The following is a 55935-nucleotide window of genomic DNA, read 5'->3' as shown; positions in this document are numbered from 1 at the left end:
CGATTGGTTTTTCGGCAAAGAGCCGCAGGGCGATATGACTTTCAACGGTGTAATAATCCACTTCACAGACTTTCGATATTAAGCGACATGGCAAGCACAGTACTATCGGATTCAATCGTATGCTCCGGCACAAACTGCCTTATCAGAATGAATTGTGAACGATACGCACGATTCCGTGAAATACGCAGACGATATGCCGGGCGTGAGCATAAAATACCCGGAGTAATATCGTTCATGTCGCCGAAATACGAGCCGTCAACCTATACTTGTCAAAAGCAAGTGAAAATCAGAAACGCGAAATAGTCAACGCACACTTCTATTGATATAATATATAATAATCAATAAGTGTGTATATATAAAACTAAATAATAATTATAACGTAGTAAACCTCATGGCATCCGTTAATCAAGTAACAATCATCGGCTACGTTGGTGAAGACCCGAAAATCATCACCACGAGCAACGGCAAGACGATGGCAACGCTCACAGTCGCGACAACTGAACGCGGCTACACAAAGAAAGACGGCTCGACATCCGAAGACCGCACCGAGTGGCACAACATAGTGCTTTTCGGTAAACTCGCCGAAATAGCGCGTGACTACATACGCAAGGGCGCAGCTCTCTACATTCAAGGCAAGATGCGCACTCGCTCGTATGACGATAAGGACGGCATCAAAAGATACGTCACAGAGATTCACGCCGACACGGTGCAGATGCTCGACCGCAAAAGCGTGGCGACTTCACAAGCTCCGCAACAGTATGCAGAGCAACAGCCGCAATATGGCTATCAGCAACCGAGTATGAATGACCCCGACTTACCGTTCTGAAGATGCGACACGCAGAAAGTCAGATACAACAAAATTGCGTGAAGTGGTTTCGTCTTCAGTATGCAGACCTCGCGCTCTTGCTCTTTGCCGTTCCGAATGGTGGAGCAAGAAACAGAATCGAAGCCGGGATAATGAAAGGCGAGGGAGTAACAGCCGGAGTCGCTGATATGTTATTCCTACTACCTAACAAATATCATCACGCTCTTTGCATCGAGTTTAAGACACCGAAAGGCAAGCAGCAAGACTCTCAAAAGCGATTCCAACGTAAAGTTGAGGCTTTTGGCTATCGCTACGAAATAGTCCGTTCCTTAGAAGAATTTATTGAGCTAATGCGGAATTATTTAGCTCAACGCTGAAAAATAACCGCTTCAATATATTTTTTACCCCGAAAGAGTACCTAACAAGTACTCTTTTTTATTACCTTTGCACAAAAACCGCAAAAGTCGCATTTCATCGCTATATAAAAAATATGGAAAAATTTAACGACCTCGCACAAACGCGGCTCATTGACATTGAGCAGCTTGAAGAAAACGCCGGACAGCTTGCCGGAGTGCCGGAGAATCCTCGCACTATTGATGAGGACAGATTCGCATTATTGAAGCAAGACATCATCGACTACCCGGAATATCTGAAATATAATCCGCTCAAAGTCTATCAGCTTGAAAGCGGCAATTACATCATTCTCGGAGGCAATATGCGGTATCGGGCATTGACCGAAATCGGGTATAAATTCGTGCCGGCAGTAGTTATCGAGCATGACACTCCGACCGAGAAGCTGAAAGCGTATGCGATTCTCGACAACAACGGTTTCGGCGTATGGGATTGGGGCAAGCTGAAGTCCGGCAATTGGGACGCGAAGCAGTTGCAGACTTGGGGCGTTGAACTTCCCGATAATTGGGATACAAGCGCGGCAGACGCAGAGAATGAGCAATCGCAAAATGATAGCTACTCTCGCAAGGTCGTAGCCCCGACATACGAGCCAAGCGGCCGCACTCCGAGCTTCGGCGAGATGTACGACACCACAAAGCGAGATGCGTTGCTTCACGAGATAGAGAACGCAGACTTGCCGGATGATGTACGCGAGTTTCTACGTCAGGCAGCCGGACGGCATACGGTTTTCAACTACGCCAAGATTGCGGACTATTACGCGCAGGCATCGCCGCAAATACAAGCTCTCATGGAGCAATCCGCACTTGTGATTATCGACTTCGACAAAGCCATTGAGAACGGCTTTATCACACTGACCAAAGACCTCGCGAATGCTTACCGCGTTGAACGCGACATTACGGATGAAGAAGCTCTAACCGAAAACGACATCGCAGAAGATTATGATGAAGAATAAGAATTTTGTCGCTTTTATCCTCTCTCACGGCAGAGCTGACCGAGTTGTGACCTATGACAGCTTGAAGAAGTCGGGCTATACCGGGCGTATTGTCATCGTGCTTGACAACGAAGACCCATCCGCGCCGGAATACATATCACGATTCGGCAACGAGAATGTAGTAATCTTCGACAAAGCCGCAATCGCTGAAACATTCGATGAGGGAGTGCCTGGAGATAGACGCACGATTGTGTATGCCCGAAATGCTTGTTTCGACATCGCAAAGAAACTCGGCTATCGCTACTTTATCGAGCTTGACGATGATTATACAGTCTTTGAATGGAGGTTTGATAACCGTCTACGCTACATTACCAAAGACAAGGTAATCCGCAATCTCGATGCCGTCTTTGATATTATGCTCGACTTCTTCAAGAAGATTCCGGCTAAGTCAATCGCAATGGCGCAGGGTGGCGATTATCTCGGCGGTGGTGCCGGTGGCGAGGGCAAGCAGCTACGCACGAAGCGAAAAGCAATGAACTCGTTTATTTGCGACACTGAACGGCGATTCACGTTTCTTGGGCGCATCAATGAAGATGTGAACACGTACACGCGCAATACTTCAACCGGCGACTTGTTTTTGCAGATTCAGCAAATATGCCTCTTGCAAAAACAGACTCAATCGAATGCCGGTGGCATGACTGAAGTATATCTCGATTCCGGCACTTATCTCAAGTCGTTTTTCACGGTCATGTATCAGCCGTCATCAGTCAAAGTGCGGACTATGGGTAACGAGTATGTCAATCAGAAGCGTTTACACCACCGCGTAAATTGGACTCTTACGGCTCCAAAAATCATCAGAGAGAAATACAAAAAGAAAGAATAACCGCTATGGCTAAATACTCCCAAGCTAAAATCAAAGAGTGTGAGGAGTGGATAATGGAGAACGGCCTAATGGAACACGGCGGCGCGAAGCTCAAAGACTTCTTCAAAGCGATGGGCTTGCACCACAAGACTTACTATCAGTGGTTGCAGAAGCCGGAATTTCGCGAAGCGATAGACCGAGCAAAGCAGTATTTCAAAGAGCATCTATGCCGGGAGTTGGTTGAATCGCTTGCCAAATCAGCAAAAGGATATGACCACCAAATTACGGAAGAAAACACCGAATACCGGCAGAATCCACAAAACCCCTCACAGCCAATCATACACCGAATGCGAAGAAAGACTACGACCGTTCACGTCAAATCAGATGTTGCGGCCGCAATCTTCTTGCTTTGCAATCTTGACCCGGAACACTATCAGAACCGGCAGCGCAACGATGTGGCGATTAAGAAAGATAGTGACCCGGATGAGCAAATGACACCCGAAGAACTCGCAGCCGAAATTGAACGGCTCGAAATGATACAAAAATGACATCAACGGAGAGTGACACGATGAAAAGGCTACTGAAATTGAAGCGCATTAAGCTGAAGCGAGATGCGCCGGAACGCTTTGCGTCTTTTCTCGGCTATGTCAACCCGAAATATCGTGCGGAGTGGTTTCATATCTTAATCGCTGATTATTGTCAGAAACTATATAATGGCGAAATCAAAAATCTTATGGTATTCATGCCGCCGCAGCACGGTAAGTCAGAAATCATCTCTCGCAACTTTCCGGCTTGGGTACTCGGAAAGAATCCCGATTTAAGAATAGTCGGCAGTTCATATACGATTGATCTTGCATCTCAATTCTCTCGCTCGATACAGCGCACAATCGACAGTAAAGAGTATCAGGCAATTTTCCCTAACACTTATCTCAATGGCTCTAATGTGAGAACTGACACAAAAGGCTATTTGCGTAATGTGGATATTTTTGAAACAGTCGGGCGACAAGGATTCTACAAAGCTGTCGGCGTTGGCGGCGGCTTGACAGGTACGCCGGTCGATATTGCAATCATTGACGACCCGGTTAAAGACGCAAGCGAAGCATACTCGGCTACATATCGTGAAAAGGTGTGGAATTGGTACAATACCGTACTGACAACCCGACTTCACAATGAGAGCAAACAGCTATTTATTATGACGCGCTGGCATGAAGACGATTTGGCAGGGCGCATATTGAAAGCCGAGCCGCAAGATTGGACTGTGCTTGTGATTCCGGCGATATGTGAGTATGAGAATGACAACGGACTCTCACAGCGGCACATTGGAGATGCTCTATGGCCGTGGAAACATTCGCTTGCAAAGCTACTGAAGCAACAGCAACGCGCACCGCGTGAGTTTTCAGCACTCTATCAGCAGCACCCGACAATCGAGGGCGGCAACATCGTTAAGCGCGATTGGTTTCGTAAAATCTCAATGGCTGAATTTCTCTCATTGCGATACAACGAGCCGATGCACTTCTATCTCGATACCGCTTACAACAAGAAGAAAGTCGGCAAAGACAATGACCCATCGGGCATACTTGCAGCGTGTCGCATTCAGAACAACATCTACATCTACGATGCACAGTCCGTCTACAAAGAAATGCCTGACTTACTGCGGTTTCTCCCCGAATACATATCAGCGCACAAAGGCACTCGTGAAAGCAAGCTCAATATCGAGCCAAAGGCTAACGGCATATCAGTTGTGCAGATGTTGCGTGAAATATCGACTCTCAACGTCAAGGAAACGCCGACACCGACAGACGATAAAGAAGTGCGTTTCCGTGTCGTTTCGCCGCGCATAGAGTGCGGCCGTGTCTTCATAGTCGAAGGCTCTTGGAACGAAGATTTTTTGAATCAAGTATGCGCATTCCCGGCTTCAACGCACGATGAGTTTGTGGATGTTCTCGGCTATGCCATTAATGACCTCTACGAAGAAGACGATGATAATTTTGATTATGACGATTTACAAGTTTTTTAACCCTCAACATCTCTAAATTATGCAGTTTTTGCAAGTAACGACTAACCTCATCAACCGAATTGCCGGAAGAAAGCAAGAGTTTGATGAACTACTCGCTTCCGGCGACATATCGCAGATTCGGTCGAAGATGCGCACCAACGGACGCGCAGCAGACAGCGCGATGCGTGAGTATGACACCGCAACGCACGAAGTAATGTCCCGAAAGGATAAGATTCTAACCGACAAGAAAGGCAACCGGCGTGGGGTGCAACACTTGTGGAAGCTCCCCATTCCGTATCAAGCCTATATCAACGAAATCGCGCTTGTGTTTCTCTACGGTCGCCCGGTTAAGTGGACACAAGTTTCCGAGGGTACTGACGAAGCGTTTGCAAAGTTCCTCGATGTAATCAAGCGCACCCGATTCAACAGTAAGATACGCCAATGCAAGCGACTCGCCGGAAAGGAAACAGAGAGCGCGATGCTATTCCGCGTGTTCAAAGACGATGACGGCAACCCGGACGTGCAGATTCGCGTACTCGCCAAGAGCAAAGGCGATGAGATATACACACGTTGGGACCAGTACGAGAATCTAATCTCGGTGGCATGGGGATATAACGTGCGCGAAAAAGAGGATAAAGTCGTATATCACTTCGACATCTTCACGCCGGAATTTATATACCGATGCACAAAGAAGTCCCTCGGGTGGCAAGTTGAGAAAGAAATCAACTTCATAGGCAAGATTCCTATCATTCTTTTTCAGCAAGAGAAAGAATGGGAGGGCGTAGAGCATCTTATCAACCGCGAGGAATGGATAGCGTCAAGAAACGCCGATACCAATGACTACTTCGCCGACCCTATTGCCGTGTATAACGCCGATGTTATCAAGAATCTGCCCGAAAAAGGAGATGTCGGCAAAGCTCTATACACGAACAATAAAGACGGTGTTCAAAACGCAATGGCTTATGTCACGTGGGATAACGCTCCACAGTCGAAGAAAGATGAGCTTGACTTCCTCGAAGCTCATATACTCTCAAAGTCATTCACGCCGAACATCACTCTCGACACGCTCAAATCAATCTCGCAACTCTCGGCAAAGGCATTGCGCACGGTTATGATGCTTGCAGACATCAAGGCATCGAAGCGCAAAGAAAGCCACGATGAACTACTTGACCGCACCGGCTCTCTCATTGGAGCAATCATCGGCAATGTACTCGATGTGTCGCTCAAAAGTCAGTGTGACGAATTGAGCGTTGCTCACGAGTTTCAAGAGCCGTTCGGAGAAGACATCGAAGCTGACATCAAGAACATCACAGCTTGCCTCGATGCAGAAATCATGTCGAATGAAACAGCTATCGAAAAGAATCCTCTTATTTCTGACACGGCACTCGAAAAAGAACGCATCAAAGCTGAAGCAGACGAGCGAATGAAACAGCAACAGTCTATATTCGGCGATGATGGAGGCGAAGCCGGAGCGCAATCATTCTCTGACGGTGACGATGAAGAAGACGGAGAGGAAGATGAGGAAAAGAAGCCTGGCGATGAGAAGAAATCGAAAAAAGAAAAGAAATGAAGTCGATAATCTTCAAGCGAATCACGACTGACAAAAAGATTCAGCGGACTTCAATCTACGCATTCGGCATTTGCATCTATTCAGAAGAAATGCCGATTGAGCAAGAATCTTCACGCCGTCAGGTAGGATTCAACGTATTTCCGCAATATGCGCCGGAATGCGTGGAAGATGAGGACTATTACCCCGATGAATGCAAGCATGGCAAAGAAGCAAAATGACATAGACCCCAAGAGCGCGACACAAGCGCGAATAAAGCGTACTGAAGCATACGCCGAGCGTGTGCGCACGTTGTTCGCGGCAACAGTCAATGAAATTCTCGCTTTGAATCGCTCTATGCCGCAGCTTGACGAGGGCGAGATGTTTTCTTTCGCCGGAGAATCAATGAAGCGACAAAAGGAAGTTGAGCGGTTACTCCGTCAGCTTCATGCAGTCGCGACTATGGCTATCGAAAAAGGCATCAAACTCGAATGGGCGCAAGCTAATGAAGAATGTGACAAGCTCGTGCAATCGTGCTTTGGCAAACGCGCATTATCTTCACCCGAATTTTCGGCATGGACTCAACGTAACAATGCGGCGATGAACGCTTTTATCGCTCGAAGTGAAAAGGGGTTGAATTTGTCACAGCGAGTATGGAAAGCCGTCGAGCAGCTACGCGATGAAATGGAAGTCGCGATAACAGTTTCAGTCGGAGAGGGAGAATCGGCGGCGCAAATGTCGCGCAAAGTCCGTCAGTACCTCAACGACCCGGACTTGATGTTTCGCCGATTCAGATATAAAGACCCTGAATCCGGCGAATGGCGGCGCAAATGGAAGAAGCGTATCAAAGACCCGGCAACCGGCAAAGTCAAATGGATAGACTACGACAAGCGTACTTATCAAGACCAATGGACTGGGCGCGGCTATTACAAGTCTTCAGCTCAAAACGCTATGCGTGTTGCTCGAACTGAAACGAATATCGCATATCGCAGAGCAGACAATGAACGGTGGCAACAAATGGACTTTGTTCTCGGTCAACGTGTCAATCTCTCACGCTCGCACCCGAAAAAAGACATTTGCGACAAGCTCGCAGGTGATTATCCGGTTGATTTTGTCTTTGACGGTTGGCATCCGCAATGCTTTTGTTTCGTTACTCCGATTCTGATGGATGAAGATGAAATGGCGAAAGTATCAGAAGCGTTTTTGCGTGGCGAAAAGTATGTGCCGAGGGGCAAGCGAATAACTGACTACCCGGACAATTTCAAACAGTGGGTGTCAGAGCATAAAGAAGACATCGCACAATCTCGCGATAGAGGCACAGAACCGTACTTTATCCGCAACAACGCTATGGCGATAGATGAAATACTTGACCCGTCATTAAAGAAGCTCACACCGCAGCAAATCGCGGCGAAACGGCATGAAGCGAGAACGCCGGAGCAAGAGGACGAGATTCGCCGCCGTTGGAAAGAGCGAAGCGAGAGAATCGAAGCCGAAAAAAGACATTCGCGACAAGTCAACGCTACTGCAAACAACGTACTCAATGCAGCCGCCAAGCGGTTTGCATCTTTCGGCATATCTACCGCCGAACTCGAAGAAGCAATCAAGAGCGGAAACACAGCACTCATTCAAGCGCAGACACGGACGCTCGCACTCGCTATGTCAGCAAAACAGCAGCTTATCAAAGCAACTGCCAAAAAGGTCAATAGTATTGCTGACGGTTATAGCGAAGTCGATACGACCGCACTCAACGAAGCTCTTGCATCCGGCAATCTTGAAGCGATACACAAGCAGACACGCGCCCTCGCTCAAAGTGTACTCGCGATGAAGAAAGCCGAGCAAGCATTGTCAGCTATAATCCCGGATGCTCACACTTGGCACGAACAATTCACGCTTGCAGAACTGCAACAAGTGTATGCCGCCGTTGAATCGAAACTCGCGAACATATCGACACTTCCATTATACGAGCAAGTCAAAGCGATTGAGAAAGAAATCAAGTGGGTATCTGACCCTACATATCTGAAGCCGCATAAGCAATATCCGACTTGGAATGTAGCTCAAGATGCTTATATGAAGAAGCTCGATGAAGTTAAGAAGCAAATAGCAGTAGCGGAGGCGAAAGACACTATCGACAAACTGAAAGTGTATGTCGCTTCACACCCGAAAGCCACTACGGTCGCTAATGCTGTCTTGGAAGCAGAATTGTTGCTTGCATCCGGCGGCGATATGCTTACGATTAAAGCGAAGATTGACTACGCCCAAAAACGAAAAGAACTACAAGAAAAAGCAGCAGCGCAAAAAGCTGTCAAGGGTAGCAAAATCGGTGAAGTCACATTTAAGGAGCTATCAAAAAAGCGACAAAAAGAGTTGCTCGATGATTACAAAGTCAATACAGTAGAGGGCATGGATGATGTGATGCGTCCGGCTACTGAAGAAGCATGGAAAGGACTTATCGAAGAAGAACGTATGTTGCTCACTAAATATACGCAGACATATAGCTACCTCAACGAGCCATTGCGTAATATGTCATATTGTGGCGGACGAGCGAAAGATGAATATGACAATGATATGCCGAAAATAACCGCAGCTTTGAGCCGTGTTAAGACAAAGCAAGATATGGTCGTAAGGCGAGGTACGAGCGATTATTATATTCCGGAAATCGGCAAGAATTTGAGCCAAGCCGAAGTTGGCGATACGTTCATTGACGGCGCATTCTTATCAACGGCGTGTCACCGAGATAAGGGATTCGGCGGCTCTGTTAATATGATTATTTTGATACCGAAGGGCGCACAAGGCATATTCGCAGAACCGTTCACTCATTATAACGCCGGTTATTATGACTATCAGACCCGAATATGGAACGGTACTGAAAAAGTGGGGTTAGGAGGTGAGTTTGAATGGATAGGTCAGCGCGGCAGTAGATTCAAAGTAATCAGAAAGAGCGGCAAAAATTTATACTTAATGTTAATCGGTCAGCAGTTCACACAGCCAACCGGTATGACGAAGTAAGACAAAGGGCGCATAATCGCGCCCTTTGCTACTTGTAGTATTTCTGATAAAACTCTTTGAAGCCGGAAACGGCATCTTTCATTGAGTATGCGTTTTTCGCATAGCGATTGAATAACATTGCTTTGAGCGTGACCGGGATTTTATCGAACTTCGAGAAGTCACGCAGTCCGTAAGTCAGATAATCCGAAAGATACTCGGAATTTGAATCTGAATCATTCGCAGAATCTTCAACCCAAGCTCTTTCATAATCCCATAATAGAGCTTTATCGCCCTCGTATGGATTATTTTTTTCACCGTGATAGTAACGGCATAATTTGAGTAATGAATCTTTGCTCATTTGTATTGACACTTTTGTATGAAGTTAGTAACGACTTTGAGCATATCTTGTGGAAGCATATTCAGAGCCATCTTTTGCATCTCGATAGGCACACCCCAACGAGCTTCAGCTATTGAGCCGACTATTGCGCCGAGCGTGTCTGAATCGCCGCCGTAGCTTACGGCATTACGCACAGCATCTTCAAATGATGAACTCTCTTTGATGATGTGAAATGCGAGTGGCACGCAGCCTTGACAAGTTTCATCGAAAACGCCAGGACGCGGCAAATTGTTTTCCCAATTTTGACCGTAATACAGTCCTCCGATTAGATTCACAAAGTTATCTTTTTCCGGCAGCTTGCGAAATGAAAAAATCAACTCCGCAGTCGCTATTGCCCCAATGATACCCTCATAGTGATTGTGTGAGCATTCCGCGCTTGACATAGCTTGACGCATAACATCGCTTGCATCATCAAATGCCCATGCAACCGGCGATACTCGCATTGCAGCACCATTCCCGAATGAATTGTACGGTTGCGGGTCATCTTCATGCAGCCAACGTGAGAAAGAGCCACCATACGCGCCCATAGGATGCGGATATTTGCGACACCAATACAAGATGCTATCTTTATAGCTCACGCCGTGTAGAATAGCGTCTGCAACGGCAACCGTGCATATTGTGTCATCGGTATAACGGCAATCTTTGTGAAAGAACTCGAAGTTATAGTCATTCGTATTGTTGAACTCGAAACGAGAACCGGCAATGTCGCCTATTATTGCTCCTATCATTGTTTGTCTTTGTTTTTTATATTTGACATACGCTGCAATGCACCGATGCGGATAATGCAGCGTTTATTCTCGTAACAATCTTTGCCTCGAATGGCGTTTGTAAGCGACTTGTATTTTATCCCGATTATATCTTCCGGCACTTGAAGATATATCGCTTTCAGAGAGCCGAAATAGAGGTCAGTCATTCCCTCGTATGGCTTTTTGAAGTGAACGTGTACGACTTTCGATGATTCCATTTTTGCGTTGAGTTTTAAGGTTTTGCAAAATTACTCATTTCCTCGCTAATCCTCGCATTTCAGCCGAATAAATGTATATTTTATCAACTGAAAGCGAGAAATGCGGAGTAGGCTAACCTTACCGTGCCTATTAGGATTTAATACCGGGATATTGCAGCTCGTAGAATCTTTCAAGGGCGTGGCGATATGCAGCCGATTCAAGATTGATTAACTCGTAGAGCCATCCTTTGGGGTCAGTTCCCCACGCTTCTTCTATACGAGCGAGCTTTTCATCATCGCACTCGTTATCAAGAGCGCAATGCAGGTCGTCAATCCACCCAATCATGTCAGAGTGATAATAGTTCGGGAGCCACATTTCAACGAACTCCATAACGCCACTGTCATCGAATATCTGAATCTCGCGGTCGTAGTATGTTTTGCCGGTAGCGACATCGCGAAATATCGTGCCGTTGTTAGTCGTTTTGATAACTTCGACAACCCTAATCACTTCGCCGGTGTCGATAATAAGTGCTTTTTTCATCTTCAGTCCTCCCATTCAACATCAGATTCATTCATAATTCGGGTTAAAATCTCACGACAACGCTCCGTGTCAGCTTCGCGGATATACTGACGAATGGAACTGCGGTATGTTGTCGAATAAGCAAGCTCGATAAGCTCCTCATCGTTTGCTGTTAGTTGTTCTTTACTGTCTGCCATTAGATTGATTGTAAGGGCGAGAGGCAACGGCTAAGGCTACCTCTCGCCGGTTGATGATATGTTGTGTCAGATATTGAATTGCTCGTTGAGGAATTGCACCATTGCGCGATTCTGCGGCATGAGTGCCGGAATATCCATCGAGTCAGCTTTGTAAAGGTCAGTCGCGGCGTTATACAAGTCCCACGCTGAAACGCTTGGTGTATCGTGATACTTCAGCAACAAGCTCTCCGTGAACTTTGTTATTTGAGCTTGATTGAGCGGATAGACGCGATTCTCCTTGATTGTCGGATATGCAGAGTCGCACTTAACGCGAATTGCGGTCAGCATACCGATGAGCAAGAGAGCTTGTTGAACGCCGACCTCAATCTCTTTCATGCGCTCTATCTTTTCGCGCTCGGTCACGATGATGTGCCTGGCATCTACAAGCCACGACTTGACAACATCGAGAACTTGCGGAATCGTGATAGCTTCGCCGCGCCCTTTGCCGCGCTCATTGTATGTGGCGATATACTTGTCGGCGCAAAGCATAGTTTGATTGTGGCAGATTTTGACCATGTTTCCGAAGCCGACTTGAATGCCTTTCTGATGGAAAGCGACTGCGAGGTTTGTTGTCTTTTCCTCATCATCGAAGTCAGTTATACGGATGTTAGCGAAGACGCGGCGCAATATGTGAGCTTCAAAGGCTCTTTCGCCGTATTGTGCTTCGACTTGTGGGAGCAGCACCACGCCGGGAGTGCTGCGGTCTTTGTTCTGCGCGGCAAAGAGGTCATAAACCTCTACGTTATAGCCGAGGTTGTTGCACTCGTTGATGAGCGTTTGCAGCAGCTCGAAGTGATAGATACCACGAAGCGGCTTGCCGTAGACATCGTTTTCACGGTGTGTGCGCTCTAATTGAGCGAGTGAGAGCGTTTGAACTTTCGCTTTGTCGAAGTCAAACATCTTGTTTTCGAGAGTGGTTTCAGTAATCATTTGCGTTGTATTTTAGAGTTGTTATTTTTCCCAAGTTAGCTTCCAATTTTTGAACGGATTGGCACCGTGAGCAATCGCCACTTCTGCGGCTTCTGCGATAGTAGTTTTGCCGGTTCGGATTACTCGCTTCTCCATGCCCTTATGATTCCCGGCTAAATCAGTCTTTTCTACGAAGAAAGTTACAGTATATTGTTCCATGCTTGCTTTAGTATTCATCTTCCGAATCTTCTATCTGAAGTTCATCAAGCATCTCCGGGGTGAGGCGTGAGAGGTCAAGTTTGACACTCTCGCCGGTATAGTAATCAGTTACGGCAAGTACTGTCGGGCGACCGCTATCCTCGTTATACTCGAATTTGAATTGCTTTGAGCTATTGAGTATGCTCATTGTTTCGTCATAAGTCTTCATTGCGTAGATTGGATTTAGAATTTATCGACTGAAAGCCCTTTAGGATTCATAGAGAGCGAGAATCCGGCTTTTACGAGTTGATTAACGACTGATGCGTTGCTCTCGTGAATGAGTATCGCGTATGTGTGCGAGTAGTTATCATTGACCGGCACATTGAACGACACTTTGATTGAGTTGCTGTTGCTGATGATGCTTATAGCTTCGGCAAGGTGTTCGGGTTTCATTTGCGTTGAGATTGAGGGTTGATGATTAGAAGTCAGCTTTGAGTTTGAGAAGACGCAGGCACTCTTTCAATTCGCTGTCGGTGTACTTGCTTGCCATCTCTTTTGAGATGCAGTTGAGATTAGCGGCTAACTCTATCGCTCTTTCTCGGCTCACTTTGATTATTTTCTTTCGGATTTTCATTTTCGTTATCTATTAAGTATTGTTTCATGTCGCAAAGTTATAGACTATCCTAATAATAGGCAACTTTTTCACCAATTATTTTTTGATAAAAATTTACTCAAATTCCTATATTGCTAATAGGTAGCCACATGAGAGAAGAAAAAAGTTTTGAAAAATTCCGATACTTAATAGGTATTATGTCGAAAATTCTCCCTATCTTTGCGCGTATTGAATATTCAAACCCCAATCAACCATTGCAATGAAGAAGAAACTACTCGCGGCACTGACCGCAAAATGTAAGCAATACGGACTTACACCCAAAGGAATAGAAGAACTCGTTGAAATCGGAGCTTCCGACCTCACAGACGAAGCGACCGATGACGAAATAGCCGCAAAAGTGGATTCGCTCGTACCCTATGCAAAAGCGATGCAGGGGGAGATTACGAGGAAGTCACGCAAGAAATCATCTACCAAGCCATCCAAAGGCGAGGGCGACGGAGAGGAAGAAGACGGCGAAACCGGCGAAGACGAAATACCGGCATGGATGAAGCCTTTTACTGAACGACTGAACGCTCTCGAAACAGAGAATAAGACGCTCAAAGAGGAAAAAGCCAAGTCGGAACGTGCATCGCTCATCGCTGACAAGGCAAAGAAGCTCGGCATTCCTGACTATCTCGTGAAGCGTCTGCATTTGGCAGACGATGCGGATGTTGACGCAGAACTCACCAGCTTCAAACAAGACCTTGTAAACAACAATCTCATGCCGAAAGACCGTTCGCATGAACTCGGAAACTCCGAGGAAGAGTCGAAAGCGGCTGCAAAAGCCTGGGCGCAGTCACTCCCCGACAAAAAGTAAGGTCAATTATCAACTTCTAATTCATCAACCCCAAAATGGCTATTGAATTTAAGACACAGCAGTTTCCGGGTCGTTTCCCGGAGATTTGGCGTGGTGAATGCAAGATGCTCCCCGGTGGCTTCAAGCCTACACAAGAATTTCCGGTCGGAACAGTAGTACGCCGCGCAACGCCTTTGTATGTCGATTTTGACACTATGACCGCCGCCGTCTGCAAGACCGCGACTGTCCTCAATGGCGGCACTACAAAGGAAGTGAGAGTCCCCAAAGGTCACTATTTCGTGGCAGGCGACAAAATCATCAAGCTCGGTGCAACCGAGCTCGGCGAGATTGATTCAATCGACCGCACCAACGATGCCTACGACATTCTGAAGCTCAAAGCAGCATACACCGGCATACAAGCCGATGATGTAATCGCAGAGGGTGTCGCAGTGACAGAGGGGCAGGGAGATTCAGCTACGACTACAAACTCCGTGCGCTACTCCCCAAACAACATCGTGGGCGAAGACAAAGAGTTTACCGGTCGCGGACTGCCTACTCTCGATGCTGCCTATGAGGCAGTCGTTCTCATGCCGTCACTTCTCTTCCCGATGCTGCCGGAATGGTTGACCGGCATCGCGCTCAAAAACAACCCCAACATCATCTACATTAAGCAGTAATCACTATGCCAAAGGAATTTTTATCCAGCTCCGTCTTTGGTGACCTCACCAAAGAGGTGCAGATACGATTCGATGCTGCAAGTGAACTCAACAAGCAGCTTTTCGACCAAGTTATCTTTGAGCGATATATGCACTGGGATGACCCCACAATCGAACTCGATTTTGAAGAGTTAATCGGCAAGTACAACATCACGATAGCCGCACCGACTATCGGAGAAAACGCAGCCGAGCCGATTATGGGTACTTCGGGTGTAGAAACACTCAAAGAAACTCTCGTAAACCACGCCCTCACGCTCCCGATGCTGATGAAGACGTACCGAAAGATTCTTTCGTTGCTCGACAGCAAGCTCATCAAGGATGAGGACAAAAGAAACCGCCTCATAAATCTTATGATGGGCGATGTTAAGACCGTTGTCAACGCGGTTTACGGCAAACTCGATATGATATTCCTCGGCGCACTCTCCAACGAAGGTACGTTCACTTTCGATGAAACAACCAACCCGGAGGGCGGTGTCAAAGGCTCTATCTCGTTCAATCAGCCCGGCGAGAACATCGCAAGCTGCAAGACCGCTTGGACTCTCGCCAATATCGACACTGTGGATTGCTTTGAGGACATTCAAGCTATCCTTGACGCATCGCAGGATAAGGTCGCGCTTGCAAAAGCTCTACTCTCGCCCTCCCGACTCTCGTATATGTGTCGCACAAAGAAGATGAAGCAGCTTATTTGGGGTACTGACAAGTCCTCAAAGCCGGTACTTCTCCGCGACATAAACGAGTTTATGGAGACGAACAACTACCCGATATTCGAGCCTATCCGTCGAATAGTACGCATTCAGAAAGGGCGTGAGGCTATTCCTTACACCCCGTGGAATCAAGACAACATCGTATTCGTCCCTGCCGGCGAACTTGGCGTTGTCAAGAATGCCTACTCGGATTGCGAGTTGAAGCCGGATGACGGAGTGTCGTATGCCAACTACGGCCGCATTGTCACTTCTCTGTGGAGTGTCGGTCAGAAAGAGGGCTCGAAGCACACTGAATATACCAAGGCTGAATCACAGTCGCTGCCGGTTATTACCGAAATGAACGGTATCTATACCCTCAAAACAGTAGTATCGTAAAGTCGTGAAGAATCTCGAAGCATTAAGCAGACTTTGCAATGCAATCGCGAATACCTTTTACCCGGATAGCGCGACACTCAACTTCGCGCTATTCAATGAGGGTATCGAGGCACAAGCTGAAGCCACCCCGAAAGATGCAAAACTCTTTCGGGTGGCGATTCGCCTTGTCATGGGATATGTCGAAAGCAGCCGGAGCGAAAACGGCGTATCGACTTCAGTACGCGAGGATTCCGTAAAAGAATCTCTATCGTATTGGTGCAAGCAATACGGACTTGATGCAGACGAGGAACTTGGCGACTATTTACGGACGATTGATGATGCCACTAATCTTTGGTAAGAATGAGAACAAACGGCACACTTCAATATCTGAAAGTCGTACCCGGTGGGGAGAACGAGTATGGAGAGCCTATCGAAGCCACTACCGAATGGAGTGACCCGATAGAATGCTCTATCAAAACGAACTCCGACAACCGCAAGGGCAAGTACGAGGATGGCGAATTTCGCATGGCTTCATTCACAGTGCTTATCGAATCTGACGAAGAAGCGCAATTTGAACGTGTGAAACTGACCCGGCACTCTGAAGAACTTGGCGAATTTCGGGTAATGAGTCGTGAGCCGCTGACAACCGTAGGACGTATTCAGATACTTGTGTAATGGCAAAAACAACGCAGACACACGGCAAATACAAAGGCGTGTTGGTGTCAAAGACTGACACGCGCAAGCTGTATCAATCGCTGAAGATAAAGCGAAAAGAGCTTATCGCTCATCTCGTCAAGCAATTTTCGTTCATCGGTGAGGCTTGTGTCAAAATGGCGCGTGAAAGCGGAGATTACAACGACATTACCGGCAATCTCAGAAGTTCTATCGGGTATGTCATTCTCGTTGATGGCGAAGTCAAAGTGCATGGCGCGACAAAGCAATACTCCGGCAAACAAGGAAACGGAGCGCAAGGCGTATCAGAGGGGCAAGCTCTCTTGAAGCGTCTGCAAGCTAAATTCCCTTGGGGCGTGGTGCTGATTGTGTGCGCTGGCATGGAATACGCCGCCTATGTTGAAAACGTGCGCGGTAAAAACGTGCTTGCATCTGCCGAACTCGAAGCAGAACGATTACTGAACAAACTTCTAAAAGGATATATCACGCCGCAATGACAAAGACGGAAATAGACTTTGAGCGCGACTTCTATACGCTCGTAAAAAACAGCGACTTAGGCAAGGAAATTCGCGGAAGCGTGTACCGAAGCGGGATGCGACCGACAAACGCTAAAAGCGAAGATTTGATTGTCAAGTTTCTTGCCGGGACTGACGAACAAGTGCAAGGCGGCATAATGCTGATTCACGTCTATGTCCCTGACATTGCAAACAACGATGGGCGCAAAGTCGAAGACAAAGCGCGTGTCGGTGTCTTGGAAAGCGCGATAATAGCCTTTGTAAAGAATTGCGAAGATACCGAGTATCTGATTCGATGTGACGGACTGCCAAAATCAACGGAACTCCCCGAAGAAATAGAGCAGCATCTAATTGTAACACGATTAAAATTTCAACGATTAACACAGTAACAGTATGAAACGCAAGAAAATCATCATGTCGTGGTCGGAATGTCGTGTTGAAATCGGACCAACCGGGGCTAACGATGCTATGGCAACGCAGCTCGTTTCGGTCGGCACGACTAACGACAAATCGACTTCACTCTCAACTTCTGATGGCGAAACGCTGACCGCGAAAGCATCCGGCGGCAAAACCGTTGCCGAAGAAGAGGGCGAACCCGAAGTAGTAATCACTACTCGCGTCAAGGAGATGGACTTCGACACCGAGAAGATGTTGACCGGCGCAGTTATCAGCACTGACGGCGATGAACTCGATGTCAAGACAAACATCGTGCAGGGCGAGTTTTCAGTCAAAGTGACCCCGAAGAATATCGGAGCGCAGGGTGTAAAAGCTCCGAAATGCTCCGTCAAATTCCGTCCCGGCTCATCTGAAGACGAAGGCTCGTATGTTGACCTCACTTTCAAAATCATCGAAACCGAAGACGGTTTGCTCTACAAGAAGTTCAGAGTCAAAAAGACAGACTGGGCAGACCCCACGTTTGCATCTGACCTTACTGCCGGTGGCGGCTCCTAAACCGGCAATGACAAGCGGAAAGACGCCCTTTCGAGTTGGAGGTTAAACTCGCATCCGCGTTGCAGCATAGTTGGTCATGCGCTCGCTTAGGCGAGAAACAGCCGTTCGATTCGGCTCGGCGCACTAATTCATCATTAAAAGCAATGAACGATAAAACGACAATAGAAAGCAAGGTTGCAGCCACCATTCTTGAAAGGAACATCACTTTCGAGATTGACGGCGAGAAATACGAGATTGCGCCGCCCTCTCTTGCTACGCTCATTCTCGTGTCGGAGATTATATCGACACTCCCGACATTCGAGAATCTTGACAAAAAACAGTGGCTCGACATAGTAGCGCATCATGCAAAAGACTTCAAGCCGCTCGGAGAAATTGCCGCCGTGCTGATTCTCGGTGCAAAGAATCTTACCGAGAGGCGTGAAAAAATCATCGAAGAACGCAAGTTCTTCGGACTTATCAAACGCCGTAAAAAAGTTGTCGAAATAATAGACCGCAAATCGGAGCTTGCCAATGCGATTCTCTTGAACGTGCGTCCCTCGGAGCTTAACGACATGATAATTGAGCGACTGAAGCAGAACGAGGCGGCAAGTTTTTTCGCAATTATCACTTCCCTAAGCGCGGTAAATATACTAAAGCCAACAAAAGCGGAAGTGATAAGCTGAATGACAGTATCTGGGCTTCGATACTTGGAGTAGCAAAGATATTCGGCGTAACCGAAAAATACGCGCTCTATGAAATGAGCTTTTTGAATGCTTTGCTTTACAGCCGCGCGATGCCGATGCCGGATGATACGAGCAACAAAGACAATTCAGACGCGCCGCTATACGATGACAGCAAAGACGCAAATAACCCCAATAATTTCAAGGATTTTGACGAAGACGAAGAAATAGAAGTTAAAGCGAGATGAATACTAATGACGGACTTTCCTATGCCGCGAGGATAGATACCTCGGAATATGACGCAGCTCTCGACCACATGGCCGAGAAAGTCGGCGGCGTGACCTCACAGATTGAGCAGGAGAGCGCGAGGATTCAGCAACTCATATCGTCTTCAATCCCGGAAGTTGACCTCAAATTTCTGTATGATGATACTCCGACACTGAACGCTATCGGCGAAGCATACGCGCAGATTGCGCGTGTCATACGCGAAAACAACTCTGCCGTAAACGAACTTCAAGAGGCATATCGCCAAGTAACCGAAGAAGCCAACAAGTATGCGAATGTGCCTGGACGTAGCGAGTATGTCAAAGAGCTACGACAGCAGCGCAAGGCTATTCAAGAAGTAATCACTACTCGCAAAGAGGTTATTGCGGCCGCACAAGCTGAAGAAAAAGAGCTACAAAAAAACGAGAAGTCATTAGTTGCTGCCGCCAATGCCGCAGAGAAACAAAGCACTGCCGCAGTATCATTACGCCAGCGCATCCGTGAGCTTACAATGGAAGCTGCCGCATTGCGCGATGCCGAGCAAGCGCAAGGGCGCGAAATAGACAAAACGACAGGGCGTTATCGTGAAATCATAGAAGAAATAGGTCGGCTCAAAGATATTCAAGGCGATATTCAGTCAGCCGGAAATGTATTCGCTAATGATGAAAATCAGTTTGCCGGAATAATCTCCGGCTTAACCGGTTTGTCAGGCGCGTTTTCGGCAGCACAAGGCGCGGTCGGACTTTTCGCCGGAGAGAATGAACATCTGCAAGAAATAATGCTAAAGGTGCAGTCCCTAATGGCTATTACGATGGGATTGCAGCAAGTTCAGCAGACCTTAAACAAGGATTCAGCCTTTTCACTCGTAACGCTCAATGCGGTCAAACAAAAGTGGAACAAGCTGACCGGCAAAAGCGCAGCATCGCAGACCCAAGAAGCGACAGCGACAGCAAGTGCGACAGCGGCACAGAATGCCAACACTACAGCGACAGCAGAAAACGCGACCGTTACGAAAGTCGATACGGCCGCACAGCAAGAGAACAATGCCGTAACGACTGCTGGAGCAGGCGCACAAGCTACAAACACGAGCGCGACAAAAGCAGCGACAACCGCACAGAACGCACATACCGGCGCATTGGTTGCCGGTACTGCCGCATCAAAAGCCATGTCGATTGCAATGCGCGTTTTGAAACTCGCTCTCATATCAACCGGCATAGGCGCGTTGGTCGTACTCGTTGGCGAACTTGTTTCGTGGATTGTCGATTTATGTTCAGCCGAAGACGAAGCCGTCAAACATACACAAGACCTCAATAAAATCAACGAAGATGCGGCAAAGACCTACATTCAAGAACAAGTCGCACTCGAAGACAACATCAAGGCTTGCAAAAACTTTACCGGCTCCAAAGAGCAAGAGAAGAAGAAAGTCAATGAGCTTAACAGCAAATACGGTGAAGCTCTTGGCTATTATGATTCTCTTGAACAGTGGGAGCGCGTATTGACTGAACGCGGCCCCGCGTATTGCGAGATGCTGCGGATGAAAGCCGTTCAGCAAGGTTTGCTTAACAAATACGTTGAAGCATACGTTGAAGCTCTTGAAGTAGCCCACAAAGCCGAAAACGGAGAATTTGACCGCAGTTGGTATAATCCGGCACGTTGGTTTGGAGATTCAAACGAGGAACGCCGGGCGAATATGATTGCAGAAGCCAACAAAGAAGCAGACTATTGGAAAGAAGCGATGACCCAGCAAAAAGCTGACCTCGAAAGATTCCAAAAAGAAAATCACTTCGATGTCGTTCACATTGACCCGAAATCCGGCGGCAATCGCGGTAGCGGCAAGACATTCGACCCCAAAGCAGCGGCACGTGAACAGCGTAAACTACTTGCTGAATATCAAGCTGAAGTCAAAAAATACATAACCGACACCAATAACGCTATCTCGCAAGCGATGATAGACAGCATGGAAGCCGGTTACGGCAAAGAACTCGCTACTATACGCCGGAACGGCGAGAGCCGCAAGAAAGCATGGGAGCAGCAGTTAATCGAGCTTGCCGAAGCAATGCGCGACAACGCTCACGCAATGTTTATGACACAGAACGGAGCCACTGAAGATACTTGGGAAAACTCCGCTCAAGGCAAACGCTCTTTGCAAGATTGGATTGATGAACTACTGAAAAACAAAGATGTCGCAGCTAACTACTCGCAGGGATTAGCCGACATTGCCAATTCAGTAGAGCGTCAACTCGCCGACGTGCGCACAAAATACATGAATCAGCTAATAGATGAATTTGGCTCGTATGAGGACAGATTCGACAAGCTGACTATTGAATGGACTAAAAAGATTAATCAAGTCGCCGCAATCGCGCCCGATATGCTGCCGAAAGCATTAGACAAAATGGAAGAAGCGTTTTCATCGTTGAAAGCCGAGGACTTCAAGAAGACCATTAATTGGGATGTTGTTTTCGGCGACCTTGGCAATCAGTCGCTTCAGTCATTGCAATACTCTCTTGAAAAGGTCAAGACCTATTTTGACCGTGAGAAAGCAAGCATGAGCGTTGAGCAGATAAAGACATTCCAGGAGGCGATAACGGCGATGGAGAATGAGATTGCTTCACGCAACCCATTCACGGCTCTTCATAAGTCATTCAAGGACATATCTACGGCGAAAGACGAGCTTGTTGCGGCTCTCGCCGAAGTTGCGGCCGCACAAACAGCACTCAACGAAGCCGAAGCGGAATACAACGCCGCTTTGCAGGCTAAACATAAGATTCTCGAACTAATCGAAACCGGCGAACTCGCACAAGATTGTCAGGAGCTTGCAGATGCTAACGAGCGTGTCACAGCTTCAGAGAGAAAATTCACTGACGCAAAGACAAAGAGCCTCCAAGCAGACCAACGCGCATTAAATGCCCGGAACAATGTCACTAAGTCATACAAGACATTCGCGACACAACTCAAATCTGCCGGAACAGTCGTTACCGATATCGGCGGCCGTGCGTCAAAGCTCGCCCGGATATTCTCATCCGATATTGCCGACAGTATGGATAAGGCACTCGGCTTTATTGATGAAGTCGTAGACGCAGCCGGAGATGTCATTTCCGCGATTGGAGATGTCGGCAAGAGCGTGTCTAAGAATGTCGCTCAAACTGCCGAAGCAGCCGGAACAGCCACCCAAGCGACCGCACAAGCGACCGCCACTTCAATATCGACAGTTGAAAAAGCATCTATCATTCTGACTGTAATATCTGCCGCATTACAGATTGCGACAGCTATTGCAAGCCTTTTCAATGATGATGAATCCAAGCAGAAAGAAATCGAGCGGCTGCAAGAACGCATCGACCAACTGCAATGGGAGCTTGACAACGCCGACACAGTGCGATTCAAAGAGCGCGTGGGCGATGCCGTGAAGAAGCTGAACAGCGTCTATCGCGATACGACCGAAGAAGTACTCCGCTTGCATCTGACTTCGCAGCAATATGCGAATTGGTTTAACCGCGCTATCGGTCAAATGGTATATCGTAACGAGATTTACGAGAAATCCATTCAGAAACTCGCGGATGCCTATGCAAGTGTCGGATATACCGCTGACAAAGCTCTCGGCGGCAAGAAATATGAGGAATCGCGCAAGCAGATTGAGAATCTCGCAGAGCAACAAATCTTGATTCAGCGGCAAATCAATCAAGAGCGCGACAAAAAAGACACCGACAACGGCAAGATTGAGGATTGGCAACGCCAAATCCAAGAGATTGCGCACGAAATGGCTACAATCATCAATGAGATGCTTGAAGACATTATCGGTGGCTCATCTGAAGATATTTCCAAGCGGCTCGGAGATGCTTTTATGGATGCCGCAGCGCAAGGCGAGGACGCGATGGAAGCGTGGCACTCGACCGTCAAGGACATTATCGCCGACATCACGAAACGAATGCTTATATCGAAATTCATTGAAGAACCTATCGGGCAAATATTCGACAAATACAAGACTCGCTGGTTTGGCTCTGACGGTCGATTCAAAGGCATTGACAACGTGATTAACTCGATGAATGACCTGTCTTCGGACTTGAACGAAGTCGGCTCAAACTTTCAACAAGTTTGGAACAATCTGCCGGACGATATGAAGAAGTGGTTTGCTCCGTTGGATGATGCCGAACGCGAGGGCACTCAAAAAGGAATCGCCACAGCTTCACAAGACAGCGTAGATGAAAATAATGCAAGGCTCTCGATGATTCAAGAGCATACATATACGCTTGTGCAAGGTGTAAAAGAGCTTAACGCGACCGGCACACGGTTACTTGAAGTAGCAACCGGCATCAAAGACAACACCGAAGAAACTAACAAAAAACTCGATGATGTCAAAGAAAACGTCAAAGCTATCAAAGACAGCGTAGATGAAATTGATACTCGCGGATTAAAATTACGGACATGATAAATCAGCTTATTAAATCCATACAGCAAGATTGGCTCAAAGCCAAAGCAAAGGCGCAAGCTCAATGCGAGAGAGCCGGACGGCACGATGTCGCCCGGAAACTCTCCGAGTGCCGTATGTTTGCCGGTTATGAAGATTTCGCGGACTTGGTGCGTCTTATGTTTACAGTGCAAGGAATGGAGTTTATGACAACTTTCGGATTCCCGAAACTCGATACATTCCGAAAGTTCAAGCCGTACAGCCCGGAGCGGTTAGGCGTGTATATCGACTGTGGAGAAATAACGCTTACAGATGTCCGAAATGTCTTTTTGGTGGGAGATACCACCGCCGTGCTGAAATGCCGCGAAACCGCAGCCTATACCGTTTGCCTCATGTGTGGCGCGAAAGCTACGGTCATAGCGTCCGGGTACAGTGTAGTAAAAATCGAGAATGACAAAAAATCACAAGTCGCGATAATGACACAAGACAACGCAAAAGTATTATGATGTTCAACAAACTTTTGATAGACGGCAAAGACGCTTACGCCGAATATGGCGTATTCGTTGAACAGTACGGGTACAAGGCACTCGTACAGATGCCCTCTTTCAAAAAGTTGGAATCTACCGAATGGGATGAGTATGACGGCGAGGAAACCGACCTCACAAGTCCGATTCTCGACACAAAGACATTCGCGATTCAGTTCTGCATCACTGAAATTGATATGGTCGACAATCTTTTTGAATTGCTGTCGGACAAATCATATCACACATTCCATTTTGCAGAACTCTCCAAGTCTTACAAGTTGCGACTTGTCGGAAACCCCTCGCGGTCGGCTCTGATTCATCTCGGCAAAATATCGGTCAACTTCGCAGATGACTTCCCCCCGGTCGTGCTTAACGACTTCATTAATGAAGATGATTTGGACGATTCCAACATCATATTGAATCATAAGCCGTATGCGACAGCTCCAGCCGGATTCAAGCAGAAAGGCTATGAACTTGACGATATAGATTTTTCTCGCTTTGGAATCTATGTGCTTGACGGCACCGATGACAATATAGAGAAAGCTCCGAATGTAAGGGCGAATCTTACCGTCAATGTCAAAAACTCGCCGGGTGTCGTGTATGACAATGACTGGGTAATGTATAAGTCGAAAGATGTAGGACTGAAGTTGTTGATACACGCTCCGAGCATTTCGGACTTTTGGCAACGGTGGTACTCCTTTTGGGCGGTCGTATTGAAGCCGGAATCGCGAAAGTTATATATCGACAACCCGATAGATGAGTTCGAATGTCACTATAAGAGCAACAGCGTGACGACGTTTGACATTCGGCGCAATGGCTCGGTTTGGTGCGAATTTACCACTACGCTCACATTCACGAACTGCCGACCTCTCGGCAATTATTTCGTGCTTGTAACCGAAGACGGAGAGATAGTCATTACCGAGCCGGGAAGCGAGGATGTAGAAATTAACTTGAAACTACACGAATAGATATGGGTGCAATAAGAAAGAAAATATCGGAGCTTACTCCGTCAACCGCATTCAACGGTTTGTGGACTATCGGCGTTGACGCTCTCAATCGGAGTGTCCGCGTGTCGCTGCAATATATTGCAGACACTATCGCATCGTTGAAATCGGGTGTTGAAACCGCTATTGGCAATGCCGACAAAGCAGCGACACGAGCAAATACGGCCGCACAGAATGCCGACAAATCGAGAGCTGCCATCGAAGCCAATGAGCAGACCAGACAAAGCAACGAGCGAGATAGACTGTCAAATGAGCAGACTCGAAATGGCAATGAAACGACACGCATAAACAATGAGAAAGCCCGGAAACAAGCCGAGCAAGCTCGTGCGAAAGCTGAATCCGACAGAGTGACAGAACACGCCACTCTGAAGAAGAACGCTGAAGATGCAACGAAAGCCGCTAACGATGCCGCCAATAGTGTAGATGCTTCAAAGAAAGCTGCCGCAGAAGCAACGAAAGCCGCTAACGATGCCGCCACAAACGCCAATAATGCCGCCACGACTGCAAACAACTCTGCAAAAGAAGCAGACAAACAAGCCGGACGAGCGAAAGAGCAAGCCAACAACCCTCCGAAGATGGGTGAAAATGGTAATTGGTGGCGTTGGGACGAAACCGCGAAGAAGTATGTCGATACCGGTGTACTCGCGAAAGGCGGTGTATTGTATCCGTCATTCATCGTTGACGAAAGCGATATGCACCTTATCATGTACTATCAAGACCAAATCGCCGAAAATCAATTCGTTCTCGACAATGAAACCGGTCACTTAAAATTCATATATCAGTAAACTATGGCAGGTAATCTTTCAATCGACTTAGGAAAAGTCGCAATATCGCCCAAAGGTGCATATTCATCCGCGACCACATACGAGCGTTTAGACCTCGTTTCGTATAATAACGGCGCGTATTTGTCTATCAAAGACGGCAATACAAATCACGCCGTCACAGATGGCGCGTGGTGGTTTTGTGTCGTTTCTGCCGCTGAAGCTCTTGCAGCTGCCGCCAATGCAAACGCCGCAAAGGAGCAAGCGTTGCAGATGGCGAATGTCGCAAATACAGCAGCCGGAAACGCGAACACGCAAGCCGCCGCAGCTTCAGCCGCCGCAGCTGCCGCCACGACAGCAGCGAGTGAAGCGCAGACAGCCAAAGAAGAAACAATCTCGGCAACCGAACTATGCCAGGCACTGATTGACGCTGCATCACAAGTTACCTCGCTTGGATTGCTGCCGTCCGGCATGACGGTTGAATACCCGGAAGAACTCACGCTCGGAAATCTTGCCGAGATATTCATACGCGCTAAATTGCAGCCGGAATACTCACTGCCTAACATCATGTATCTCAGCGACAATAACGCCGTATCAGTCGCGCCGGACGGTCGAATATCAATAAATCACGAGGGTGTCAGTGTGATTCATGTGATACCGACCGGCAACACGCAGCTATATAAGACAATCTCGATAAGGGTAAAATGTGCTGGAATCTCGCTTGTCAACAACCGCAATACGGCGATGATTCTCTCATCGGGCAACTTCCTATTAAACTAACCTCTAATTAACAAAATATGGCATTAACATCAGACCAAGAAGCAGGCGTAATTCAGATGCTTGCAGCGTTTCAGTCCGGCAAACGCATTCAAGACCTGCCGGAAGTCAACGGTACCAATCCGTTCAAGCTCGTAACTCACGTTATTGACGAAGACGGAGAGAGCAAGAAAGCCGCACTCGCTACGATGCTCCCTTATTTGGAGAGCCAGTGCGCCTACGGCATAGAGCGCGACAAGACCGTTTCATCTCCGGCTTGCACACGCATCGGCAACATGGACTTGCACCGCTCACTCCCGATTCACAACCGCATGAAAGGTTGCTTGCTGAATGATGACAGCGAAGTTGTTGAGTATCTGCCGCCGGAATCGTGGCTCGGCTCGACTCGTGACGGCTCACGCGGTCAAGTCATGGTCGAAATCCCTGACCACTACCGCAAGTTTGAAACGAGCGGCAACATACAGCGCGTGAAAATATCAGAACATCCACTTCCCGGCTATCACCACGTGCCTAAAATGTACGTGTCTGCCTATGAAGCATCGTTGCAGCGCACCGGCAACAAACTTTCATCAGTCGTGAATGATTCTGCCGACTTCAGAGGGTGCGGCAATCAGAGTGCATGGGATGGCACATACCGCTCGGCACTCGGTCGCCCGGTCACTCAAATCAGCCGCACGAACTTCCGCACCTATGCGCGTAACCGCAAAGCCGGAAGCACCGAGTGGAACTGCATGACCTACGAAGCACAAAAGACGCTCTATTGGCTCTTTGTGATTGAGTATGCAACGCTCGACAGCCAAGCCGCATACAACGCGGCAAAAGACGCTAACGGCTATGCGCAAGGTGGCTTAGGCGATGGCGTGACAACGTGGGATTGGAGCAGTTGGAGCAATTTTAACGGTAATCATCCTTTCGTTCCATGCGGTCACACTGACAGCCTCGGCAACAATTCGGGCATCGTAGCCTATGAAGCGCACAATGAAGCCGGTGATGTGCTTAAAACATTCAGTGTGCCTCGCTATCGCGGCGTTGAAAATCCGTTCGGTCACATTTGGCAATGGACTGACGGAATCAACGTGCGTATCAGCCCGAACACCCCGACCGGTGACGGACTTAGCAAGGTATTCGTGTGTGCAGACCCGACAAAGTTTACAGATAGCAATTACACCGGCTATGCTCATGTCGGCAATGAAGCTCGAAACGAGGGATATGTCAAAGAAATCATCTTTGGCGAACACGGCGACATTATGCCTTCTGTAAGCTCCGGCGCAGGCTCGACAACGTATTTCTGTGACTACCACTATACGAACATTCCAACGGCTGAAGCTCTGCGCGGTGTCCTTTTCGGCGGTGCTGCGTATTGCGGCGCGTATGCCGGTTTTGCGTATGCGTACTCGTCTGACACGCCCTCGGATACGTCTGCGGATTTCGGCTCCCGTCTTTGCTTTATCCCCCAAGCGTAACACGGCACGCCGCGCCCACAAAATACGACAAGTAACATAATAATCCACAACGCAATGGAAAATAAACAAGAAATCGAAAACAAAGAGAGAGTCGATGATGGCTCACTTGACTTCCTCCAAATTCCGGCTGACGAAACAAACAAGCAGTTCAACTGCAAAGAAACGAATCAGCAGCATCTCATCAACACCACTTTTTGGGTGTGTGACTTCTTCGAGGGAATGAAGACGAAGTTTGGCGAGAATCGCGTCCTCGTGAAAATCAAGATGAATCTTGAAGACCCGGAGAAAGACGCTCGAAAGTTCTTTACCAACTCGCGTGATATACGATACGTTCTCAACGAGATTAAGAAGCGCAACGCTTTTCCTCGCAGAGTGACCCTCAAAGTGAACGGCAACCGATATTACTTCGAGTGACGATATAAGGTTGATTGCTCTTGCGGTGTCCTTTTCAGCGGTAATGCGAATAACAGCGCGAATGCCGGTTTTGCGTATGCGAACTCGAATAACACGCCCTCGAATACGAATGCGAATATCAGATCCCGTCAATGATTTTCAATTTGGTAAAAAATATACAAAACTCGGAGCAATGACCCTGCCCCTTGGCAAAAAACATCACCTCAAAACGGAGTTAGTAAGCAGCGCGGAGTAATCCGCGTTGCTAAAAGCCCCAACAATGAAAAGCAAAGCGAATGAAGCGAATAGGAAACTTATATGAGAAAATAATCTCATTGGAGAATCTTCGACTTGCCGATGAAAAGGCGAGGCGCGGAAAACTTCGCTCCTACGGTGTGCGACTTCACGACAAGAACCGTGAAGCCAACATCATCGCGCTTCACGAGCAACTGAAGAATCGGGCGTTTGTCAATTCGCCCTATTCGACATTCACAATCTACGAGCCGAAAGAACGATTGATTTTCCGACTGCCGTACTATCCCGACCGCATACTCCACCATGCAATAATGAATGTGTTAGAGCCTATTTGGGTATCAACATTTACAGTTGACACATACAGTTGCATCAAAGGTCGCGGCATTCACGGCGCAATGCGGAAAGTCAAGAAAGCACTTCGCGACAAAGAGAACACGCGCTATTGCCTTAAAATAGACGTGCGCAAGTTCTATCCGTCTATTGACCACGACATACTGAAGCAAGTTGTCCGGCGAAAAATCAAATGCGCCGACACGCTCAAACTCTTAGACACGATAATTGACAGCACTGACGGCGTGCCTATCGGAAACTACCTAAGCCAATACTTCGCCAATCTCATGCTTGCTTACTTCGACCATTGGATTAAAGAAGTCAAGCGTATAAAGTATTATTTCCGATATGCTGACGATATGGTGTTTCTCTCATCGAGCAAAGAGGAACTTCAAGCGTTGCTCAAAGACATAAAAGCATACCTCGCTACACTCAAATTGAATCTAAAGGGTAATGAGCAAGTGTTTCCAATCGCCGAGAGCCGAAACGACAAACACGGTCGCGGATTGGATTTTGTCGGTTTCGTCTTCTATCACAATCAGACGCTGATACGCAAAGGCATCAAGAAGAATTTTTGCCGCGCAGCAGCCCGATTGAACAAACGCAGTGACATATCCGCCGCCGATTACAAACAACAGCTTTGCAGTTGGTTTGGATGGGCGAAAGTATGCAACTCAAAACATCTACTAAAAACAATCATCAAACCCCAATTTTATGAAACGTGCATTTTACGATGAAATGCCTTCTACTCTGGAGGCAGTCGGCAACGGAAGCTATCTCTACCGTTGGGACATTCAAGAAGAAGCAAAGCCCGCAACTGAACATTCAGCCGCTGACGGCGAAACAGCCAACGCGCAGGAGAGCGGCACGCAGTACTCGTGCCTGGAAGTCGTTGTGTGGTCGCCGGTGTCAAGTAACGCCATACTCGAAGCCGTCATTTCCGCTATGTGGCCGAACAATCGCGAACAGAAGTTAATCAACGACTACAACGCCGCGCAGCTCGGTTGTTTCGGCTCCAAAACCGGCGAAAAGGCACAGTCTGCCATCAACGCATACAAAGCATTCCTCACGCAGCGCGATTCCATCAAATCACAGGTTGACGCGGACTGTGAAGAATTAAACATCGAATAATCGACACCCACATGATAACGCTCCATTTCAATAACAAGACTCTAAAAATCTACGAGGACGATAGTTCTTACCGCTACCGTGCCCTTGGAGAGAAGACCACTCTAACACTCAAATTTTCGATGCCGGAATTTATCGAAATCCCGGTCGGAGCTTGGTGCGAGTATCAAGGCGAAGTCTATACGCTCAACAAGCCGGAGAACTTCAAGAAAAGCGGAACTCGTAGGCTTGAATACACTCTGACGCTTGGCGACCCATCCGAATTGCTCGGCGAATACAAAATGCGCAACACAGTAGACCACCGCTTGAAGTGGTCGTTGTGCGCAAAGCCTCACGAGTTTATTGAGATAATCGTTGCGAATCTCAATCAACGCGCCGGAGGTGGCTGGAGTGTGGGCGAATGTATTGACGTGACCGAAAAGACGGTTGAGTTTAATCATTCATATTGCGATGCAGCGTTACAGAGTGTGGCAGAAGTGTTTAACACGGAGTTTGAAATCATAGGTAAGGTGATTCATCTTCGTAAAGTAGAATACTTCAAGAATGACCCACTGCCGCTTGGCTACGGCAAAGGCAACGGATTCAAACCGGGTGTCGGACGCTCGACCGACAGCGGACAAGTGCCGGTCAAGAGGCTCTACGTTCAAGGCGGCTCACGAAATATAGACCGCTCCAAGTATGGTGCGCCGGACTTATTGCTCCCGAAAGGTCAGACGCTCGAATATGAGGGGCGTGTCTATAAAGCCGACAGTGACGGTTACTTCATAGAACGCTACGACATAATATCTTCAGCACGCAAAGAGGATAGCTTCGATTGTTCGGAAATATACCCCTCTCGTGTCGGCGAAGTTACTTCAGTCGTGACAGTCGATGCAAATAAGAATTGGTATGACTTTGTGGATAACACGATACCGAGCAATCTTAACTTCAACGACTATCTGATTGAGGGCGAAACAGCTACAATCATCTTTCAAAGCGGAATGCTTGCCGGAGATGAAAAGCAGTTTGAATTTAAGTACGACCACGATAAGCGGCGTTTTGAACTCAAACCGCAAGAGATAGACGGCATTACAATGCCGAATGCGTCTTACATTCCACAAGTCGGCGATAAGTACGCTGTCTTCGGAATCATGCTGCCTAACGAATACATACGCAACGATGCCGACAAATCCGGCGCATCTTGGGAGATGTTCAGAGAAGCGGCGCGATACTTGTACGAGAACGAAGACCCGAAATTTACTTTTAGCGGAGAGCTTCAGTCGCTCTACACTAAAAAGAATTGGTTGCGCATCGGCGGCCGTCTTAAAATCGGAAGCTATATACTCTTTACTGACGAACAGTTTGCAAAAGACGGCGTGCCTATCCGAATCGTAGGCATAAAAGAAAATCTATCATCTCCATATTCGCCAATCATCACTATCTCAAACGAATCTCGCGGAACAAGTGTAAGCTCAAAACTGAAAGAGATAGACCAAAACGAAGTGAAGATTGATGAAGCTCACGGCGATGCGATACGATTCACAAAACGCAGATTCCGCGATGCAACCGAAACGATGTCGATGCTTGAAGATGCCTTGCTCGACAACTTCACGAACTCAATAAATCCAATAGCAGTCCGAACAATGCAGATGCTTGTCGGAGACGAGAGTTTGCAGTTCCGTTTCGTTCAGAGCCGGACTTCACTTGTCGCGGTCGGATTCAATATCACTTACAATGACACGACAAAACAATTAAGCTGCCCTCACGGATATTTACAACATCTGACACTCGGAATCAACACACTTGCACCGTCCCATACCCCGAATGAATATCTTATTTGGGAGATGAACGGCTATCAGTCGCCACAACTTACTGACGGCTCTAAACAGTACTATCTGTATGCAAGAGTGCATCGTACTAACACCTCGGCTGTAGGCTCATTCCTATTGTCGCCTACGGCAATCGCGATGAAGCAAGAAGCAAATTATTATCACTTGCTCGTAGGCGTGCTGAACAGCGAATATGACGGAGAGCGCAGTTTCGCTACCCTATACGGTTTCACAGAGATATTGCCAGGGCGCGTGACAACGGACAAAGTTGTGTCGGCTGACGGCAACAGTTTCTTTGATATGCTTGCTAACGCATTCAAGCTCGGCAACAAGCTCCGTTTCAACATCAACGGCGACAATAAGCTCATTCTTAACGGAACGATGGTGCAAAGCGAGAGTGGAGATGAATTTCCGGTGCCTTGCTATCGCGGTGTTTGGAACTCTCAAACAACGTATTACAAAGGCGACCTCGTTTCATACAATGACGGTAGAGGCACTTCAATGTATGTTTGTATTGCTCCATCTTATTGTACCGGACGCGTGCCCGGCGGCGATGACAATGCTTATTGGTCGTTGTACGCATCTCAAGGTACAAACGGCGATTGGAGCAAGCTCATATATCGCTATTCAATCAACAGACCGACTACGCCGGAGGGCAATTCGCCTGCCGGTTGGAGTGACACGCCCGACAAAGACACTATCACTTTCAATCACGGCTCAACTTTCACGTACAAGGACGGCTATCGCGTTTCTCCGGCTACTGCCGATGGCAATCTCTCGAAAAACCGAATCAGCTTCACGACCCGGACTGCAAATCAGACTATCGCGATAGAGCTTGTAGTTTCATCTGAAGAAAACTATGACTTCGGCATTCTCGGCATACTTGATGATGCCGGAATGACCCGCACGACCAACTATGCCGCAAGAATCAGCGGCAAAAAGTCTGAAGTCTTTTATGTGAATGTGCCAACGCCCGGAAGCCATTTTGTTGAAGTCGGCTATGCGAAAGACTCATCAACCTCGCAGAATGAAGATTGCGTGAAATATCGAATCTTGACAGTTGAAAATTGTTGGGTGTCGGTAGGTCGTTTCAACGGTATGTCGAAAAATGTTGGAGCGTGGAGCGTGCCGGTGCCGTTCTCAATCGACACAACCGACACGGAGCGCATATATTTGTTATCAGACAGCGACACCGTGCCGGGTACTCCATACAGTGACCCACATATTGACGATTATGTGCCACCACTGACAAACAACGAGTATGCCGCTGATAAATCTTATAGTGTCGGTGCGTTGGTAAGATACAATAACCGGTATTATAAGGCTATCAAAGCAAGCAGCAGCGGCAATGCTCATAACCCCAGCGATTCAACGTATTGGACGGTCGTAAACTCTTGGACTGACAATCCGAGCGGTGTAACATATACGCATCAGTACGAATTTGAATCAGTCCGATACAAGCGTGACGGCGTTTGGGGTGCATTCTCAACGCCGACACTATGGCTACGATATGCCCTCAACGGCGACTTCACGGAATACCGATACGCAGTCAACGGCTCAAAGGCAAGTGCGCCGGCACTTGCCTCAAAGAATCGTAACCCAAGCGGTTGGAGCGTAGGACAGCCGACACTCGGAACGCTTCAGTATATGTGGCGCACGTTTGCCAAAATATCGGGCGAAACAAACGAATTACTCTCTGATTGGAGTAGCCCGGTGCGGGTAACGCCCTATGACGGTGTTGACGGTAAGCCAGGCAAAGACGGCAAAAGCCCCGTATTGGTTTTCTGCGGCAAGTATGACAACACGAAGACATATTACGGCAATGAACATAGATTAGACGCAGTAAAATACGGCAACGAGTATTATATTGCAAGGATTGATGCCGGAACATTCTCCGGCGTGACTCCCGACAGTACCTCAAAATGGAACTCGTTTGGTGCTTCATTCGAGAGCATTGCGACTAACTTGTTGTTAGCCGAGGGCGCGAACATTGGCGATTGGTTTATCAAAGCCGGTCAGATAGTTTCAACGCTCGATGACACAGCAGCAAACCGAATACTCCTGCAAGTCGGTCGATATGTCGGCTCAACATTCATCTATGAGCCTAAAATCATTCTTGAAACCGATACTTCGAGCGGCGACCATATCATGCCCGGAGAATCGAGCAGAGGCGCAGTGGTAACATTAGACGCAACGAGCGGCCTTGTCGAAACTCGCTCAAAGCAGAATTACGATGTTAGCTATATGTCGCCGTCCGGCATATTTGCTAACAGAGCCGGAACGGAAGCAATGTCAGCTACAACCGGGCGAACATTCCGCGCTTCACTTGTCGGACTTGGTTTTGCCAATGTTGATAAGAGCGAATGGAACATTGATAAACTCAGCACTCTTGTCATGGGCGTTTATGGCAGCGCACAAAACTCCGGGACTGCAATGGCTGTCGGAGGATTCTTTGATAAGCTCTATGCGCACGGACTGATACTGCACCGCCGAGCAGTCAGCGGTAGTAATCAAACTGTGTACCTAAGCTATAATCACACTATCGTAGTTGGTTATACTTCCGACCAAGCGACTGTATATCTCCCCTCCAACCCTTACGAGGGGCAAGTGATATTCGTTAAACAATGGTGGACTGGCAGCATGAGATTTAAGCCTCGTTCCGGGCATCATATCTACGATGATGCAACCGAAAATGATTACTACGATTTTTCCGAAGGGCAAGGCGGAATGTTCGTCTTCTCTATCGGATATGTGACTTCCGGAAATACTACAACTAAAAAAGAGTCGTGGCTTGTGTCACGATGGAAATACTAATCAATATGACAGAATACGGATATATCGAAAATGGATATTTGAGGGCGATTGAGTTGACCCCCCAAATCTACAAGCGTAAACAAGAAGACGGAACAGTCGCGAGTGTAGAAGTTTCCATTGAAGAGCAAATCGCGGCACTCCCGGATATTTGGAAGCCGGTAGAACCGATTGACGAAAGTCAAATGATAGCCGACGATGAAGATTGCATCGTCGTGCCAATACCATACGATGCCGGAGATTGTATCAAATATCGCTACGAGCGGAAATTTGATACCCAAAAGGTACGCAAGCAGATTCAAGACCTAAAAGACAATCTCGCCGCGACTGACTACCGCGTGACTAAATGTTATGAAGCATCTTTGCTCGGCGACACACTGCCCTATGACATAGCGCAGTTGCATTCAGAAAGGCAGACTGTACGAGATAGAATCAACGAGCTTGAAGCGTTGTTGTAGAGCGAGTAAAAAATTTTACCCAAAATAGTACCTATTAAGTATTATTTTCCTATCTTTGCGGTAAAATCAGTTTATCACAACTCCAATGGAACATCACTCTCTACACGAAGCCATGCAGGCGTTGCTCTCATCGCTCTTTTGTGACTTCTACGACACAATGCAAGGGTGGTTGTACGCAGCGATAGCATTCATATTGGCAGACCTTCGATTCGGCATATTAGCCGCGAAAAAACGTGGAGATGAAATAAGAGGCTCACGTATGCGCCGCCGCACTATGAACAAAGTACTCGATTACTCGTGTTGGATGTTTGTCGCCTACACGTGTCGCAATTCATTCGGTGCGCTATTCGGCGTGCCGGTCGTATCTGCCGCAATAGTAATGTACGTGTACCTCAACGAACTTGCAAGCATAGGAAACAACTATGCAGACTACAAAGGGCTTAAAAAAAAGTTGAACTTTTGGAAGCTCGTACCCGGACGGCATGACATTGAACGTGCCTTAGAAGATGTTGAACCCAAAAGCACAGTTAAAGATGAAAGTGTTAATACTTGACAACGGACACGGAAAGAACACGCCCGGAAAATGCAGCCCCGACAAGAGAATACTTGAATACGAGTGGGCGCGTGATATGGTGCGCCGTATTGCAGAGAAAGCGTGTTTAGCTGGAATCCATACCGAAATTGTTGTGCCGGAAGAATCAGACATACCGCTAAGGGAGCGTGTGCGCAGAGTAAATGCGTTGTGCGCCAAATACGGAACACAGAATTGCGCATTAATCTCGGTGCATATCAACGCTGCCGGAAACGAAGGGAAGTGGCTCAATGCGCGTGGATGGACCGGGTGGGTTGCTCCCAAATCATCGCAGAAGTCGAAGACTCTTGCACGATTGCTATACATTGAAGCAAGCCGAGCCGGATTGCAGGGCAATCGACTGCCCTCATCATCGTGCTATTGGGTAGGAAACTTCGCAATCGTGCGTGACACAAAATGCCCGGCGGTGCTTACCGAGAATCTATTTCAAGACAACAAAGATGATGTTGAATATCTCGTAAGCGAGTCTGGCAAAGAAGCCATAGCCACGTTACACATTGACGCGATAAAAAAGTATTTCGAGAACAACTAAATCACGACTTATGACTAACAACCGCATCTTGCCGCTTTTAGTCGGCTTGCTGATTGCCGCAATGGCGGAATCGTGCGGCTCGGCTCGAAAAATCGTGCAAAGCTCCACCGAGCAGCACATCACAGCTTCACAGAGTGAAGACCGCCATGACGAGAGCCAAAGCAAAGAAGCCGTCAACCTCTCGCAGAACATTAACGAAACTACAAATGCCGTTATCGAGTTTACGAAAGTAGAATATAATGACGGTACTTGTGAAACTGACACTACGAAACGCGCCGGAGATACTGCAACTCCCAAGCCTCGCAACCGAGAGAGCAAGAAACCTCCCAATAATCACGGCGGCATAAAAGCAATTACCACCGGGCGCATCAACATTAACAATAATCGAAACGCCACGACCGACGCCGACATAGTGACTGAAGATAAATCACAGTCCGATGAAAGCATTGATTCCTCACGTGACGAAGACAACGGCACCGAAGTAAAATCTGACGAAAAGCCAATACGCGGAACACTCTACCACCTTTGCGCAATTACCGGCGCAATAGCCACGGTAATTTCGTTATGCGTCATAGTCCGCAGATTACGCCGCCGGTTATGTCATAAGGACTAACTCATTTTGTTTTGTTAATAATATATTGGATATTAGCCGCGTTGAGAAATGCGGCTAATGTTTGAAAACTCATAATTATTGACTACCTTTGTGGTCGATGATTTCTTTCAATCATCATTTGCGTTGAAGCACTCCGAATCGTGAATTTTCTCGGCTCGGAGTGCTTGTTTTTTACATTTTTGTTGTTATTTTGTGACTTTCAAAACGTATAAGAGATTATATTATATTATTACACAAATAGTTACCTTACATATACCCACATTCTGCATCGGCAAGTAATGGTTGATTATCAATGCGTTAAATTGATAGTAATTGACTATTACTGAACGATAAAACTTAAATCTTACAAGAACGCCTAATGCTGATAACTGTCAGTGCTAGGCGTTTTTATGCACTATTTTGTACGGATTTTGTACGACAGCGACTCATTTCACCACAAGCGTCAGCAAGGTGGTGGAGAAAGTTGACAATGGTTGTCAATGGTTTACGAACATTTACAAACAACGGAGAAATCTCCACAAATGAAATGAGTAGCAACATTAGAATTGAGAAAATTTGCGAGTGGTGTGGCAAACAATTCACCGCTCAGACTACCGTCACTCGCTTCTGCTCGAAGCGATGTGCGGAGCACTCCTATAAGGAGCGAATGAGACAGCAGAAGATTCAACTCGCAAACTCAACTGTGCCAGCGACGACATCTGCTATTAAGGAGAAAGATTATCTGACAGTCGCGGAAACAGCGCAAGTGCTGGGTATGACTCGGCAGGGTATTTATAAACTGATTTATCGCGGTAATCTTGTTGCGGCCAAACTCAGTTCTCGTTTGACACTTATCAAACGTGAGAGTATAGACAAAATGCTTGATGGTTCCCCATATACAAAAAGGGAAACCAATGAAAAGAAAACGATAAGTGAGTTTTATACTCGCGCAGAAATTCGTGAGAAGTTCGGGGTCAAGGATTCGTGGATATACAAGGTCGTTGCCGAGAACAATGTGCCTAAGACCATTCTTCGTGGTAAGGCATATTTCAGCAAGAGCCATATCGACCGGCTTTTCTCTGCGAGAAAGGAGAATCCGGAAATTACGGAGTGGTATTCGGTCGAGGATATTCAGTCAAAGTATGGTATGACTCTCTCTGCGATATATTCTCTGGTGTCGAAAATCGGTATACCAAAGCGCAAAGAGGGTTCAAAGGTCTACTATTCCAAATATCACTTCGATGTGGCCAAGGGTGCTAAGTCAGCCGAGGATGTAGAGTTTATTTCGGTGGCTGATGCCATGGAGAAATACTTATTGACCCGTGACCAGCTGTATCACTACGTCAAAAGATACAAGATAACCAAGCTCCGCTGTGGTAAGCATGTCAAACTGAACGCCAAAGAGTTAGCCGAGTTATTCAACCCAAAGATTGAGTTATAATCCGGTGATTTTTCTCACCGGGCAACCACCTCTTTCCCTAACACATTATAAATCTAAAACAGCATAATATGGAATCAGCAACAATCACCAAAGTGACCCTCCGAAAAGAAAAACTCCGCAGCGGCAAACTGTCGCTCTATCTCGACTACTACCCACCCATCTGGAATCCGCACATCAAGAAGATGTCGCGCCGGGAGTTTCTCGGTCTGTATCTCATCGGTAATCCAAAAGACAAGTTCGAGCTTGATTACAACGAGGAAATCATGCTCAAAGCCCGTGGCATCCGTGCCACCCGCGAACTGGCAATCATCAATGAGGAGTTTGGCTTCCTTGACCGCACCAAGAAACAAGCGGACTTTCTTGAATACTTCGAGAGCAAGACCAAAGAGAAATATCAGAAATGGGAAATCGTCTATAAACACTTCAAGGACTTCTGTAATGGCAGATGTCTGATGAAAGACGTGACTATCGGACTGTGTAACGACTTTCGCACCTACATTCTCAGAATCGGGGTGAAACAAACGGGCAACATAATCTCACGCAACTCTGCCGCCGGATACTGGTCAACCTTCCGCGCTCTGTTGAAGTTGGCATATAAGGAAGGCTGGCTCCGTGAGAACGTCAATGACTACCTTGACCGCATTGACTGGGAGGAACCGAAAATCAACTATCTCGAAATCGAGGAGGTTAAGAAACTGGCTGCCACGCCATGCAAAGTCGATGTACTAAAACGTGCATCACTCTTCGCCTGTATGACAGGACTTCGCATCAGCGATATTCTCCAGCTCCGTTGGGAGAATATTGAGTTGTCACCCGATGGCGGCTACTGTATGCGCATCCGTACCCAGAAAACTAAGACGCAGGCAACACTGCCATTGAGCGATGAAGCCTTGTCGTACTGTGGTGAACAAGGTCGAGGCATGGTATTCAAAGGACTGAGCCGTGCCCATACCCGCGAACCGTTCAAGAAATGGCTAAAAGATGCCGGTATCAAGAAGAAATTTACCTTCCACGGTCTTCGCCACACCTACGCTACACTTCTGATTACCAACGGTACAGATATCTACACCGTCAGCAAGATGCTAACGCATAAAAACGTCGCCACGACTCAGATATATGCAGAGGTCATCAGCCAGAAGAAGCGTGATGCCGCCAACTCAATCACCCTCAAATGATTGATAAGGTTAAAGCTCAAAGCAGGCACCGCAAAAACACCGATCAAAACACCACAAAAACACCGATTGAAATGCCGCAAAAACACCGATTAAAACGCCACAAAAACACCGATTTGTGTTGAATCATCATAACCTGTGTACGCTGAAAGCTACGCGATGCCGCTAAAATTCAATTATCCTGAAATAAAATAATTAGCATATAAGCTAACACTCTCGAAATTTTGTTATATCTTTGTAGACGAATTATGAGTAAGAAAGTAAAAATAGAGCCTGTGAGGTCTTCCGAATCGGCAAGCCTCTACACCATCATCTTTGAGGATGGTGATATGTCGGAGTTCGCAAAATTCCTTAACCGCTTCAAGGACAATGGCAAACTCCAGCGTGACTATCAGCTGATTCTGTATGCCCTGCAAAAAATTCTGGAAAATGGAGTGCAGGAACGATATTTCCGTCCCGAGGGGAAATATGCAGACAGAGTATGCGCACTCCCGATTGACTCAGGCAAACTGAGATTATATTGCCTGAGAATTTCGGATAAAATATTGATTCTTGGCAATGGAGGTATTAAGCAAACAAAGACATACAATGAGAATCAGGAACTCAATGGTTATGTCATGGATCTTCAGAAATTTGATGCGCTATTAAAAGCAGCTGAGAAAGAAGGATCCATCATTGTCGAAGAAACAGTCCTGAATGGAATAACCGATAAAACATTTGAGTTATGAAAACTACAGCCCAACTATTCGATGAATGTCTTGCTACCGTTAAGAACGATGTCAAGATGGAACTTGACATGTCGTTTGCCTTGGCCGATAAGATTGACATGATTCTTCGTGAAAAGAATATCAGTCAGAAACAGTTGGCAAAAAAGATGGGCAAGACCGAAGCAGAAGTATCTCGATGGCTTGGAGGCACTCATAATTTCACACTGAGAACGATAGCAAAGATTTCCGATGCTCTCGGCGTCAAACTTTTAACCATATAGTGTGATGGAAAGCAATACCTCTAATCACGATGACAAGATAATGCATTGCTCAACTTTCGACGAGCTTCTTGATGCAGAATATGGCAAGCCCGGCACCTCGGAGCGGGAACAGTTCGACGCTGATGCGGCGGCGTTCTGTCTGGCAGAGACACTCAAAGAAGAACGTCTCAAAGCCGGACTGACCCAACAGCAGCTCGCTGAGCGTATCGGTACTAAGAAAACCTATATCTCTCGTCTGGAAAACGGCAAATCTGATGTCCAGCTCAGCACCCTCTTCCGAATCTTTGAGGGTCTCGGCAGAAGGGTATCTTTGACCATCCTGTAAATAGACAATAATCTTCAGACTGGCTCAAAAAAAATCGCACAAAATAGTCGTAGTTTGAGCTATTATTGCTATATTTGCAACCTAATAGACGCAAGTACGACTATGGAAGAGAATATATACATGTTACCTGACAGTGAAATCCGCCGTCGGCTGGGACAAAAAATAAGGCATCTGCGACTCCGACAGAACTTCACTCAGACATCACTCGCAGAACAGGCGCAAGTCTCATTGACGACACTAAAGAGAATCGAGAAAGGCGATATAAGCTATTTCGATTCCCTGATGCGCGTGCTTCGCATACTTGGCGAACTGGATGTGTTCTCGTCACTCATTAAGGAAGATGAGATGAGTCCCAATGAATATTTCGAGTTTGTCGAAGCAAGCAAGAAGAAGCAGCGCAAACGCGCAAGCGGCAATAACAAGACCAACACACAACCTAATACCGAGGAATCAGAATGGTAGATATAGCAAGAGTAAACCTGTATGGTCAACCCGTCGGTACATTCCGATGGGACAGCAACCGCCAGCTGGCACATTTCGAGTATGCCGAAAGCTTCATAGGCAAAGGTCTTGAACCCTCGCCGCTTCTGATGCCTGTGCGTCAGGGAAGGGTGTATTCATTCTCCGACATAGGTCGTGAGACGTTCAAGGGACTTCCCGGTATGCTTGCAGATTCATTGCCCGATACTTACGGACGAGCATTGTTCGACCGCTGGCTTGCGCTGACCGGGCGTAGCAGCGGGAACGCTGTGGAGACGTTATGTTTTCTTGGGAAACGCTGTATGGGAGCGTTGGAGTTTGAACCGGCCATGGATGCGCCCTATGGTCCCGATGTCAGAATAGAACTTGATTCCCTTGTTGAAGTGGCAAGCGAAGCACTGTCGGAAAAGGAAGAATTTGGAGCTAATCTTGAAGAGGACAAGAAGGCGGCAATAGCCGAGATAGTGCGACTTGGTACCTCTGCCGGAGGACAGAGGGCGAAAGCCATCATAGCCTACAATCCATCGACCGGGGAAGTTCGTTCAGGACAGATTGAAGCCCCGGAAGGCTTTGACTATTATCTGATAAAACTCGACGGTGTAACCGCTGAAGCCGGATTCAGGGAAACTCAGAATTTCGGCCGACTGGAATACTCTTTCTATCGGCTTGTAAAGGAATGCGGCATAGAAATGTCGGATTGCAGTCTGATAGAAGAGAATGGACGCGCCCATTTTCTCACCAAGCGTTTTGACCGCCGGAATGGTGAGAAAATTCATATGCAGACACTCTGTGGTATAGCGCATTATGATTATCGTAATCCCCGTTCATACTCTTACGAGCAGGCGTTCAACGTGATGAGAGCATTGAGACTGCCATACTCACAGGCACAGGAAATGTATCGTCGCATGGTATTCAATGTTGTAATCCGCAATCAGGATGACCACACAAAAAACATATCCTTCCTTATGGACAGACAAGGGAAATGGACTCTTTCGCCGGCATACGACATGGGATTTGCCTATAATCCGAAGGGTGGATGGACAGCACAGCACCAGATGTCAATAAACGGAAAGTTTGACGACATCACTCGCCAAGACCTTTTGGAATTTGCGAGACACAACAATATAAAGGAAGCTACTGAAATAATTGACCGTATTGCCGAAGTGTCTTCACGCTGGCCTCTCTTGGCAAGGGAATGTGAAGTTCCCCAGCCCATGATAGATGCCATTATGCCGAATTTGAAGCTCTCTATATAATACATCCTTCTTCGCAAAGATTTCTATAATGATGAAAATATATCCTGACAAAGACAAAGCATTTCCAAATTCTGCGATTCCGAGCATTTGCTACATAAAAAATGTGGTGAAGAATCCGAGAATCATTATCGGAGATTATACATATTACGATGATATAGACGGAGCCGACAGATTTGAGGAACACGTTACACATTTCTATGAGTTCATCGGTGATAGGCTGATAATCGGTAACTTTTGCGCCATTGCTAAGGGAGTTACTTTTATTATGAACGGCGCCAATCATCGGATGGATTGCGCCACCACCTATCCTTTCTACATAATGGGAGGAGATTGGGGAGGTGCGATTGCTCCGGTAATGGATGAATTGCCGCTCAAAGGTGACACAGTCATCGGCAATGATGTGTGGATCGGGCAAAATGTGACAATCATGCCCGGCGTGCATATTGGCGACGGAGCCATAATCGGCACAAATGCCACGGTTGCCTCCGACATTCCTCAATATTCGATAGCCGTGGGCAATCCGGCAAAAGTCATACGCCGCAGATTTGACGATGAAATGATAGACCTGTTGGAGCGTCTACAATGGTGGAACCGTCCCATTGAAGAGGTTGATACATTGATTCCTATACTCTCAAATCCAGATATAGCCCAGGCAAAAATTGATATAGCGGAATATCTCCGCATTCAATACGATTAAATTGTGGCCTTACCTGAACGAACAAAACAGTGGGTTAAATTGTCTATAAAGACGTGAATATTTAACCCACTGTTTTATTTATGAAGGAAACGCCCCAGCGCTTGAGGAGCCTCGCTCCCCCTACCCGGGACAAAATTTTTATCTGGAGTGCCGTGGTTGCCGGTTGCGGCATCATGGCTTTACTTGGTCGTCATGCCGCCATAACCCGTTTCGGCACTGACGAATTTACCGGCAATGTTCTCTTTGCCGTTTTCTTTGTCCTCACAATCGGTCTATATTGCGGATTCCAGTCGGCAGTCGAAGATGTTTTCAATCGTCTTTCAACTCTTTTTCGCCGTCGTGAAGTTATGGCTATTGCTGAAACTGCCAACGGTGAGAAAATGCACGTTTCAGTTGAAGAACCATCAGTAACAATGACGCAATATTTCGAGACCAACTCAGAAGTGTCTGACATTGAAGAGAGCAATGCAACTTTTGAGAAATCAACGGACAAAGCACCGTTTGAGGTCTTGGAAGTTGTAGACGATATGCGTCATATCCGTTTCTCGGACGGAGAGGAAGCCTATGTGGGTATTGGTCTATCTGATGAAGAGATTATCCTTGAAAAAGCGTATAACGATTCAAGAGATTATGATGCCGAACTTGAAGAGGCATACAAGGAGTATCTTGACTCTATGACTGCGGAAGAACGATATGACCACGACCACGGTATTAAACGCGTTAAAAAGAAGAGAGAATATGGTGAAGAAGTAGGTTTCTTTTCATCAGTATCAGTTCAAGAGATCCACAACAATCCGGATGGAACTACTTTGATCGAGGAAACAGAGCAAGAGGTCTATGTTACTCCCGACGGTTCGGTGTATTATCTCGAAGACATGGGTCCAATATGCAATTTTTATGAGAAATACAAAGACACCATAGAAACGCATGAAGAAATAATCACAAGAAAACAACAATGTGATGAGGCGTTTGAGGAGATGCAACGTCACGAAGAATTATATAATCTTGAACAGGTGTCGTTTATATGTGCATATATCACACATACCATGAAACAATTCATGGAGTCTCACGAACTCGATAAACTTCATAAGAACGCTGAAAAATGGACTAAAAATCCCATAGCTAAATTCGCTTCTGTTCGGCTCCGAAGCAATCACCTGTCGAAAGAAGACATCAAACATCTTTGTTACAATGTCGGCAAGTTCCTGAATCTTAAGGGGAATGAAATTGCACTATTCGTCAAAAATGTATTTGCAGAGAGTTTTGACACCGTAAAAATAGGAACAATTATAGCAAAACTTGCAGATAAGAATCCAAAGAAGGATCGTATTCCTTTACTGTCAGCCAAAGAAATGAATTATCTCTTTGAACACTATAAACGCTATAAGACAATCAACCTCGACATTATACCCAAAAGATTGGCGGAGGAAGAGGCTAAAGCCAAATTAGAGGCTGCAAAAAAGAAAAGCGGGAAATAACAAGGAAATCCTAAGTATATTACAGGCGAATAGTCGGGACAAAAGTCATGACTATTCGCCTATTTTGCTATAACTCAATCTCATAAAGTACATGAACACATAGCGGTGAAGCATCTGACAGTTTCGGGTGATTAAACTCTCCAGCCTTTACCATGCCAATCTTCTGCATCACACGTTCTGAAGGAGCATTAATTTTGGCTGTGAAAGAAAACAACCGTTCAATTCCTGATTTTTTTGCCAATTTCAAAACTGATCTTGCCGCCTCAGTTGCATATCCCTTATTGTGATAATCGGCTGCAAGTCGCCAGCCTATCTCAACTCCGGGAGTAAAAACTGCATCGAAGCCTATCCCATGAAGCCCGACATATCCGATGAATTCTCCGGTAGACTTTATTTCCACTGCATAAAGCCCCCAACCCTTTTGATTGAACTCATCCTGTATCCGTTTGTAAAATGCCATAGTTTCCCCATCACTCAGTATAGCCGGGAAATAGCGCATTACCTGTTCATCCTTATTCATAGCAATGAACAATGGTAAATCTTCCGGTTTCCACGAACGTAAAATAAGCCTTTCAGTTTCGATATATACCATAATGAATCTCAATTATAACGCAAATTTACTCAACTTTCCACACCAATGAAAGCCATTAAAGGTTATTGCTCAAAATAACCTTGAAATCACCTACTGTTTTTACGAATCACCATACAAATATTTTCACAAAACACCTTCTGAATATCACAGTATTAACACTTGCCAAACGGTTATTTTAGAACGTGATTGCGGTTATTTATTTCACCGACAACTCACTTTCAATCAGTGCGGTTCTATTTCCGTAAACAATATAAAACCGCACTAAAATGGAAGCACCAACAATCACCTTCGACCAACTGCCCCACGTGGTAGGCGGTCTCTCAGAGAAACTCGACCGAGTGCTTGAACTGCTTGAAAAGGCAGGCTTCACCGGCCACTCCAAACAGTCCAAGCCCTCGCGCAGACTCGTGTATGCGAAAGAGGCTTGCCAGATAATAGGCAAGTCACTTTCGAGTCTCTACCGCGGCATCAAGGCTCCGAATGACCCCATTCCGAGCTACAAGCGCGGCAAACTCCTCTATTTTTATGAGGATGAACTGTACGCATGGATTGAAAGCGGACGCAAACATTCCGTCGCTCCATCACTCGCCGAAACTGCGGCTGCCATAACTGCCGGAATGAAACGCCGTCCCCGTGGTGGATATAACTTCTGAGCCTATGGAAAAGAATATTACCACTGACTCAGTAATCAGCGCACTGATGAATCACATCAAGACATCCGATAGTGATTTCCCGGTACATGTGTTCCCCGCCAAGATGCAACGGATCATCCTCGAACTCAACACCACATGCGGTTTCCCGATTGACTACACGGCATCGGCTATGATTGCCGCAATATCTGTGGCAATCGGCAATACCCACCGCGTAGAAGTGAAACGCAGCTGGCAAGAATCGGCAATCGTGTATATCGCGATTGTCGGACGCCCCGGAGATTGCAAATCACATCCGCTTACATTCGTGATGCGCCCGCTGGTCAATGCCGACTGGAAAAACAATCAGGAGTTTCAGAAAAAGCATTGCGAATATCAGCAGGCTATAGCGATGAGCCGCAAGGAGCGCATCAGTGCCGGACTGGAAGAATTTCCGAAAGAGCCGAAACGGTTGCGCTACCTGGTGTCGGACGTGACGCAGGAGGGTCTCAGTGCCATCCACTCCCATAATCCTCGTGGATTATGCCTTTGGGTTGATGAACTGTCGGCATGGTTCAAGAACTTCACCCGCTACAACACCGGCTCGGAAGAACAATTCTGGCTTTCGGCTTTCAACGGCAGCACAACAATGTCGGACCGCAAGAATTGCCAGAACTCCATCTTCATCAAGCGTCCGTTCATCTCGGTGGTCGGAACAATCCAAAAACGTCTGCTCACCGAACTTGCCAACGGTGAGAGAGCCGCCAACGGGTTTATTGACCGCATACTCTTTGCAATGACCAAGAGCAACGGCAAGCCGAGATGGAACGAGGATGAAGTGCGCGACGATCTCGACCGTGAATGGGAGCGCATACTCAACCGACTTCTTTCGGTGGAGTGTGTGGTCAACGAGGAAAAGGAGCCAATTCCCACTGTCATGCGGTTCACTGCGGATGCCAAGCGCAGACTCTATGAATGGCAACATGAGAATGCCGCACTATGCGACAACGAGATGAGCGATAATGTGGTCAGCTTCTTCTGCAAACTCGAAATCTATGTGCTCCGGTTCTGCCTTATACTCCGATTGGTTCGCTGGGCTGTCAGTGATAAAGAGCCGCGCCCCTCATACATCGAAGATGACGACGTGGCAGGAGTGATAGAATTGGCTGAATATTTCCGAAGCAATGCGCTCAGCGTACTCACCTGCATCAGCGAGGAGAAATTGAATGAACTGCACCGCACCGTGTATGAGCATCTCACCGAGGAATTTTCAACCGCCGACGGTATCCGTATAGCCGAGCGGTTCGGGATGAAAGACCATACATTCAAGATGTTCCTCACCCGCAATCTCAACACTCTCTTCCGTCGTGTACGCCAAGGGTGGTATAAGAAGCTGTCTTGTTACTCCACTAACAAAGTTACTTCCGATGAACAGGATTGATGATGCAATGGTAGCGGCCACCATGCGTGGCTACGACAGAAACAATCTGTTCGCTTTCGTGGCGGCGATAATCGGAAGTGAAGAAGCACAGCGGTTGATGGAAATGTATCGCGTAGGCACATCGAAGCATTGGCAAGGTGCCACGGTGTTCTGGCAAATCTCGGCTGACGGTAACGTCCGTGGTGGTAAGATTATGCTGTATGACCGATTGACCGGACATCGTGTGCAGGAACCGTTCCCCCACATCAACTGGGTACACTCAGTGTTAAGATTGCCCGATTTCAAGTTAACCCAATGTTTCTTCGGTGAGCATCTGCTCCCATACATCCGCGACAAACCGGTTGCCATTGTGGAGAGTGAAAAGACGGCAATACTCGCAACCCATTACCTCCCGCAATATCTGTGGCTCGCCACAGGCGGCAAGTGCAGTTGTCTCAACCGCGAGGCAATCAAGGCACTTCGAGGCAGAGAGGTGATGCTTGTGCCCGACCTTAACGCTACCGACGATTGGCGCAAGAAACTGACGCTATTCGATGATTCGGGAATAAAGGCAACTCTGTTTGAATCGCTTGAACAGATGGCTACCGATGAGCAGCGTGAACAAGGTCTCGACATTGCGGACTTCCTGATAGCCGAGCAAACTCCACACGGCATCCTTGAACAAATGATGCAACGAAATCCGGCATTGCGACAACTCGTTGACGCGCTACAGCTGGAACTCGTAGGCATCGAAGAATACAAACCGAGCGAAAGCTCACTGAAATCTGAATAAAATGGCACAATCAAAAATCTCAAATCCTCAGTCATCTGAAGTGACTGATATTTTCAACAACTCAAATCTTTCCGAAACTGTGGAAAATCACGTCAACTCCAATGTCCAGCCAATCGCAGGACAGAGCGAAACCGCTCAGCCCAAGTCAACCCGTCCCACCGCCAAGCAGCGCAAGAGCGAACTTGAAGATTACCGAACCGCTTTCTTTGCCCCGATTAAACTCGGCAAGGACAACAAGCATCAGGTAGCCATCAGCAATGACACGTTTGACCGAGTCGAGCGCACTGCCCGATTCTTCGGCGGTCCCGGTTACAGCGTCAGCAACTTTGTCGAACACATCATCAATGAACACCTCGACAATAACGCTGCCAACTATGAAGGCTGGTTCACTCTAATCAGTAAATCGTTCTGACCACTGCCCCTCGGCAGTGAAAATGGCGAAGCCATCGGCAGCGCCGGTATCCGGATATTCTGTCTAGAATAGGAGGATAGCAAGGTAGTGGCAATGTAAACATTTCCGACCTTGCATCCTCCGTTACCGGGTGGCTGGAGTCCGTTCCCGATGGTCACAATGTCAAATTCCAAAATTCCAAGACAATGACTTTCACAAAAAGAAAGAAGGCTCCTCCGGGAGCAACCGAGAAGTCCGGCAAGTCATACGTAGTCAGTGTCCGGCTCAATGAAGAACAGTATCATACCGTGCAGGAGAACTGTCGAAAATCCGGCAGAAAGCTATCCGACTTCTGGCGCCACGCTCTGCTCAACGCCAAGGTTACGGCAGTAGCCACACCCGATGACATGGCGATTCTGCGTCAGATCGGGAGCATGGCGAACAATCTGAACCAGCTTGCGAAGAAGGCCAACGAAGCGGGGTTCAAGCTCGTGGAGTGGTCTCTCAAAGGTCTTAGCAAAGAAATAAAAACTCTTTATACACGACTGTCGTATGATTGGAGGCATAACTAAAGGAAGCTGTTTTTCCGGCTGCGTGGAGTATGCACTCGCGCTGAAAGAGAAAAACAAAGAGGCTCGTCTGCTTTATTCCGAGGGACTGCTGACCGACACACCGAAAGATATTATCGACGGTTTTGAGTGTCAGAGACATCTCAACTACCGCGTTCAGCATTGGTGCGGACATATCTCGTTGTCCTATTCTCCGAAAGACGCGGAGCGCATGAGCGATGAATTTATGGTGAAACTCGCTCTGGAATATATGGAGAAAATGGGCATCAAAAACACCCAGTTTATCATATCCCGTCATCTCGACAAGGAGCATCCGCACTGCCACATCGTATATAACCGAGTGGACAATGACGGCAAATGCGTAAGCGACAGTTTCGAGTATTACCGCAACAACGAAATCTGCGACGAGATGAAAAAGAAGTATGGTCTGACCTACGGATTGAACAAAGACCAAGTGAAAACTGAGCGACTTAAAGGACGCTCGAAGACCCGTCAGGAGATCTACCTCGCGGTTCAGGCTGCCAAACGGACTGCCAAAGACTGGACTACTTTCCAACGCGAACTGGCACAGAAAGGCATCTCCGTGAAAAAGAAATTCCGCCGGAACTCGACCGAAGTCGAAGGACTGTCATACACGAAGGATGGCCGGAAGTTCAAGGCTTCGCAGATTGACCGCGACGGCAGATGTTCTTACGAGATAATCTGCAAGGCACTCGAAAGGAATAAAAACAGTCAGGCTCAACCGGCGGCATCCGCTCCGAAACAGATGCAATCCCACCCCAAACAGGAATCCGGCGCCATTGGCAAAGCCATAGAAGCCGTAGCCGATATTGCCGAAAATCTCGGCAACGCAATCGGCGGCATCTTCCAAGTCGGACCTGCCTACGACCCGGAAGAAGAGGCGTTCATCAACGAGATGAAACGCCGTCAAAAGAGAAAAAAAGGCAGAAGTTTGTAATTTCAAAAACGAAAAAGCATGAAAGAAAATTTTGAAAATTCTCAGGAGAACATTCTCCAGAACATCGCTGAAGACCTCAGCAACATCAGCGGTACCTGTACCGAAATCAAGGAGTCGCAGCTCAACTGCGCCACCGCCGACGACCTGAACAATATGGGTACAACCATAACGTCAGCCGTCACCGAGAAAGTCGATGAGATGCAGACATCCATCGAAACCCAGACGCAGACGGTCAGCGAAATAGGAAGTAATCTGACAACCGAAGTCAACGACCTGAAGACCGAAATCACCAATAGAATTGATGACTTCACCGCCAATCCGCCGGTGCAGAAGATTGAAAAGACAATCCGTATCGCCCCGGAATCATGGCAGGTCTATCTCGCCATGTTCATCGCGGTATTCACGTTCATCTTCTTTGGCGCAACTACGATATGGCAGGAATCACGCATCGAGAAGGCCCGAATCTCCGACATCAAGTATCACTACATCCTGATGCACGGCGGAGTCGGGACCGAAGGACTCGACAGCATCGAGAGCTGGTTCCGTGACCCGGAGCGCGTCAAGCATATCGAATCGGAGGTGAAAGCCTACGAAGACCGTGTGCAGGAAACTGCCCGCGCCCTCGACCAAAAGCAACGCCTCGAAGAAAAAATCAACGAACTCAATTCCCAAAACACCAACAAAAATTCTAGAAAATGAAAGTAGCAAACAACCTCAACCAACTTCTCTCCCGTGTAAAAACCATCTTTGGCCGCAAGGCGACCTCGGCAGCCAACAGCCCACTTGAGGCAGAGCCGCCCACCGGCATCGCATCCGTAAGCGACCCTCGCCTCAGAGCAGCCTTCGCCGACATCGAGAAATATCTCGCCGACAATTACGGTACACCGGTAGCCAAACTGCGCTATCAGGACTACACCAATGGAGCCACTCTTACATCCGAAGATGCAACGTTTGCTGTATCGCTCGTAATCCTAACAGCCACAAACGGAGCTGCACATCTCCCCGACAACGTGTTGCTGCTCGGCGGAGTCACCTCGACCAACGATGTAGAATGGCTCGCCGCCGAGCTGAAAAAGTTCACCAACTTCCTCATGAAGCTCTGCCCCAAGCATCGCATCCAGCACCTCGCTTTCGCCTTCTCCAAAGACAAGCCTGACAACCCGGCCATCGTCAAAGAAGCCGACGTCACCTGCATCCGCCTCTACTAAGAGGTAATCTCACCCAACGCCCTGACAAGACTCACCCTCTTGTCGGGGCGTTTCATATACTAAGATTACCTTCTAATAATCTTTAAAACAATAATCTCGGCTCCCTGAGGGGTAACGACAACAGCTGCATCGCAGTCAAACGGACGCATAATTTTATCTGACAATCATCACTGAACTCAAGTATTTAACGATATGATATTGAAAGACAGCTGGTCATTATTACAAATTAAACAGAGGAACCGATTGTTGTCCATCTCTGAATATAAGGTAGTCGCACATGATTCAACGTCAATATTTGACATTTTTGTTGAACCTTTAGGATGTGAGTGCCAATCTCCTATATATCTGAGAGAGCCTGATGTCAATTTTTGTACCCTATCGATCTCATTTTTCCAGCCTCCTGTTCCTAACGTCAGTTTTGAATGGGTGCCTCGAATATCTGTAGGTACGAAGGTATGTAGAATATATACTACTTTCCGTTTAATATCCCAACAGCCCATAAGATAGCCTCCAGTTTCATTTTTGCCAGCTCGACGTGATTGAACCCTTATTAAATCTTCCAAGTCTTTGGGAAGCCGGACTTTCCACTCGGATGAGTCTACATCGTATTGTTTAAAATCAGGTAAAGAAATTCTATCTGTATGGCATGAACCTGGCCAATCATAGTCTAAGAAAGATAGATATATCTCGTTATTCTGGTTGTTATAATTATGATTTCTAATCAAATTGGATGCAATTCCGGCATGGGTAGAAATCAAATCATCTCCAAGAACCATCGTGTTCGAATGACATCCTTCGCCAATACGGACTTTATCTAAAGTGTAACTGGATTCAGTCTTGAACCATTGACAAAAATCCTCCTCATATTCTGAATTTGTGACGCATATACGCAAAAGGTACATATAGTAATCGGAAAGCCTCACGCCTTTTGTGCTGTTAAATATACCAACCCGACCTTTCCACCATCAGATATTGCAAATCGGACTATCGACTGGGAAAGATCTGGCCTATGATCATCCATAGCATGGAGAAGCATTGCAGATGCTGTGCAATCGATTATTATATCGTTATGTAGACTATTCGAGTTGATTTTTGGTATAACATCCTCTTCAACCGATTTGATTTGCCCCCCAAATTTTGGTAGCATTATTTTGAGAAACTCTTTAAGCAGCTTGGCTTTATTATCCAAAAATCCTCCCATTGATAAGCCATGTCTTAAGTAGTTATGTGGAGCATCTGGTCAGAATCTATAAGCGTCAATTTCTCAAATCCAGTTCTAAAAAGATGGTATGCTAATTTACTTCCTATAGCTCCACAACCAATGATAGCAATATCTTTGGAGCCGACATCTTCTGATGTATTGCTCAGGCCTCGTGCAAATTGTGGAGTTGGCAAATCTATTATTTGGACCAACTGAATCTTATCATCAAATTTTCTTTCGACAATAGCATCAACGGAAGCCTTAAAGCAAATGTAATCTACCTTATTAGTCTTTCCTATAATGTTTATCGGTCTACAGAATCCAATTTGCAAAAATATATATTCGTACTTGTCCCGACACTCTCTCACTTTGTTGATAAGAGAATCTGTATTCCAAACCTCGTATGTCTCTATTAAATTTAAGAGTTGACCTACTGTCAGGGGTCTGTCATAAATCCATGTTTTAAGAGGACGGCTGGGCGCCCCTATAAAGTAACAATCCTAAAATTCCGTTATCGGGATCAGATTTATAATCATGAGGTCCTTTGAATGTTTTAGAATCAATTTCAAATGTCAATTGAAATGGGTCGTCGTACGTTTGAAGAGTATTGTCAAACATAGGAAATCGGAAATAATATAAATCTGGCTCACCAAGGTAAAAAAGGCTCCCAGCGATCCCCCTCTTTGGTTTTGACAAGATTCCCGTCTTTGGCATCAGTAAACCATTTGATTATGAGACATAGAAAATCTTCAAATGTATGCTCAGCATACCAATCATTAAAGTTTTCCCGAACAAGACAAATTGATCGAGGGAATCCCTCTTCCTTAGGGTTTATATGAGAGGAAATATGTAAATGGGAAATCCAGCCTGTCAGGGTAAACATTCAAAGTCATCTCAGGAGACTCTATATCGGAATTCCTTGGGCTTGCTATTATAATCGGTTCACGATATTTCAAATTAGAATTAGAAGCTGCTCCAGTAATAACAGAACAGACATAACCTATTCTGCCATCTGGCAAAGCAACCAGTTTCTTGAAGGATTCGTCAAGAAACTGGTTGATAATGTTTATTACTGTTGAAAAGGCCGTAGCCTCCTCAATGGTCGGTAAACTATCTGAGAATTTAGCCATAATAGTGAGGCGTGGTAGCATGTCGGTTCGCCTTGGTTTCAGATTTTGTTTTGACAACGGGTTTTATTCCATCAGCCACAATCTCAAACACTACGGGGTTATACACTTCATTACCTTCGTCATCTTTAGTTGTGTACACTTGAAATAGTCCTCATCCTCTTTGTCGTCCATTGCATCCAGATAACGATTCTTGGCCTTCTGACAAGGAGGGTTGTCAGTATTGGGCTTTATGAGCTTAGAACTGCTCACTATATACCCGTTGCCTTCCCTATATGCTAAAAAATTTAGCGCAGATTGTTCCGGCTCATTATCGCGACTATCCGAAAAGAAGGTGTAGCTGCAGTGGTGAGGAGCCTCGAAAATATTCCATTTCAAATTGGTATCGTCATCAGTTGCTTCCTGAATCTTACGCCAAACTCTCCATTCAGCATCTCCGCCAAGAATAACTTTTCCTACATCGGATGTCTTGTCAACATCAAATTTAATCTGGAATACTATACTGGTACAGTTTCTATCATTCCCTTCAATATCATCTTTGAATGGTGCATGAATGAAGAAACGATATTCTTTGCGGCTTGATCCGTTTAGAGATTTTACTGTATCTCCCGGAAAGGCTTTGACGGAGTCTGGTAAATTCTTGATCTTTTCATCATCGAAATAACCGATAATCCTTATACGATTGCCATCCTTATTCTTGTTGGCATCATTATTCTCCCAAAGCTTCATCCGACGTTCGGCTTCTTTTTTGAATGCCTTTGCATCATCAGAAAGTTCTCTTGAGTGTTCTGAGAATACACGTGGAGAATACCATAGCTCACCGATGACAATGAGCTTGTCATCTTTTTCCGACTTAGACGGTGCATCCTTATGAGGATCTTTGAGAAAGAATTTTTCGGCAAAACCTCGGCAATGGTCTTGATCCGGATGGGTTAGAACAAAGGCATCTACGAATGGCAAACCAAACTTGGTATTTAACTTCTCGGAGGTTAGCTCCTTCCATACATCAAAGTAAGGAGAATCTTCTTCCTCTGCTTCCTGACGGAAATTGCAATCTACGATCATCGAAGCTCCATCGCTAAAGCTGATGAGATTGCAATCGCCATTACCGACAGGGTAAAAAGTAATTTTGTGAGTCATTATTAATTAGTTTTAGTTAGAAACGCAGTATACACTGCATCTGAATATCTTTTCCCGTAATGCCGCATTAATATTAGGGCGATAACAAACGCTAAAATTGCCATTCCTAACGGAACAAAAAGATGAAATTGTTATCTCATCATATATTAAACAGAACAGCATACAAAGTTCGAAAAAGACTAAAATGGCAAACACAGCAAGTAAATTCCTCATTACTCCATAATTTGTAAGATTTAATGTCACCATTTTTCATCTCGCACTTTTTCTATTATGCGTTTAACAACATATCCTATCTCAGCGACTATTTCTTTGTTATGTTTTCGATTCCTAAGGAGGTCCATGTCGTAATCCTGTTTAATCCGAATCCTCAAGTCTTTATCTTCTTTTGATAACTGAGATGCAGGTTTCGGTAATAACATGGCGGTTGTTGGCATTATCACTAATCCATTCTTCAAATATATTAACCTTGACATCAAATCTCCGAGTTTAGCAATTATCATTGAAATGGGCCAGAGGAATAAAAGAACAACAGATAGCCCAATGAATCCATAAATGAATCTGAGGGTCTGAGAATAGTTGACAAAGGATTCATAGGATAGAATACTCCCATATCCCGCAATACGATATATTATGACACAGGCCAAGATAAAAGCAGGAAAAAATCGAGCCTTTAAATCATATGTATCAAAAAGCGAAATTACTTTTGTTTCCATACTAAGAATTATTACAAAAGCCATGCCAAAGCCTCTTGCCTGCCAATTAGGCATGGCAAGGGACTTATGTTATGACAAATGTGACACTTAGAACTCATAACCAAGTTTGATGGAGATGCCTTCGCAGTCGAGTTTACGGGGGGAGCGCGTGTAGTTCATGCTGGTTGAGCTGGTGAACCGGTCGAATGTCTCGAACTCTAGTTTCTCGTATGTATAGCCGATTGACAGAGAGATCGCTTGGGAGCCTTTCGTCAGCATTCGACAACCTGCTGATATGTTTCCATAGAAACCATCGTTGTTGTTACAAAGTAGCCAAGTTTGAGGTCAACGAAAGGGGCGAACTTGCGTTTGGTGAACGTGCCTCGAAAGTCTGCGAACAAAGGTATGCTTACCTTTGAGTCGCGTTCATCGAGTGAGATGTCCATGCCTTGGTCTTATAGGACTGCATGAAGTGAAACCCAACGCCGCCACCTACGAAGAAATAAGGGTTTACTTGATAGCCGTG

At 46.7% G+C, this 55935-nt stretch carries 71 protein-coding genes (1 of these 71 only partly in view); 51 read left to right on the top strand and 20 right to left on the bottom strand.

From position 1 onward, the window contains the following. The 10 genes from EZ315_RS15570 to EZ315_RS15530 all read left to right on the top strand — a co-directional run. Positions 1-82 carry the 3' portion of a hypothetical protein gene (locus EZ315_RS15570; protein WP_175577983.1) on the top strand. It extends 395 nt beyond the left edge of the window, so the window shows 82 of its 477 coding nt (coding positions 396-477); its start codon lies off the left edge, out of view; its stop codon occupies positions 80-82. Between the two features lie 309 nt (positions 83-391). Continuing rightward, positions 392-826: a single-stranded DNA-binding protein gene (locus EZ315_RS15565; RefSeq protein ID WP_135472895.1), complete on the top strand. Its 435-nt coding sequence runs from the start codon at positions 392-394 to the stop codon at positions 824-826. A 2-nt stretch (positions 827-828) separates the two neighbouring features. Next, positions 829-1182 carry a VRR-NUC domain-containing protein gene (locus EZ315_RS15560; RefSeq protein WP_135472894.1) on the top strand — a complete coding sequence of 118 codons (354 nt, stop codon included), beginning with the start codon at positions 829-831 and terminating at the stop codon, positions 1180-1182. A 113-nt stretch (positions 1183-1295) separates the two neighbouring features. Continuing rightward, complete coding sequence (locus tag EZ315_RS15555; protein ID WP_135472893.1) at positions 1296-2168, top strand: ParB N-terminal domain-containing protein; 873 nt, start codon at positions 1296-1298, stop codon at positions 2166-2168. Continuing rightward, entirely contained in the window at positions 2155-3030 is an 876-nt protein-coding gene (locus EZ315_RS15550; protein WP_135472892.1) for a GREB1-related protein, read from the top strand. The genes EZ315_RS15555 and EZ315_RS15550 overlap by 14 nt, the downstream gene beginning before the upstream one ends. A 5-nt stretch (positions 3031-3035) precedes the next feature. Next, positions 3036-3557: a hypothetical protein gene (locus tag EZ315_RS15545; protein ID WP_135472891.1), complete on the top strand. Its 522-nt coding sequence runs from the start codon at positions 3036-3038 to the stop codon at positions 3555-3557. Further along, positions 3554-5026, top strand: a complete 1473-nt coding sequence (gene terL, locus EZ315_RS15540; RefSeq protein WP_135472890.1) for a phage terminase large subunit — start codon at positions 3554-3556, stop codon at positions 5024-5026. The genes EZ315_RS15545 and terL overlap by 4 nt, the downstream gene beginning before the upstream one ends. 19 nt (positions 5027-5045) lie before the next feature. Then, positions 5046-6575: a phage portal protein gene (locus tag EZ315_RS15535; RefSeq protein ID WP_135472889.1), complete on the top strand. Its 1530-nt coding sequence runs from the start codon at positions 5046-5048 to the stop codon at positions 6573-6575. Then, entirely contained in the window at positions 6572-6793 is a 222-nt protein-coding gene (locus EZ315_RS16470; RefSeq protein WP_168184424.1) for a hypothetical protein, read from the top strand. Before EZ315_RS15535 ends, EZ315_RS16470 begins: the two co-directional genes overlap by 4 nt. Further along, entirely contained in the window at positions 6774-9557 is a 2784-nt protein-coding gene (locus EZ315_RS15530; RefSeq protein WP_168184423.1) for an ADP-ribosyltransferase, read from the top strand. The genes EZ315_RS16470 and EZ315_RS15530 overlap by 20 nt, the downstream gene beginning before the upstream one ends. Positions 9558-9585: 28 nt before the next feature. On the opposite strand, the gene EZ315_RS15525 is transcribed toward EZ315_RS15530, so the two are convergent. From EZ315_RS15525 to EZ315_RS16460, 10 genes are all read right to left on the bottom strand, one after another. Then, positions 9586-9894, bottom strand: coding sequence for a hypothetical protein (locus EZ315_RS15525; protein ID WP_135472887.1), 309 nt, complete (start codon positions 9892-9894; stop codon positions 9586-9588). Then, entirely contained in the window at positions 9891-10661 is a 771-nt protein-coding gene (locus tag EZ315_RS15520; RefSeq protein ID WP_135472886.1) for an ADP-ribosylglycohydrolase family protein, read from the bottom strand. The genes EZ315_RS15525 and EZ315_RS15520 overlap by 4 nt, the downstream gene beginning before the upstream one ends. Continuing rightward, complete coding sequence (locus EZ315_RS15515; RefSeq protein WP_135472885.1) at positions 10658-10897, bottom strand: hypothetical protein; 240 nt, start codon at positions 10895-10897, stop codon at positions 10658-10660. The genes EZ315_RS15520 and EZ315_RS15515 overlap by 4 nt, the downstream gene beginning before the upstream one ends. A 130-nt stretch (positions 10898-11027) precedes the next feature. Next, positions 11028-11417, bottom strand: coding sequence for a hypothetical protein (locus EZ315_RS15510; RefSeq protein ID WP_135472884.1), 390 nt, complete (start codon positions 11415-11417; stop codon positions 11028-11030). A gap of 2 nt (positions 11418-11419) precedes the next feature. After that, the gene (locus EZ315_RS16465) at positions 11420-11593 is read right to left on the bottom strand and encodes a hypothetical protein (protein ID WP_168184422.1); all 174 of its coding nucleotides are present in this window, start codon (positions 11591-11593) and stop codon (positions 11420-11422) included. A 66-nt stretch (positions 11594-11659) separates the two neighbouring features. Then, positions 11660-12562: a DUF932 domain-containing protein gene (locus EZ315_RS15505; RefSeq protein ID WP_135472883.1), complete on the bottom strand. Its 903-nt coding sequence runs from the start codon at positions 12560-12562 to the stop codon at positions 11660-11662. Between the two features lie 21 nt (positions 12563-12583). Continuing rightward, positions 12584-12778, bottom strand: coding sequence for a hypothetical protein (locus EZ315_RS15500; RefSeq protein ID WP_135472882.1), 195 nt, complete (start codon positions 12776-12778; stop codon positions 12584-12586). After that, on the bottom strand, positions 12768-12947 hold the full coding sequence (locus EZ315_RS15495; RefSeq protein ID WP_135472881.1) for a hypothetical protein: 180 nt from the start codon (positions 12945-12947) through the stop codon (positions 12768-12770). The genes EZ315_RS15500 and EZ315_RS15495 overlap by 11 nt, the downstream gene beginning before the upstream one ends. Positions 12948-12982: 35 nt before the next feature. Continuing rightward, positions 12983-13192 (bottom strand): hypothetical protein, encoded by a 210-nt coding sequence (locus tag EZ315_RS15490; protein WP_135472880.1) that lies wholly within the window; start codon positions 13190-13192, stop codon positions 12983-12985. Between the two features lie 25 nt (positions 13193-13217). Further along, positions 13218-13373, bottom strand: a complete 156-nt coding sequence (locus EZ315_RS16460; RefSeq protein WP_168184421.1) for a hypothetical protein — start codon at positions 13371-13373, stop codon at positions 13218-13220. Positions 13374-13611: 238 nt separating this feature from the next. On the opposite strand from EZ315_RS16460, the gene EZ315_RS15485 reads away from it, so the two are divergent. From EZ315_RS15485 to EZ315_RS15330, 33 genes are all read left to right on the top strand, one after another. Continuing rightward, positions 13612-14208 carry a hypothetical protein gene (locus tag EZ315_RS15485; protein ID WP_135472879.1) on the top strand — a complete coding sequence of 199 codons (597 nt, stop codon included), beginning with the start codon at positions 13612-13614 and terminating at the stop codon, positions 14206-14208. A 35-nt stretch (positions 14209-14243) separates the two neighbouring features. Continuing rightward, positions 14244-14864 carry a hypothetical protein gene (locus tag EZ315_RS15480; RefSeq protein WP_135472878.1) on the top strand — a complete coding sequence of 207 codons (621 nt, stop codon included), beginning with the start codon at positions 14244-14246 and terminating at the stop codon, positions 14862-14864. Positions 14865-14869: 5 nt separating this feature from the next. Then, complete coding sequence (locus EZ315_RS15475; protein WP_170957583.1) at positions 14870-15982, top strand: major capsid protein; 1113 nt, start codon at positions 14870-14872, stop codon at positions 15980-15982. Positions 15983-15986: 4 nt separating this feature from the next. Further along, positions 15987-16319: a DUF6706 family protein gene (locus EZ315_RS15470; RefSeq protein ID WP_135472876.1), complete on the top strand. Its 333-nt coding sequence runs from the start codon at positions 15987-15989 to the stop codon at positions 16317-16319. Positions 16320-16321: 2 nt separating this feature from the next. Beyond that, the gene (locus EZ315_RS15465; RefSeq protein WP_135472875.1) at positions 16322-16636 is read left to right on the top strand and encodes a hypothetical protein; all 315 of its coding nucleotides are present in this window, start codon (positions 16322-16324) and stop codon (positions 16634-16636) included. Then, the gene (locus EZ315_RS15460) at positions 16636-17130 is read left to right on the top strand and encodes a hypothetical protein (RefSeq protein WP_135472874.1); all 495 of its coding nucleotides are present in this window, start codon (positions 16636-16638) and stop codon (positions 17128-17130) included. Before EZ315_RS15465 ends, EZ315_RS15460 begins: the two co-directional genes overlap by 1 nt. Beyond that, on the top strand, positions 17127-17537 hold the full coding sequence (locus EZ315_RS15455; RefSeq protein ID WP_135472873.1) for a hypothetical protein: 411 nt from the start codon (positions 17127-17129) through the stop codon (positions 17535-17537). Before EZ315_RS15460 ends, EZ315_RS15455 begins: the two co-directional genes overlap by 4 nt. Positions 17538-17541: 4 nt before the next feature. Next, positions 17542-18099, top strand: a complete 558-nt coding sequence (locus EZ315_RS15450; RefSeq protein WP_135472872.1) for a hypothetical protein — start codon at positions 17542-17544, stop codon at positions 18097-18099. Between the two features lie 143 nt (positions 18100-18242). Beyond that, positions 18243-18761 (top strand): hypothetical protein, encoded by a 519-nt coding sequence (locus tag EZ315_RS15445; RefSeq protein WP_135472871.1) that lies wholly within the window; start codon positions 18243-18245, stop codon positions 18759-18761. A gap of 74 nt (positions 18762-18835) precedes the next feature. Then, positions 18836-19006 carry a hypothetical protein gene (locus EZ315_RS16455; protein ID WP_168184420.1) on the top strand — a complete coding sequence of 57 codons (171 nt, stop codon included), beginning with the start codon at positions 18836-18838 and terminating at the stop codon, positions 19004-19006. After that, positions 19003-23445 (top strand): hypothetical protein, encoded by a 4443-nt coding sequence (locus EZ315_RS15440; protein ID WP_135472870.1) that lies wholly within the window; start codon positions 19003-19005, stop codon positions 23443-23445. Before EZ315_RS16455 ends, EZ315_RS15440 begins: the two co-directional genes overlap by 4 nt. Continuing rightward, positions 23442-23930, top strand: a complete 489-nt coding sequence (locus EZ315_RS15435; RefSeq protein WP_135472869.1) for a hypothetical protein — start codon at positions 23442-23444, stop codon at positions 23928-23930. The genes EZ315_RS15440 and EZ315_RS15435 overlap by 4 nt, the downstream gene beginning before the upstream one ends. Then, complete coding sequence (locus EZ315_RS15430) at positions 23927-24916, top strand: hypothetical protein (protein WP_238337399.1); 990 nt, start codon at positions 23927-23929, stop codon at positions 24914-24916. The genes EZ315_RS15435 and EZ315_RS15430 overlap by 4 nt, the downstream gene beginning before the upstream one ends. Positions 24917-24918: 2 nt before the next feature. Next, positions 24919-25737, top strand: coding sequence for a hypothetical protein (locus EZ315_RS15425; RefSeq protein ID WP_135472868.1), 819 nt, complete (start codon positions 24919-24921; stop codon positions 25735-25737). A gap of 3 nt (positions 25738-25740) precedes the next feature. Continuing rightward, positions 25741-26493, top strand: a complete 753-nt coding sequence (locus EZ315_RS15420) for a hypothetical protein (protein ID WP_135472867.1) — start codon at positions 25741-25743, stop codon at positions 26491-26493. Positions 26494-26510: 17 nt separating this feature from the next. Then, on the top strand, positions 26511-27953 hold the full coding sequence (locus EZ315_RS15415) for a hypothetical protein (protein WP_135472866.1): 1443 nt from the start codon (positions 26511-26513) through the stop codon (positions 27951-27953). Positions 27954-28007: 54 nt separating this feature from the next. Further along, positions 28008-28367 carry a hypothetical protein gene (locus tag EZ315_RS15410; RefSeq protein WP_135472865.1) on the top strand — a complete coding sequence of 120 codons (360 nt, stop codon included), beginning with the start codon at positions 28008-28010 and terminating at the stop codon, positions 28365-28367. A gap of 275 nt (positions 28368-28642) precedes the next feature. Beyond that, positions 28643-29668, top strand: a complete 1026-nt coding sequence (locus EZ315_RS15405) for an RNA-directed DNA polymerase (RefSeq protein WP_135472864.1) — start codon at positions 28643-28645, stop codon at positions 29666-29668. Further along, entirely contained in the window at positions 29646-30062 is a 417-nt protein-coding gene (locus EZ315_RS15400) for a hypothetical protein (protein WP_135472863.1), read from the top strand. The genes EZ315_RS15405 and EZ315_RS15400 overlap by 23 nt, the downstream gene beginning before the upstream one ends. Before the next feature lie 11 nt (positions 30063-30073). Further along, entirely contained in the window at positions 30074-34681 is a 4608-nt protein-coding gene (locus EZ315_RS15395; RefSeq protein ID WP_135472862.1) for a hypothetical protein, read from the top strand. Continuing rightward, positions 34669-35136, top strand: a complete 468-nt coding sequence (locus EZ315_RS15390; protein WP_135472861.1) for a hypothetical protein — start codon at positions 34669-34671, stop codon at positions 35134-35136. Before EZ315_RS15395 ends, EZ315_RS15390 begins: the two co-directional genes overlap by 13 nt. Positions 35137-35221: 85 nt before the next feature. Further along, complete coding sequence (locus tag EZ315_RS15385; protein ID WP_135472860.1) at positions 35222-35689, top strand: phage holin family protein; 468 nt, start codon at positions 35222-35224, stop codon at positions 35687-35689. Beyond that, on the top strand, positions 35670-36260 hold the full coding sequence (locus tag EZ315_RS15380) for an N-acetylmuramoyl-L-alanine amidase (RefSeq protein ID WP_135472859.1): 591 nt from the start codon (positions 35670-35672) through the stop codon (positions 36258-36260). Before EZ315_RS15385 ends, EZ315_RS15380 begins: the two co-directional genes overlap by 20 nt. 61 nt (positions 36261-36321) lie before the next feature. After that, positions 36322-36873 (top strand): hypothetical protein, encoded by a 552-nt coding sequence (locus EZ315_RS15375; RefSeq protein ID WP_135472858.1) that lies wholly within the window; start codon positions 36322-36324, stop codon positions 36871-36873. A gap of 526 nt (positions 36874-37399) precedes the next feature. Continuing rightward, entirely contained in the window at positions 37400-38293 is an 894-nt protein-coding gene (locus EZ315_RS15370; RefSeq protein WP_135472558.1) for a helix-turn-helix domain-containing protein, read from the top strand. Between the two features lie 68 nt (positions 38294-38361). Further along, positions 38362-39468 (top strand): tyrosine-type recombinase/integrase, encoded by a 1107-nt coding sequence (locus tag EZ315_RS15365; protein ID WP_135472559.1) that lies wholly within the window; start codon positions 38362-38364, stop codon positions 39466-39468. A gap of 245 nt (positions 39469-39713) precedes the next feature. Further along, positions 39714-40193 carry a hypothetical protein gene (locus EZ315_RS15360; RefSeq protein ID WP_135472560.1) on the top strand — a complete coding sequence of 160 codons (480 nt, stop codon included), beginning with the start codon at positions 39714-39716 and terminating at the stop codon, positions 40191-40193. Further along, the gene (locus EZ315_RS15355) at positions 40190-40453 is read left to right on the top strand and encodes a helix-turn-helix domain-containing protein (RefSeq protein WP_197731919.1); all 264 of its coding nucleotides are present in this window, start codon (positions 40190-40192) and stop codon (positions 40451-40453) included. Before EZ315_RS15360 ends, EZ315_RS15355 begins: the two co-directional genes overlap by 4 nt. A gap of 4 nt (positions 40454-40457) precedes the next feature. After that, on the top strand, positions 40458-40778 hold the full coding sequence (locus tag EZ315_RS15350; protein WP_197731920.1) for a helix-turn-helix domain-containing protein: 321 nt from the start codon (positions 40458-40460) through the stop codon (positions 40776-40778). 102 nt (positions 40779-40880) lie between these two features. Continuing rightward, on the top strand, positions 40881-41240 hold the full coding sequence (locus EZ315_RS15345) for a helix-turn-helix domain-containing protein (protein ID WP_135472561.1): 360 nt from the start codon (positions 40881-40883) through the stop codon (positions 41238-41240). Continuing rightward, positions 41234-42514, top strand: a complete 1281-nt coding sequence (locus tag EZ315_RS15340) for a type II toxin-antitoxin system HipA family toxin (protein WP_135472562.1) — start codon at positions 41234-41236, stop codon at positions 42512-42514. Before EZ315_RS15345 ends, EZ315_RS15340 begins: the two co-directional genes overlap by 7 nt. Positions 42515-42545: 31 nt before the next feature. Continuing rightward, on the top strand, positions 42546-43211 hold the full coding sequence (locus tag EZ315_RS15335) for a CatB-related O-acetyltransferase (RefSeq protein WP_394347034.1): 666 nt from the start codon (positions 42546-42548) through the stop codon (positions 43209-43211). Between the two features lie 80 nt (positions 43212-43291). Continuing rightward, positions 43292-44689, top strand: coding sequence for a hypothetical protein (locus EZ315_RS15330; protein ID WP_170957556.1), 1398 nt, complete (start codon positions 43292-43294; stop codon positions 44687-44689). Positions 44690-44756: 67 nt separating this feature from the next. On the opposite strand, the gene EZ315_RS15325 is transcribed toward EZ315_RS15330, so the two are convergent. Further along, positions 44757-45281, bottom strand: coding sequence for a GNAT family N-acetyltransferase (locus tag EZ315_RS15325; protein WP_170957557.1), 525 nt, complete (start codon positions 45279-45281; stop codon positions 44757-44759). A gap of 266 nt (positions 45282-45547) precedes the next feature. Between EZ315_RS15325 and EZ315_RS15320 the strand changes: the two genes are divergently transcribed. The 8 genes from EZ315_RS15320 to EZ315_RS15285 all read left to right on the top strand — a co-directional run bounded on the left by EZ315_RS15320 (position 45548) and on the right by EZ315_RS15285 (position 51249). Continuing rightward, the gene (locus tag EZ315_RS15320; RefSeq protein ID WP_135472565.1) at positions 45548-45934 is read left to right on the top strand and encodes a helix-turn-helix transcriptional regulator; all 387 of its coding nucleotides are present in this window, start codon (positions 45548-45550) and stop codon (positions 45932-45934) included. A gap of 4 nt (positions 45935-45938) precedes the next feature. Then, on the top strand, positions 45939-47351 hold the full coding sequence (locus EZ315_RS15315; protein ID WP_135472566.1) for a DUF3987 domain-containing protein: 1413 nt from the start codon (positions 45939-45941) through the stop codon (positions 47349-47351). Continuing rightward, positions 47338-48123, top strand: coding sequence for a DUF6371 domain-containing protein (locus tag EZ315_RS15310; protein ID WP_016411806.1), 786 nt, complete (start codon positions 47338-47340; stop codon positions 48121-48123). The genes EZ315_RS15315 and EZ315_RS15310 overlap by 14 nt, the downstream gene beginning before the upstream one ends. Position 48124: 1 nt before the next feature. Then, positions 48125-48535, top strand: coding sequence for a DUF3408 domain-containing protein (locus EZ315_RS15305; RefSeq protein ID WP_135472567.1), 411 nt, complete (start codon positions 48125-48127; stop codon positions 48533-48535). 185 nt (positions 48536-48720) lie between these two features. Then, positions 48721-49086 (top strand): plasmid mobilization protein, encoded by a 366-nt coding sequence (locus EZ315_RS15300; RefSeq protein WP_135472568.1) that lies wholly within the window; start codon positions 48721-48723, stop codon positions 49084-49086. After that, on the top strand, positions 49067-50041 hold the full coding sequence (locus tag EZ315_RS15295) for a relaxase/mobilization nuclease domain-containing protein (protein ID WP_135472569.1): 975 nt from the start codon (positions 49067-49069) through the stop codon (positions 50039-50041). Before EZ315_RS15300 ends, EZ315_RS15295 begins: the two co-directional genes overlap by 20 nt. Positions 50042-50059: 18 nt before the next feature. Next, on the top strand, positions 50060-50740 hold the full coding sequence (locus EZ315_RS15290) for a hypothetical protein (RefSeq protein ID WP_135472570.1): 681 nt from the start codon (positions 50060-50062) through the stop codon (positions 50738-50740). Further along, a complete protein-coding gene (locus tag EZ315_RS15285) occupies positions 50737-51249 on the top strand; it encodes a hypothetical protein (protein ID WP_135472571.1) in 513 nt (170 codons plus the stop codon). Before EZ315_RS15290 ends, EZ315_RS15285 begins: the two co-directional genes overlap by 4 nt. A gap of 176 nt (positions 51250-51425) precedes the next feature. On the opposite strand, the gene EZ315_RS15280 is transcribed toward EZ315_RS15285, so the two are convergent. The 9 genes from EZ315_RS15280 to EZ315_RS16440 all read right to left on the bottom strand — a co-directional run bounded on the left by EZ315_RS15280 (position 51426) and on the right by EZ315_RS16440 (position 55855). Beyond that, positions 51426-52025: a Mov34/MPN/PAD-1 family protein gene (locus EZ315_RS15280; RefSeq protein WP_207104625.1), complete on the bottom strand. Its 600-nt coding sequence runs from the start codon at positions 52023-52025 to the stop codon at positions 51426-51428. A gap of 143 nt (positions 52026-52168) precedes the next feature. Further along, entirely contained in the window at positions 52169-52450 is a 282-nt protein-coding gene (locus EZ315_RS15275; RefSeq protein ID WP_135472856.1) for a hypothetical protein, read from the bottom strand. Between the two features lie 14 nt (positions 52451-52464). Next, positions 52465-52818 carry a ThiF family adenylyltransferase gene (locus tag EZ315_RS17025; protein WP_170957582.1) on the bottom strand — a complete coding sequence of 118 codons (354 nt, stop codon included), beginning with the start codon at positions 52816-52818 and terminating at the stop codon, positions 52465-52467. A 278-nt stretch (positions 52819-53096) separates the two neighbouring features. Further along, a complete protein-coding gene (locus EZ315_RS17020; RefSeq protein ID WP_135472855.1) occupies positions 53097-53333 on the bottom strand; it encodes a hypothetical protein in 237 nt (78 codons plus the stop codon). After that, entirely contained in the window at positions 53275-53580 is a 306-nt protein-coding gene (locus tag EZ315_RS16450; RefSeq protein ID WP_170957578.1) for a hypothetical protein, read from the bottom strand. Before EZ315_RS16450 ends, EZ315_RS17020 begins: the two co-directional genes overlap by 59 nt. A 90-nt stretch (positions 53581-53670) precedes the next feature. Beyond that, entirely contained in the window at positions 53671-54717 is a 1047-nt protein-coding gene (locus tag EZ315_RS15260; protein ID WP_135472854.1) for a ComEC/Rec2 family competence protein, read from the bottom strand. A 239-nt stretch (positions 54718-54956) separates the two neighbouring features. After that, complete coding sequence (locus EZ315_RS15255) at positions 54957-55430, bottom strand: hypothetical protein (protein WP_170957581.1); 474 nt, start codon at positions 55428-55430, stop codon at positions 54957-54959. A gap of 87 nt (positions 55431-55517) precedes the next feature. Then, the gene (locus tag EZ315_RS16445; protein WP_170957580.1) at positions 55518-55688 is read right to left on the bottom strand and encodes a hypothetical protein; all 171 of its coding nucleotides are present in this window, start codon (positions 55686-55688) and stop codon (positions 55518-55520) included. Next, entirely contained in the window at positions 55682-55855 is a 174-nt protein-coding gene (locus EZ315_RS16440) for a hypothetical protein (RefSeq protein ID WP_170957579.1), read from the bottom strand. The genes EZ315_RS16445 and EZ315_RS16440 overlap by 7 nt, the downstream gene beginning before the upstream one ends. Positions 55856-55935: the final 80 nt, after the last annotated feature.

Origin of the sequence: Duncaniella freteri, assembly GCF_004766125.1 — a bacterium.
Classification (GTDB): domain Bacteria; phylum Bacteroidota; class Bacteroidia; order Bacteroidales; family Muribaculaceae; genus Duncaniella; species Duncaniella freteri.
The sequence above is the reverse complement of the archived record's forward strand: the minus strand, read 5'-3'. Positions and strand labels throughout refer to the sequence as shown.

Bases quoted from the DNA above. Each gene is read 5' to 3' on its own strand.
- EZ315_RS15565 (WP_135472895.1), top strand. From the start codon at position 392: ATGGCATCCGTTAATCAAGTAACAATCATCGGCTACGTTGGTGAAGAC.
- EZ315_RS15560 (WP_135472894.1), top strand. From the start codon at position 829: ATGCGACACGCAGAAAGTCAGATACAACAAAATTGCGTGAAGTGGTTT.
- EZ315_RS15555 (WP_135472893.1), top strand. From the start codon at position 1,296: ATGGAAAAATTTAACGACCTCGCACAAACGCGGCTCATTGACATTGAG.
- EZ315_RS15550 (WP_135472892.1), top strand. From the start codon at position 2,155: ATGATGAAGAATAAGAATTTTGTCGCTTTTATCCTCTCTCACGGCAGA.
- EZ315_RS15545 (WP_135472891.1), top strand. From the start codon at position 3,036: ATGGCTAAATACTCCCAAGCTAAAATCAAAGAGTGTGAGGAGTGGATA.
- terL (WP_135472890.1), top strand. From the start codon at position 3,554: ATGACATCAACGGAGAGTGACACGATGAAAAGGCTACTGAAATTGAAG.
- EZ315_RS15535 (WP_135472889.1), top strand. From the start codon at position 5,046: ATGCAGTTTTTGCAAGTAACGACTAACCTCATCAACCGAATTGCCGGA.
- EZ315_RS16470 (WP_168184424.1), top strand. From the start codon at position 6,572: ATGAAGTCGATAATCTTCAAGCGAATCACGACTGACAAAAAGATTCAG.
- EZ315_RS15530 (WP_168184423.1), top strand. From the start codon at position 6,774: ATGGCAAAGAAGCAAAATGACATAGACCCCAAGAGCGCGACACAAGCG.
- EZ315_RS15525 (WP_135472887.1), bottom strand. From the start codon at position 9,894: ATGAGCAAAGATTCATTACTCAAATTATGCCGTTACTATCACGGTGAA.
- EZ315_RS15520 (WP_135472886.1), bottom strand. From the start codon at position 10,661: ATGATAGGAGCAATAATAGGCGACATTGCCGGTTCTCGTTTCGAGTTC.
- EZ315_RS15515 (WP_135472885.1), bottom strand. From the start codon at position 10,897: ATGGAATCATCGAAAGTCGTACACGTTCACTTCAAAAAGCCATACGAG.
- EZ315_RS15510 (WP_135472884.1), bottom strand. From the start codon at position 11,417: ATGAAAAAAGCACTTATTATCGACACCGGCGAAGTGATTAGGGTTGTC.
- EZ315_RS16465 (WP_168184422.1), bottom strand. From the start codon at position 11,593: ATGGCAGACAGTAAAGAACAACTAACAGCAAACGATGAGGAGCTTATC.
- EZ315_RS15505 (WP_135472883.1), bottom strand. From the start codon at position 12,562: ATGATTACTGAAACCACTCTCGAAAACAAGATGTTTGACTTCGACAAA.
- EZ315_RS15500 (WP_135472882.1), bottom strand. From the start codon at position 12,778: ATGAATACTAAAGCAAGCATGGAACAATATACTGTAACTTTCTTCGTA.
- EZ315_RS15495 (WP_135472881.1), bottom strand. From the start codon at position 12,947: ATGAGCATACTCAATAGCTCAAAGCAATTCAAATTCGAGTATAACGAG.
- EZ315_RS15490 (WP_135472880.1), bottom strand. From the start codon at position 13,192: ATGAAACCCGAACACCTTGCCGAAGCTATAAGCATCATCAGCAACAGC.
- EZ315_RS16460 (WP_168184421.1), bottom strand. From the start codon at position 13,373: ATGAAAATCCGAAAGAAAATAATCAAAGTGAGCCGAGAAAGAGCGATA.
- EZ315_RS15485 (WP_135472879.1), top strand. From the start codon at position 13,612: ATGAAGAAGAAACTACTCGCGGCACTGACCGCAAAATGTAAGCAATAC.
- EZ315_RS15480 (WP_135472878.1), top strand. From the start codon at position 14,244: ATGGCTATTGAATTTAAGACACAGCAGTTTCCGGGTCGTTTCCCGGAG.
- EZ315_RS15475 (WP_170957583.1), top strand. From the start codon at position 14,870: ATGCCAAAGGAATTTTTATCCAGCTCCGTCTTTGGTGACCTCACCAAA.
- EZ315_RS15465 (WP_135472875.1), top strand. From the start codon at position 16,322: ATGAGAACAAACGGCACACTTCAATATCTGAAAGTCGTACCCGGTGGG.
- EZ315_RS15460 (WP_135472874.1), top strand. From the start codon at position 16,636: ATGGCAAAAACAACGCAGACACACGGCAAATACAAAGGCGTGTTGGTG.
- EZ315_RS15455 (WP_135472873.1), top strand. From the start codon at position 17,127: ATGACAAAGACGGAAATAGACTTTGAGCGCGACTTCTATACGCTCGTA.
- EZ315_RS15450 (WP_135472872.1), top strand. From the start codon at position 17,542: ATGAAACGCAAGAAAATCATCATGTCGTGGTCGGAATGTCGTGTTGAA.
- EZ315_RS15445 (WP_135472871.1), top strand. From the start codon at position 18,243: ATGAACGATAAAACGACAATAGAAAGCAAGGTTGCAGCCACCATTCTT.
- EZ315_RS16455 (WP_168184420.1), top strand. From the start codon at position 18,836: ATGAGCTTTTTGAATGCTTTGCTTTACAGCCGCGCGATGCCGATGCCG.
- EZ315_RS15440 (WP_135472870.1), top strand. From the start codon at position 19,003: ATGAATACTAATGACGGACTTTCCTATGCCGCGAGGATAGATACCTCG.
- EZ315_RS15435 (WP_135472869.1), top strand. From the start codon at position 23,442: ATGATAAATCAGCTTATTAAATCCATACAGCAAGATTGGCTCAAAGCC.
- EZ315_RS15430 (WP_238337399.1), top strand. From the start codon at position 23,927: ATGATGTTCAACAAACTTTTGATAGACGGCAAAGACGCTTACGCCGAA.
- EZ315_RS15425 (WP_135472868.1), top strand. From the start codon at position 24,919: ATGGGTGCAATAAGAAAGAAAATATCGGAGCTTACTCCGTCAACCGCA.
- EZ315_RS15420 (WP_135472867.1), top strand. From the start codon at position 25,741: ATGGCAGGTAATCTTTCAATCGACTTAGGAAAAGTCGCAATATCGCCC.
- EZ315_RS15415 (WP_135472866.1), top strand. From the start codon at position 26,511: ATGGCATTAACATCAGACCAAGAAGCAGGCGTAATTCAGATGCTTGCA.
- EZ315_RS15410 (WP_135472865.1), top strand. From the start codon at position 28,008: ATGGAAAATAAACAAGAAATCGAAAACAAAGAGAGAGTCGATGATGGC.
- EZ315_RS15405 (WP_135472864.1), top strand. From the start codon at position 28,643: ATGAAGCGAATAGGAAACTTATATGAGAAAATAATCTCATTGGAGAAT.
- EZ315_RS15400 (WP_135472863.1), top strand. From the start codon at position 29,646: ATGAAACGTGCATTTTACGATGAAATGCCTTCTACTCTGGAGGCAGTC.
- EZ315_RS15395 (WP_135472862.1), top strand. From the start codon at position 30,074: ATGATAACGCTCCATTTCAATAACAAGACTCTAAAAATCTACGAGGAC.
- EZ315_RS15390 (WP_135472861.1), top strand. From the start codon at position 34,669: ATGGAAATACTAATCAATATGACAGAATACGGATATATCGAAAATGGA.
- EZ315_RS15385 (WP_135472860.1), top strand. From the start codon at position 35,222: ATGGAACATCACTCTCTACACGAAGCCATGCAGGCGTTGCTCTCATCG.
- EZ315_RS15380 (WP_135472859.1), top strand. From the start codon at position 35,670: ATGAAAGTGTTAATACTTGACAACGGACACGGAAAGAACACGCCCGGA.
- EZ315_RS15375 (WP_135472858.1), top strand. From the start codon at position 36,322: ATGGCGGAATCGTGCGGCTCGGCTCGAAAAATCGTGCAAAGCTCCACC.
- EZ315_RS15370 (WP_135472558.1), top strand. From the start codon at position 37,400: ATGAGTAGCAACATTAGAATTGAGAAAATTTGCGAGTGGTGTGGCAAA.
- EZ315_RS15365 (WP_135472559.1), top strand. From the start codon at position 38,362: ATGGAATCAGCAACAATCACCAAAGTGACCCTCCGAAAAGAAAAACTC.
- EZ315_RS15360 (WP_135472560.1), top strand. From the start codon at position 39,714: ATGAGTAAGAAAGTAAAAATAGAGCCTGTGAGGTCTTCCGAATCGGCA.
- EZ315_RS15355 (WP_197731919.1), top strand. From the start codon at position 40,190: ATGAAAACTACAGCCCAACTATTCGATGAATGTCTTGCTACCGTTAAG.
- EZ315_RS15350 (WP_197731920.1), top strand. From the start codon at position 40,458: ATGGAAAGCAATACCTCTAATCACGATGACAAGATAATGCATTGCTCA.
- EZ315_RS15345 (WP_135472561.1), top strand. From the start codon at position 40,881: ATGGAAGAGAATATATACATGTTACCTGACAGTGAAATCCGCCGTCGG.
- EZ315_RS15340 (WP_135472562.1), top strand. From the start codon at position 41,234: ATGGTAGATATAGCAAGAGTAAACCTGTATGGTCAACCCGTCGGTACA.
- EZ315_RS15335 (WP_394347034.1), top strand. From the start codon at position 42,546: ATGAAAATATATCCTGACAAAGACAAAGCATTTCCAAATTCTGCGATT.
- EZ315_RS15330 (WP_170957556.1), top strand. From the start codon at position 43,292: ATGAAGGAAACGCCCCAGCGCTTGAGGAGCCTCGCTCCCCCTACCCGG.
- EZ315_RS15325 (WP_170957557.1), bottom strand. From the start codon at position 45,281: ATGGTATATATCGAAACTGAAAGGCTTATTTTACGTTCGTGGAAACCG.
- EZ315_RS15320 (WP_135472565.1), top strand. From the start codon at position 45,548: ATGGAAGCACCAACAATCACCTTCGACCAACTGCCCCACGTGGTAGGC.
- EZ315_RS15315 (WP_135472566.1), top strand. From the start codon at position 45,939: ATGGAAAAGAATATTACCACTGACTCAGTAATCAGCGCACTGATGAAT.
- EZ315_RS15310 (WP_016411806.1), top strand. From the start codon at position 47,338: ATGAACAGGATTGATGATGCAATGGTAGCGGCCACCATGCGTGGCTAC.
- EZ315_RS15305 (WP_135472567.1), top strand. From the start codon at position 48,125: ATGGCACAATCAAAAATCTCAAATCCTCAGTCATCTGAAGTGACTGAT.
- EZ315_RS15300 (WP_135472568.1), top strand. From the start codon at position 48,721: ATGACTTTCACAAAAAGAAAGAAGGCTCCTCCGGGAGCAACCGAGAAG.
- EZ315_RS15295 (WP_135472569.1), top strand. From the start codon at position 49,067: ATGATTGGAGGCATAACTAAAGGAAGCTGTTTTTCCGGCTGCGTGGAG.
- EZ315_RS15290 (WP_135472570.1), top strand. From the start codon at position 50,060: ATGAAAGAAAATTTTGAAAATTCTCAGGAGAACATTCTCCAGAACATC.
- EZ315_RS15285 (WP_135472571.1), top strand. From the start codon at position 50,737: ATGAAAGTAGCAAACAACCTCAACCAACTTCTCTCCCGTGTAAAAACC.
- EZ315_RS15280 (WP_207104625.1), bottom strand. From the start codon at position 52,025: ATGGTTCTTGGAGATGATTTGATTTCTACCCATGCCGGAATTGCATCC.
- EZ315_RS15275 (WP_135472856.1), bottom strand. From the start codon at position 52,450: ATGGGAGGATTTTTGGATAATAAAGCCAAGCTGCTTAAAGAGTTTCTC.
- EZ315_RS17020 (WP_135472855.1), bottom strand. From the start codon at position 53,333: ATGTTTACCCTGACAGGCTGGATTTCCCATTTACATATTTCCTCTCAT.
- EZ315_RS16450 (WP_170957578.1), bottom strand. From the start codon at position 53,580: ATGGCTAAATTCTCAGATAGTTTACCGACCATTGAGGAGGCTACGGCC.
- EZ315_RS15260 (WP_135472854.1), bottom strand. From the start codon at position 54,717: ATGACTCACAAAATTACTTTTTACCCTGTCGGTAATGGCGATTGCAAT.
- EZ315_RS15255 (WP_170957581.1), bottom strand. From the start codon at position 55,430: ATGGAAACAAAAGTAATTTCGCTTTTTGATACATATGATTTAAAGGCT.
- EZ315_RS16445 (WP_170957580.1), bottom strand. From the start codon at position 55,688: ATGCTGACGAAAGGCTCCCAAGCGATCTCTCTGTCAATCGGCTATACA.
- EZ315_RS16440 (WP_170957579.1), bottom strand. From the start codon at position 55,855: ATGGACATCTCACTCGATGAACGCGACTCAAAGGTAAGCATACCTTTG.